The organism is Pseudomonas sp. Tn43, assembly GCF_014192635.1.
Taxonomy (GTDB): domain Bacteria; phylum Pseudomonadota; class Gammaproteobacteria; order Pseudomonadales; family Pseudomonadaceae; genus Aquipseudomonas.
Map to the genome: position 1 here is coordinate 287,389 of NZ_JACHYG010000002.1, position 54,989 is coordinate 342,377.

Annotated in this window: 60 protein-coding genes (2 of these 60 only partly in view); 33 read left to right on the forward strand and 27 right to left on the reverse strand. The window is 58.3% G+C overall.

From position 1 onward, the window contains the following. Both clpS and clpA read left to right on the forward strand, forming a co-directional pair. Positions 1-155 carry the 3' portion of an ATP-dependent Clp protease adapter ClpS gene (gene clpS, locus FHW68_RS05570; RefSeq protein WP_015094394.1) on the forward strand. The gene continues 208 nt to the left of window position 1, outside the view, so the window shows 155 of its 363 coding nt (coding positions 209-363); its start codon lies off the left edge, out of view; its stop codon occupies positions 153-155. A gap of 30 nt (positions 156-185) precedes the next feature. Next, positions 186-2,456 carry an ATP-dependent Clp protease ATP-binding subunit ClpA gene (clpA, locus tag FHW68_RS05575; RefSeq protein ID WP_183679230.1) on the forward strand — a complete coding sequence of 757 codons (2,271 nt, stop codon included), beginning with the start codon at positions 186-188 and terminating at the stop codon, positions 2,454-2,456. A 279-nt stretch (positions 2,457-2,735) separates the two neighbouring features. Here clpA and infA read toward each other — a convergent pair whose 3' ends face one another. The 4 genes from infA to trxB form a co-directional block, all read right to left on the reverse strand. Further along, positions 2,736-2,954, reverse strand: coding sequence for a translation initiation factor IF-1 (gene infA / locus FHW68_RS05580; RefSeq protein WP_002553999.1), 219 nt, complete (start codon positions 2,952-2,954; stop codon positions 2,736-2,738). 258 nt (positions 2,955-3,212) lie between these two features. Beyond that, on the reverse strand, positions 3,213-3,920 hold the full coding sequence (locus FHW68_RS05585) for an arginyltransferase (RefSeq protein WP_095631541.1): 708 nt from the start codon (positions 3,918-3,920) through the stop codon (positions 3,213-3,215). Positions 3,921-4,007: 87 nt separating this feature from the next. Then, the gene (gene aat / locus FHW68_RS05590) at positions 4,008-4,688 is read right to left on the reverse strand and encodes a leucyl/phenylalanyl-tRNA--protein transferase (RefSeq protein ID WP_095631540.1); all 681 of its coding nucleotides are present in this window, start codon (positions 4,686-4,688) and stop codon (positions 4,008-4,010) included. Between the two features lie 68 nt (positions 4,689-4,756). Then, positions 4,757-5,716 (reverse strand): thioredoxin-disulfide reductase, encoded by a 960-nt coding sequence (gene trxB, locus FHW68_RS05595; RefSeq protein ID WP_183679233.1) that lies wholly within the window; start codon positions 5,714-5,716, stop codon positions 4,757-4,759. Between the two features lie 306 nt (positions 5,717-6,022). Here trxB and FHW68_RS05600 point away from each other — a divergent pair, with 306 nt between their 5' ends. From FHW68_RS05600 to cysG, 6 genes are all read left to right on the forward strand, one after another. After that, positions 6,023-8,428, forward strand: a complete 2,406-nt coding sequence (locus FHW68_RS05600; RefSeq protein WP_183679235.1) for a DNA translocase FtsK — start codon at positions 6,023-6,025, stop codon at positions 8,426-8,428. A 68-nt stretch (positions 8,429-8,496) separates the two neighbouring features. Next, a complete protein-coding gene (lolA, locus tag FHW68_RS05605; protein ID WP_007904916.1) occupies positions 8,497-9,120 on the forward strand; it encodes an outer membrane lipoprotein chaperone LolA in 624 nt (207 codons plus the stop codon). A gap of 231 nt (positions 9,121-9,351) precedes the next feature. Continuing rightward, positions 9,352-10,677, forward strand: coding sequence for a replication-associated recombination protein A (locus FHW68_RS05610; protein WP_183679237.1), 1,326 nt, complete (start codon positions 9,352-9,354; stop codon positions 10,675-10,677). After that, a complete protein-coding gene (gene crcB, locus FHW68_RS05615; RefSeq protein ID WP_030130939.1) occupies positions 10,674-11,048 on the forward strand; it encodes a fluoride efflux transporter CrcB in 375 nt (124 codons plus the stop codon). Before FHW68_RS05610 ends, crcB begins: the two co-directional genes overlap by 4 nt. Positions 11,049-11,063: 15 nt before the next feature. Next, positions 11,064-12,344: a serine--tRNA ligase gene (gene serS, locus FHW68_RS05620; RefSeq protein ID WP_095631536.1), complete on the forward strand. Its 1,281-nt coding sequence runs from the start codon at positions 11,064-11,066 to the stop codon at positions 12,342-12,344. Further along, complete coding sequence (cysG, locus tag FHW68_RS05625; protein WP_095631535.1) at positions 12,345-13,739, forward strand: siroheme synthase CysG; 1,395 nt, start codon at positions 12,345-12,347, stop codon at positions 13,737-13,739. A 157-nt stretch (positions 13,740-13,896) separates the two neighbouring features. Here the strand turns inward: cysG and FHW68_RS05630 are convergent, their stop codons facing one another. From FHW68_RS05630 to FHW68_RS05660, 7 genes are all read right to left on the reverse strand, one after another. Continuing rightward, the gene (locus FHW68_RS05630; protein WP_183679239.1) at positions 13,897-14,895 is read right to left on the reverse strand and encodes a glutathione S-transferase family protein; all 999 of its coding nucleotides are present in this window, start codon (positions 14,893-14,895) and stop codon (positions 13,897-13,899) included. 90 nt (positions 14,896-14,985) lie between these two features. Then, entirely contained in the window at positions 14,986-15,987 is a 1,002-nt protein-coding gene (locus FHW68_RS05635) for a glycosyl transferase family protein (RefSeq protein ID WP_183679241.1), read from the reverse strand. Beyond that, positions 15,984-16,319: a TusE/DsrC/DsvC family sulfur relay protein gene (locus tag FHW68_RS05640; protein WP_095631532.1), complete on the reverse strand. Its 336-nt coding sequence runs from the start codon at positions 16,317-16,319 to the stop codon at positions 15,984-15,986. Before FHW68_RS05640 ends, FHW68_RS05635 begins: the two co-directional genes overlap by 4 nt. Beyond that, on the reverse strand, positions 16,316-16,609 hold the full coding sequence (gene tusB / locus FHW68_RS05645; protein WP_095631531.1) for a sulfurtransferase complex subunit TusB: 294 nt from the start codon (positions 16,607-16,609) through the stop codon (positions 16,316-16,318). Before tusB ends, FHW68_RS05640 begins: the two co-directional genes overlap by 4 nt. Continuing rightward, positions 16,609-16,971, reverse strand: a complete 363-nt coding sequence (gene tusC / locus FHW68_RS05650) for a sulfurtransferase complex subunit TusC (protein ID WP_095631530.1) — start codon at positions 16,969-16,971, stop codon at positions 16,609-16,611. Before tusC ends, tusB begins: the two co-directional genes overlap by 1 nt. 2 nt (positions 16,972-16,973) lie before the next feature. Beyond that, positions 16,974-17,366: a sulfurtransferase complex subunit TusD gene (tusD, locus tag FHW68_RS05655; protein ID WP_183679243.1), complete on the reverse strand. Its 393-nt coding sequence runs from the start codon at positions 17,364-17,366 to the stop codon at positions 16,974-16,976. Between the two features lie 244 nt (positions 17,367-17,610). After that, complete coding sequence (locus FHW68_RS05660) at positions 17,611-17,940, reverse strand: DUF6388 family protein (protein ID WP_183679245.1); 330 nt, start codon at positions 17,938-17,940, stop codon at positions 17,611-17,613. Positions 17,941-18,118: 178 nt separating this feature from the next. On the opposite strand from FHW68_RS05660, the gene FHW68_RS05665 reads away from it, so the two are divergent. Next, positions 18,119-18,469, forward strand: coding sequence for a hypothetical protein (locus FHW68_RS05665; protein WP_183679247.1), 351 nt, complete (start codon positions 18,119-18,121; stop codon positions 18,467-18,469). Between the two features lie 105 nt (positions 18,470-18,574). Here the strand turns inward: FHW68_RS05665 and FHW68_RS05670 are convergent, their stop codons facing one another. After that, a complete protein-coding gene (locus tag FHW68_RS05670) occupies positions 18,575-19,003 on the reverse strand; it encodes a GNAT family N-acetyltransferase (protein ID WP_183679249.1) in 429 nt (142 codons plus the stop codon). 146 nt (positions 19,004-19,149) lie between these two features. Here FHW68_RS05670 and FHW68_RS05675 point away from each other — a divergent pair, with 146 nt between their 5' ends. Together FHW68_RS05675 and FHW68_RS05680 are read left to right on the forward strand one after the other, a co-directional pair. After that, positions 19,150-19,587 carry a hemerythrin domain-containing protein gene (locus tag FHW68_RS05675; protein WP_095631527.1) on the forward strand — a complete coding sequence of 146 codons (438 nt, stop codon included), beginning with the start codon at positions 19,150-19,152 and terminating at the stop codon, positions 19,585-19,587. 95 nt (positions 19,588-19,682) lie between these two features. Then, complete coding sequence (locus FHW68_RS05680; RefSeq protein WP_183679251.1) at positions 19,683-20,276, forward strand: NUDIX domain-containing protein; 594 nt, start codon at positions 19,683-19,685, stop codon at positions 20,274-20,276. Between the two features lie 56 nt (positions 20,277-20,332). Here FHW68_RS05680 and FHW68_RS05685 read toward each other — a convergent pair whose 3' ends face one another. Then, positions 20,333-20,851, reverse strand: a complete 519-nt coding sequence (locus FHW68_RS05685) for a methylated-DNA--[protein]-cysteine S-methyltransferase (protein WP_095631525.1) — start codon at positions 20,849-20,851, stop codon at positions 20,333-20,335. 150 nt (positions 20,852-21,001) lie between these two features. Here FHW68_RS05685 and ggt point away from each other — a divergent pair, with 150 nt between their 5' ends. From ggt to FHW68_RS05700, 3 genes are all read left to right on the forward strand, one after another. Continuing rightward, entirely contained in the window at positions 21,002-22,729 is a 1,728-nt protein-coding gene (gene ggt / locus FHW68_RS05690; protein WP_183679253.1) for a gamma-glutamyltransferase, read from the forward strand. A gap of 230 nt (positions 22,730-22,959) precedes the next feature. After that, a complete protein-coding gene (locus FHW68_RS05695; protein ID WP_183679255.1) occupies positions 22,960-23,493 on the forward strand; it encodes a cysteine hydrolase family protein in 534 nt (177 codons plus the stop codon). A 108-nt stretch (positions 23,494-23,601) separates the two neighbouring features. Continuing rightward, the gene (locus FHW68_RS05700; RefSeq protein ID WP_183679257.1) at positions 23,602-24,624 is read left to right on the forward strand and encodes a helix-turn-helix transcriptional regulator; all 1,023 of its coding nucleotides are present in this window, start codon (positions 23,602-23,604) and stop codon (positions 24,622-24,624) included. Between the two features lie 232 nt (positions 24,625-24,856). Here FHW68_RS05700 and FHW68_RS05705 read toward each other — a convergent pair whose 3' ends face one another. Further along, on the reverse strand, positions 24,857-25,213 hold the full coding sequence (locus FHW68_RS05705; RefSeq protein WP_183679259.1) for a DUF6124 family protein: 357 nt from the start codon (positions 25,211-25,213) through the stop codon (positions 24,857-24,859). A 643-nt stretch (positions 25,214-25,856) separates the two neighbouring features. Here FHW68_RS05705 and FHW68_RS05710 point away from each other — a divergent pair. From FHW68_RS05710 to FHW68_RS05720, 3 genes are all read left to right on the forward strand, one after another. Next, positions 25,857-27,599 carry an amidohydrolase gene (locus tag FHW68_RS05710; RefSeq protein WP_183679261.1) on the forward strand — a complete coding sequence of 581 codons (1,743 nt, stop codon included), beginning with the start codon at positions 25,857-25,859 and terminating at the stop codon, positions 27,597-27,599. Between the two features lie 118 nt (positions 27,600-27,717). Then, positions 27,718-28,458 (forward strand): TorF family putative porin, encoded by a 741-nt coding sequence (locus FHW68_RS05715; RefSeq protein ID WP_183679263.1) that lies wholly within the window; start codon positions 27,718-27,720, stop codon positions 28,456-28,458. Positions 28,459-28,574: 116 nt separating this feature from the next. Next, positions 28,575-29,228: a peroxiredoxin gene (locus FHW68_RS05720; protein WP_183679265.1), complete on the forward strand. Its 654-nt coding sequence runs from the start codon at positions 28,575-28,577 to the stop codon at positions 29,226-29,228. Positions 29,229-29,311: 83 nt separating this feature from the next. On the opposite strand, the gene FHW68_RS05725 is transcribed toward FHW68_RS05720, so the two are convergent. After that, on the reverse strand, positions 29,312-29,818 hold the full coding sequence (locus FHW68_RS05725) for a heme-degrading domain-containing protein (RefSeq protein WP_183679267.1): 507 nt from the start codon (positions 29,816-29,818) through the stop codon (positions 29,312-29,314). A 10-nt stretch (positions 29,819-29,828) separates the two neighbouring features. After that, positions 29,829-30,830, reverse strand: a complete 1,002-nt coding sequence (locus FHW68_RS05730) for a LacI family DNA-binding transcriptional regulator (RefSeq protein ID WP_183679270.1) — start codon at positions 30,828-30,830, stop codon at positions 29,829-29,831. 201 nt (positions 30,831-31,031) lie between these two features. Here FHW68_RS05730 and FHW68_RS05735 point away from each other — a divergent pair, with 201 nt between their 5' ends. Genes FHW68_RS05735 through FHW68_RS05745 form a run of 3 tightly spaced genes read left to right on the forward strand, consistent with a single transcriptional unit; the run spans position 31,032 to position 34,580 of the window. Next, complete coding sequence (locus FHW68_RS05735) at positions 31,032-32,198, forward strand: Gfo/Idh/MocA family protein (RefSeq protein ID WP_371916202.1); 1,167 nt, start codon at positions 31,032-31,034, stop codon at positions 32,196-32,198. Next, positions 32,195-33,298, forward strand: coding sequence for a sugar phosphate isomerase/epimerase (locus FHW68_RS05740; protein WP_183679272.1), 1,104 nt, complete (start codon positions 32,195-32,197; stop codon positions 33,296-33,298). The genes FHW68_RS05735 and FHW68_RS05740 overlap by 4 nt, the downstream gene beginning before the upstream one ends. Positions 33,299-33,347: 49 nt before the next feature. Further along, positions 33,348-34,580 (forward strand): nucleoside permease, encoded by a 1,233-nt coding sequence (locus tag FHW68_RS05745; RefSeq protein WP_183679274.1) that lies wholly within the window; start codon positions 33,348-33,350, stop codon positions 34,578-34,580. A 224-nt stretch (positions 34,581-34,804) separates the two neighbouring features. Here the strand turns inward: FHW68_RS05745 and FHW68_RS05750 are convergent, their stop codons facing one another. Then, positions 34,805-35,665, reverse strand: a complete 861-nt coding sequence (locus FHW68_RS05750; protein WP_183679276.1) for a CAP domain-containing protein — start codon at positions 35,663-35,665, stop codon at positions 34,805-34,807. A 355-nt stretch (positions 35,666-36,020) separates the two neighbouring features. Between FHW68_RS05750 and FHW68_RS05755 the strand changes: the two genes are divergently transcribed. Further along, entirely contained in the window at positions 36,021-36,842 is an 822-nt protein-coding gene (locus tag FHW68_RS05755; RefSeq protein ID WP_095631510.1) for a MinD/ParA family protein, read from the forward strand. Between the two features lie 194 nt (positions 36,843-37,036). Here FHW68_RS05755 and FHW68_RS05760 read toward each other — a convergent pair whose 3' ends face one another. Genes FHW68_RS05760 through FHW68_RS05770 form a run of 3 tightly spaced genes read right to left on the reverse strand, consistent with a single transcriptional unit; the run spans position 37,037 to position 38,705 of the window. Beyond that, entirely contained in the window at positions 37,037-37,522 is a 486-nt protein-coding gene (locus FHW68_RS05760; RefSeq protein ID WP_183679278.1) for an adenosine-specific kinase, read from the reverse strand. A gap of 47 nt (positions 37,523-37,569) precedes the next feature. Continuing rightward, positions 37,570-38,073 carry a DUF4231 domain-containing protein gene (locus FHW68_RS05765; protein WP_095631508.1) on the reverse strand — a complete coding sequence of 168 codons (504 nt, stop codon included), beginning with the start codon at positions 38,071-38,073 and terminating at the stop codon, positions 37,570-37,572. A 59-nt stretch (positions 38,074-38,132) separates the two neighbouring features. Then, positions 38,133-38,705 carry a thioesterase family protein gene (locus FHW68_RS05770; RefSeq protein WP_095631507.1) on the reverse strand — a complete coding sequence of 191 codons (573 nt, stop codon included), beginning with the start codon at positions 38,703-38,705 and terminating at the stop codon, positions 38,133-38,135. A gap of 239 nt (positions 38,706-38,944) precedes the next feature. Between FHW68_RS05770 and yfcF the strand changes: the two genes are divergently transcribed. After that, positions 38,945-39,577, forward strand: a complete 633-nt coding sequence (gene yfcF, locus FHW68_RS05775; protein ID WP_183679280.1) for a glutathione transferase — start codon at positions 38,945-38,947, stop codon at positions 39,575-39,577. Positions 39,578-39,592: 15 nt separating this feature from the next. Here yfcF and FHW68_RS05780 read toward each other — a convergent pair whose 3' ends face one another. Continuing rightward, positions 39,593-40,390, reverse strand: coding sequence for an alpha/beta fold hydrolase (locus FHW68_RS05780; RefSeq protein ID WP_183679282.1), 798 nt, complete (start codon positions 40,388-40,390; stop codon positions 39,593-39,595). 133 nt (positions 40,391-40,523) lie between these two features. On the opposite strand from FHW68_RS05780, the gene FHW68_RS05785 reads away from it, so the two are divergent. The 3 genes from FHW68_RS05785 to FHW68_RS05795 all read left to right on the forward strand — a co-directional run bounded on the left by FHW68_RS05785 (position 40,524) and on the right by FHW68_RS05795 (position 42,731). After that, complete coding sequence (locus FHW68_RS05785) at positions 40,524-40,913, forward strand: c-type cytochrome (protein ID WP_183679284.1); 390 nt, start codon at positions 40,524-40,526, stop codon at positions 40,911-40,913. 131 nt (positions 40,914-41,044) lie between these two features. Then, entirely contained in the window at positions 41,045-41,380 is a 336-nt protein-coding gene (locus tag FHW68_RS05790) for a hypothetical protein (protein ID WP_050683375.1), read from the forward strand. A 181-nt stretch (positions 41,381-41,561) separates the two neighbouring features. Next, positions 41,562-42,731 carry a hypothetical protein gene (locus FHW68_RS05795; protein WP_183679286.1) on the forward strand — a complete coding sequence of 390 codons (1,170 nt, stop codon included), beginning with the start codon at positions 41,562-41,564 and terminating at the stop codon, positions 42,729-42,731. 164 nt (positions 42,732-42,895) lie between these two features. Here FHW68_RS05795 and FHW68_RS05800 read toward each other — a convergent pair whose 3' ends face one another. From FHW68_RS05800 to FHW68_RS05810, 3 genes are all read right to left on the reverse strand, one after another. Next, positions 42,896-43,201 (reverse strand): panthothenate synthetase, encoded by a 306-nt coding sequence (locus FHW68_RS05800; RefSeq protein ID WP_095631502.1) that lies wholly within the window; start codon positions 43,199-43,201, stop codon positions 42,896-42,898. Between the two features lie 307 nt (positions 43,202-43,508). Then, complete coding sequence (locus FHW68_RS05805; protein ID WP_183679288.1) at positions 43,509-43,871, reverse strand: hypothetical protein; 363 nt, start codon at positions 43,869-43,871, stop codon at positions 43,509-43,511. Positions 43,872-44,248: 377 nt separating this feature from the next. Further along, positions 44,249-45,007 carry a TSUP family transporter gene (locus FHW68_RS05810; RefSeq protein WP_183679290.1) on the reverse strand — a complete coding sequence of 253 codons (759 nt, stop codon included), beginning with the start codon at positions 45,005-45,007 and terminating at the stop codon, positions 44,249-44,251. A gap of 155 nt (positions 45,008-45,162) precedes the next feature. Between FHW68_RS05810 and FHW68_RS05815 the strand changes: the two genes are divergently transcribed. The 4 genes from FHW68_RS05815 (at position 45,163) to FHW68_RS05830 (ending at position 48,260) form a co-directional block, all read left to right on the forward strand. Next, on the forward strand, positions 45,163-46,092 hold the full coding sequence (locus tag FHW68_RS05815) for a LysR family transcriptional regulator (RefSeq protein ID WP_183679292.1): 930 nt from the start codon (positions 45,163-45,165) through the stop codon (positions 46,090-46,092). Positions 46,093-46,232: 140 nt separating this feature from the next. Next, positions 46,233-46,709 carry a VOC family protein gene (locus FHW68_RS05820; protein WP_183679294.1) on the forward strand — a complete coding sequence of 159 codons (477 nt, stop codon included), beginning with the start codon at positions 46,233-46,235 and terminating at the stop codon, positions 46,707-46,709. A gap of 66 nt (positions 46,710-46,775) precedes the next feature. Next, the gene (locus FHW68_RS05825; RefSeq protein ID WP_183679296.1) at positions 46,776-47,612 is read left to right on the forward strand and encodes an AraC family transcriptional regulator; all 837 of its coding nucleotides are present in this window, start codon (positions 46,776-46,778) and stop codon (positions 47,610-47,612) included. A gap of 51 nt (positions 47,613-47,663) precedes the next feature. After that, on the forward strand, positions 47,664-48,260 hold the full coding sequence (locus tag FHW68_RS05830; RefSeq protein WP_095633403.1) for a LysE family translocator: 597 nt from the start codon (positions 47,664-47,666) through the stop codon (positions 48,258-48,260). Positions 48,261-48,323: 63 nt separating this feature from the next. Here FHW68_RS05830 and FHW68_RS05835 read toward each other — a convergent pair whose 3' ends face one another. The 3 genes from FHW68_RS05835 to FHW68_RS05845 all read right to left on the reverse strand — a co-directional run bounded on the left by FHW68_RS05835 (position 48,324) and on the right by FHW68_RS05845 (position 50,146). Next, on the reverse strand, positions 48,324-48,878 hold the full coding sequence (locus FHW68_RS05835) for a YSC84-related protein (protein WP_095633404.1): 555 nt from the start codon (positions 48,876-48,878) through the stop codon (positions 48,324-48,326). Between the two features lie 312 nt (positions 48,879-49,190). Then, a complete protein-coding gene (locus FHW68_RS05840; protein ID WP_095633405.1) occupies positions 49,191-49,511 on the reverse strand; it encodes an isochorismate lyase in 321 nt (106 codons plus the stop codon). A gap of 89 nt (positions 49,512-49,600) precedes the next feature. Next, a complete protein-coding gene (locus tag FHW68_RS05845) occupies positions 49,601-50,146 on the reverse strand; it encodes a histidine phosphatase family protein (protein WP_095633406.1) in 546 nt (181 codons plus the stop codon). 291 nt (positions 50,147-50,437) lie between these two features. Between FHW68_RS05845 and FHW68_RS05850 the strand changes: the two genes are divergently transcribed. The 4 genes from FHW68_RS05850 to thrC all read left to right on the forward strand — a co-directional run. Continuing rightward, positions 50,438-51,706, forward strand: a complete 1,269-nt coding sequence (locus FHW68_RS05850) for a cystathionine gamma-synthase family protein (RefSeq protein WP_183679298.1) — start codon at positions 50,438-50,440, stop codon at positions 51,704-51,706. 140 nt (positions 51,707-51,846) lie between these two features. Next, positions 51,847-53,286: an amino acid permease gene (locus FHW68_RS05855; RefSeq protein WP_095633408.1), complete on the forward strand. Its 1,440-nt coding sequence runs from the start codon at positions 51,847-51,849 to the stop codon at positions 53,284-53,286. Positions 53,287-53,336: 50 nt separating this feature from the next. Continuing rightward, a complete protein-coding gene (locus tag FHW68_RS05860) occupies positions 53,337-54,227 on the forward strand; it encodes a LysR substrate-binding domain-containing protein (protein ID WP_183679300.1) in 891 nt (296 codons plus the stop codon). An 18-nt stretch (positions 54,228-54,245) separates the two neighbouring features. Next, positions 54,246-54,989 carry the 5' portion of a threonine synthase gene (gene thrC / locus FHW68_RS05865; protein ID WP_183679302.1) on the forward strand. Its footprint extends 645 nt past the window's final position, so the window shows 744 of its 1,389 coding nt (coding positions 1-744); the start codon lies at positions 54,246-54,248; its stop codon lies off the right edge, out of view.

Consider the following 54,989-nt stretch of genomic DNA (forward strand, 5'->3'; position numbering starts at 1 on the left):
TGGCGACCAAGGTCATGCTGGCCGTCCATACAGAAGGACGGGCAGTATGTGGAGTGTTTACCCGCGACATCGCCGAGACCAAGGCCATGCAGGTCAACCAGTACGCCAGGGAAAGCCAGCATCCGCTACTCTGTGAAATCGAGAAGGACGGTTAATCGCCGACCACTTGGGTATGAGGTGAAGCTATGTTAAACCGCGAGCTCGAAGTCACCCTCAATCTTGCCTTCAAGGAGGCTCGCTCGAAGCGTCATGAATTCATGACTGTCGAGCACCTTCTGCTGGCCCTATTGGATAACGAGGCTGCCGCCACCGTTTTGCGTGCCTGCGGCGCAAACCTCGACAAACTCAAGCATGATCTGCAGGAGTTCATCGACTCCACCACGCCATTGATCCCTCTTCATGACGAGGATCGTGAAACCCAGCCAACCCTGGGCTTCCAGCGTGTACTGCAACGTGCTGTCTTTCATGTACAGAGCTCGGGCAAACGCGAAGTGACTGGCGCAAACGTGCTGGTCGCAATCTTCAGTGAGCAAGAGAGTCAAGCCGTGTTTCTGCTCAAGCAGCAGAGCGTTGCGCGCATCGATGTCGTCAATTACATCGCCCATGGCATTTCCAAAGTGCCGGGGCATGGCGATCACTCTGAAGGTGAACAAGATATGCAGGACGACGAGGGCGGTGAGTCTTCTTCTTCAGGCAATCCTCTGGATGCTTATGCCAGCAACCTCAACGAACTGGCGCGCCAGGGTCGTATCGATCCGTTGGTAGGCCGTGAGCTGGAGGTCGAGCGCGTCGCGCAGATCCTCGCGCGTCGTCGCAAGAACAACCCGTTGCTGGTGGGCGAGGCGGGCGTGGGCAAGACCGCGATCGCCGAAGGCCTGGCCAAACGCATTGTCGACAATCAGGTGCCGGACCTGCTGGCCAACAGCGTGGTGTATTCCCTCGATCTGGGGGCTTTGCTGGCCGGGACCAAATACCGTGGCGATTTCGAGAAGCGCTTCAAGGCGCTGCTCAATGAGCTGAAAAAACGTCCGCAGGCGATCCTGTTCATCGACGAAATCCACACCATCATCGGTGCGGGTGCAGCGTCCGGTGGTGTCATGGATGCCTCGAACCTGCTCAAGCCATTGCTCTCATCCGGCGATATCCGTTGCATCGGTTCGACCACGTTCCAGGAGTTCCGCGGAATCTTCGAGAAGGACCGTGCCTTGGCTCGGCGTTTCCAGAAGGTCGATGTATCGGAACCTTCGGTGGAAGACACCATTGGCATCCTGCGTGGCCTGAAAGGGCGTTTCGAAGCGCACCACAGCATCGAATACAGCGATGAAGCCCTACGCGCCGCTGCGGAACTGGCCTCGCGCTATATCAATGACCGGCACATGCCGGACAAGGCCATCGACGTCATCGACGAGGCGGGCGCCTTCCAGCGTCTGCAACCGATCGATAAGCGCGTGAAACGCATCGAAGTACCTCAGGTCGAGGACATCGTCGCGAAAATCGCGCGAATTCCACCAAAACACGTCACCAGTTCCGACAAAGAGCTGCTGCGTAACCTTGAACGTGACCTGAAGCTCACGGTGTTTGGCCAGGATGCGGCGATCGACTCGCTGTCGACCGCGATCAAACTGTCCCGTGCCGGCCTCAAGTCGCCTGACAAGCCCGTCGGTTCGTTCCTGTTCGCAGGGCCGACCGGTGTGGGTAAAACCGAGGCCGCGCGGCAACTGGCCAAGGCGTTGGGTGTCGAACTGGTTCGCTTCGATATGTCCGAATACATGGAGCGCCACACCGTATCGCGCTTGATCGGTGCGCCTCCAGGCTATGTCGGATTCGATCAGGGCGGTCTGCTGACCGAAGCCATCACCAAGCAGCCTCATTGCGTGCTGTTGCTCGATGAAATCGAAAAGGCGCATCCGGAAGTCTTCAACCTGCTGTTGCAGGTCATGGATCACGGTACGCTGACCGATAACAACGGGCGCAAGGCGGACTTCCGTAACGTGATCGTCATCATGACGACCAACGCCGGTGCCGAAACTGCAGCCCGTGCTTCGATCGGTTTCACCTATCAGGACCACTCGTCCGATGCGATGGAAGTGATCAAGAAGAGCTTCACGCCGGAATTCCGTAACCGTCTGGACACCATTATCCAGTTTGGTCGCCTCAGCCATGAGGTCATTAAAAGCGTGGTGGACAAGTTCCTTACCGAACTTCAGGCGCAGCTGGAAGACAAGCGGGTGCTGTTGGAAGTCACCGACGCTGCTCGCAGCTGGCTGGCAGCGGGTGGTTACGACTCGGCAATGGGCGCTCGTCCAATGGCGCGCTTGATTCAGGACAAGATCAAGCGTCCACTGGCCGAAGAGATCCTCTTTGGCGAACTGGCCGAACATGGCGGTGTGGTACACATCGACATCAAGGATGGCGAACTGACCTTCGAGTTCGAGACTACGGCTGAAATGGCCTGACGTTAAACCGCAACAAAGCAGAAAGGCGCTGAAAAGCGCCTTTCTGCTGCCTGTCTGTTATACGCCGATCCCCCTGTAGGAGCTGCCGAAGGCTGCGATCTTTTGATCTTTGATCGTTCCCGCGCTCCGCGTGGGAATGCAGTCCGGGACGCTCCGCGTCCCTTCAAAAGCCGAACGCAGAGTGTCCGTTGAGGCATTCCCACGCAGAGCATGGGAATGATCCGCAACGATCCACAAACAAAAACGCCCGGCATAGCCGGGCGTTTTGTATTGACTTGATTAGCGAGCGCGGTAGGTGATGCGCCCTTTGCTCAAGTCATAGGGCGTCAGCTCGACGCGCACTTTGTCGCCGGTAAGAATACGGATGTAATTCTTGCGCATCTTGCCGGAGATATGCGCGGTTACGACGTGCCCATTTTCCAACTCCACACGAAACATGGTGTTGGGCAGGGTGTCGACGACAGTGCCTTCCATTTCGAAGCTGTCTTCTTTCGACATGCAGTAAAGCCCTCGGTGTCCAATGAATGGCCCGGTGCAACTGCGCCAGGCAAAAGCGGCGTGCATTGTGCCCGAAAAATGGGGTTCAAGCCAAGGGGTTAGTGTCCTGTCTCACAAATACGTTCCTCTTTTGGCGAGTGGCTGTTGTCGTCAGGCAAGGCGCCGCGACGAGTCATTGCCCGCTATGGCAAGGAGCGGCAACGCAGCATGATGACAACAGACGCCGTCAAAAAGGAACAGTGTTTGCGAGACAGAGCACTAGCTCAGGATGACCCAACGTTGATTAATCAGCAGTTCGATAGGGCGATATTGGGTCTTGTAGCTCATTTTTTTGCAGTTTTTGATCCAGTAGCCGAGATAAACCGCTTCCAGCCCCAGGCGTCGGGCTTCGCCGATTTGCCAGAGGATGGCATAACGCCCCAGGCTACGACGCTCCTGCTCGGGTTCATAGAAGGTATAGACCGCCGACAGGCCGTTGGGCAGCAAGTCGGTGACGGCCACGGCCAGCAGGCGGCCTTCGAGACGAAATTCGTAGAAACGGGAGAATGGCAGGTCACGTACCAGGAAGGTCGAAAACTGGTCGCGGCTCGGTGGATACATATCGCCGTCGGCATGACGTTGTTCGATGTAGCGCTGATAAAGGTCGAAGTACTCTTCGCTGAACTTGGGTCTGGTCGGACGTACCTGCAAGTCGGCATTACGTTTGACAATGCGTTTTTGCTGACGGTTGGGCGTAAATTGCGCCACAGGAATGCGCGCCGGTACGCACGCATTGCAATGCTGGCAATGGGGCCGGTATAGATGATCGCCACTGCGACGAAAGCCCATTTCCGACAGGTCTGCATAGACGTGCACATCCATGGGCTGACTAGGGTCGAGGAACAGCGTCGTGGCCTGCTCCTCGGGCAGATAACTGCAAGAGTGGGGCTGAGTGGCATAAAACTTCAAACGCGCCAACTCGGTCATGATCAACCCTCGGGATAAGCTTTTGATTAGGGGTTGCTCTCAATGAGTTTCCCCGCATTAAGTGTAAGCCACACGCGCCAATGTCGCTCAGCAAACCCAAGTGGCACGGTCGGGTTGATCCAGGTGTCGCGCAAGGTAGCCGGCAAATTCCCGGCGGGGAATCGCGCGGGCGCCCAAGCTGTGCAGATGATCGGTAGGCATTTGGCAGTCGATCAGTACAAAACCCGAGTCTTTCAGGTGTCGCACCAGGGTAGCGAAGCCATATTTGGAGGCGTTGTCGGCGCGGCTGAACATCGATTCGCCGAAGAACAACTGCCCCATGGCCAAGCCGTAGAGCCCGCCGACCAGCGCGCCATCGTCCCAGACTTCCACCGAGTGGGCGTAACCACGCCTGTGCAGTTCGATATAGGCATCCTGCATCGCTTGGGTGATCCAGGTGCCGTCTGCGTGTTCGCGCGGTGCGGCGCAGGCGCGGATGACCGCGGCAAAATCCCGATCGAAGGTCACTTGATAGCGCTTTTGGCGCAGCAGTTTGTTCAAGCTGCGGGAAACATGCAGTTCGTCGGGAAACAGCACCGTGCGCGGATCCGGCGACCACCAGAGAATCGGCTGGCCCTCCGAAAACCACGGAAAGCAGCCGTGACGATAGGCTTGAATCAGCCGATCGGCGGACAGATCGCCGCCCGCGGCCAGCAGCCCGTTGGGCTCGCGCATGGCTTTTTCCAGCGGCGGGAAGGTCAATGTGTTGCGTTGTAACCAAGTCAGCATGGCATCCGGGCTTGCAGAAGAGGAGGGCGGTAGCGGGCCGCTGAGCCCGCCTTCGAGGAGGTTAACCGTCAAACGGTAGGGATGTCATCGAGATACTTTTCCGCATCCAGCGCGGCCATGCAGCCGGCCCCGGCGGAGGTCACCGCCTGGCGGTAAATATGATCGGCCACGTCACCGGCGGCGAACACGCCTGCAATGTCCGTGGCGGTGGCATCCCCTTCGCTGCCGCCCTTGATCAGCAGATAACCGTTGCGCATTTTCAGCTGGCCTTGAAACAGGTCGGTATTGGGCTTATGGCCAATGGCGATGAATACACCGGCCAGCGGCAATTCATGGGTTTCGCCCGTTTGGCTGTGCCGCAGGCGGGCACCGGTCACGCCGCTGGCATCGCCCAATACTTCGTCCAGATTCTGGTTCCAGTGCAGACGGATATTGCCGTTGGCGGCTTTTTCGAACAGTTTGTCCTGGAGGATCTTCTCCGAGCGCAATTTGTCGCGACGGTGTATCAGATGAACTTCCTTGGCGATATTCGACAGGTACAGCGCTTCTTCTACGGCCGTGTTACCTCCGCCGACCACCGCGACCACCTGATTGCGGTAAAAGAACCCATCGCAGGTGGCGCAGGCGGAGACTCCTTTGCCGGCAAAGGCTTCTTCCGATGGCAGCCCCAGATATTGGGCCGAAGCGCCGGTGGCGATAATCAGCGCATCGCAGGTGTAGGTGCCGCTGTCGCCGATGAGTTCGAACGGGCGCTGTTGCAACTTGGCCGTATGGATGTGGTCGTAAACGATCTGTGTATCGAAGCGTTCGGCGTGTTTTTGCATGCGTTCCATCAGTACCGGGCCGGTCAGGCCTTCGACGTCGCCGGGCCAGTTGTCGACTTCGACCGTGGTGGTCAGCTGGCCACCTGCCTGGATGCCGGTGATGACAACGGGTTTCAGGTTGGCGCGAGCGGCATAAACGGCGGCGCTGTAACCGGCAGGGCCGGAACCCAGAATGATCAGGCGGGAATGCTTCGCTTCACTCATAAAAACACCTCATAAGCCTTTGTCACAAAAGAGAATGCATGCTCAAATTGGACTGCGCGTACTGTGCTGTTGGCTATGCTGCACCCAAGGGTCTCAAGCATGGCATCGGGCGAACAAACCCGTACAATGCCTGCTTGTAACAGTGTTTGTATCAAAAAAGCGGTGCGTGCCGTATTCCGAAAAACCGGGGCACAGTGTTAAAAGTAGTCCCAGTTGCGCCTGTTAACTTTTTTACCTGCCTGGATTGGGCAGTTTTTATAGTCATTCAACAGATGGACGCGCCATGGGCGCAGGAAAAGAAGCGTTTTGAAGAAATCCACCGCAGCACCTAAAACAGTCGTCCCGCTCTGGCGCCAGCAATTGCACTACCGGCTCAAGGAAGGTGCATTGATCGCCATCGGCGCCTTGTGCCTGTTCCTGATGATGGCTTTGTTGACCTACGGCAAAGACGATCCGGGCTGGAGCCATAACAGCAAGATCGACGATGTGCAGAACTTCGGCGGGCCGGCCGGCTCTTACAGCGCCGACATCCTGTTCATGGTTCTGGGGTACTTCGCCTATATTTTCCCGCTGCTGCTGGCGGTCAAGGCGTATCAGATCTTCCGCCAACGCCATGAACCGTGGCAGTGGAGCGGCTGGCTGTTCTCCTGGCGCCTGATCGGCCTGGTATTCCTCGTGCTGTCCGGTGCGGCGCTGGCCCACATCCATTTCCATGCGGCGACTGGTCTGCCGGCCGGCGCGGGTGGCGCTTTGGGTGAAAGTCTCGGCGATCTGGCCCGGAACGCGCTGAACATCCAGGGCAGCACGTTATTGTTCATCGCGCTGTTCCTGTTCGGCCTGACGGTGTTCACCGACCTGTCGTGGTTCAAGGTGATGGACGTCACCGGCAAGATCACCCTTGACCTGTTCGAACTGTTTCAGGGGGCGGCCAATCGCTGGTGGGCGGCCCGTGTCGAGCGCAAGCAACTGGTTGCCCAGCTGCGTGAGGTCGACGATCGCATGCATGATGTGGTCGCGCCGACTGTCACCGACAAACGCGAGCAGGCCAAGGTCAAGGAGCGCCTGATCGAGCGTGAGCAAGCGTTGAGCAAACACATGTCCGAGCGCGAGAAACAGGTGCCACCGGTAATTGCCCCGGCTCCGCCCAAACCGGCAGCCCCTAGCAAACGCGTGGAAAAAGAGAAGCAGGCGCCGTTGTTTGTCGACAGCGCCGTGGAAGGCACCTTGCCACCGATCTCGATTCTCGACCCCGCGGAAAAGAAACAACTCAATTATTCGCCCGAATCCCTGGCGGCCGTCGGCCATTTGCTGGAAATCAAGCTCAAGGAATTCGGCGTCGAAGTTTCGGTGGATTCGATTCACCCGGGCCCGGTGATTACCCGTTACGAAATCCAGCCAGCAGCCGGCGTCAAAGTCAGCCGCATCTCCAATCTGGCGAAAGACCTGGCCCGTTCCCTCGCCGTGACCAGTGTGCGTGTCGTGGAAGTGATCCCGGGCAAAACCACGGTCGGTATCGAGATTCCTAACGAAGACCGGCAGATCGTGCGTTTCTCCGAAGTCTTGTCGACCCCCGAGTACGATAGCTTCAAGTCCCCGGTCACCCTGGCCCTGGGGCATGACATCGGCGGTAAACCGGTGATCACCGACCTGGCGAAAATGCCGCACTTGCTGGTGGCTGGTACGACCGGTTCCGGTAAGTCGGTGGGTGTGAACGCGATGATCCTGTCGATTCTGTTCAAATCTGGCCCGGAAGACGCCAAGCTGATCATGATCGACCCGAAAATGCTTGAACTGTCTATCTACGAAGGCATTCCGCACCTGCTGTGCCCGGTGGTGACCGACATGAAGGACGCCGCCAACGCCTTGCGCTGGAGCGTCGCGGAAATGGAGCGGCGCTACAAGCTGATGGCGAAGATGGGCGTGCGTAACCTTTCGGGCTTCAACGCCAAGGTCAAGGAAGCCCAGGACGCCGGTGAGCCGTTGAGCGATCCGCTGTACAAGCGCGAAAGCATTCACGACGAGGCCCCGTTGCTGCAAAAGTTGCCGACTATCGTCGTGGTCGTGGACGAGTTCGCCGACATGATGATGATCGTCGGCAAGAAGGTTGAAGAGCTGATCGCCCGTATCGCCCAGAAGGCACGTGCGGCCGGTATCCACCTGATTCTCGCGACCCAGCGGCCGTCGGTTGATGTCATCACCGGTCTGATCAAGGCGAACATTCCGACGCGTATGGCGTTCCAGGTATCGAGCAAGATCGATTCGCGGACCATCATCGACCAGGGCGGCGCCGAACAACTGCTGGGCCACGGTGATATGTTGTACATGCCGCCGGGTACCAGCCTGCCGATTCGTGTTCACGGTGCGTTCGTGTCCGACGATGAGGTTCATCGGGTGGTTGAAGCCTGGAAACTGCGCGGCGCACCGGAATACAACGACGACATCCTCGCCGGTGTCGAAGAGGCCGGTAGCGGTTTTGAAAATGGCGGCGGTGGCGGTGATGACGATGCCGAAACCGACGCGCTGTACGACGAAGCGGTGCAGTTCGTCCTGGAAAGCCGTCGTGCGTCCATCTCTGCGGTTCAGCGCAAGCTGAAAATCGGCTACAACCGCGCGGCGCGCATGATCGAAGCCATGGAAATGGCCGGGGTCGTGACGTCCATGAACACTAACGGTTCGCGTGAAGTCCTGGCCCCCGGCCCGGTGCGCGACTGATCCGGTTTTGAAAGGGGCGGTGTCTTGAGACGCCGCCCGCACTCCCACGAATGTTTATGAGGACTCCCATGCGTCTTATCCGCATGTTGCTGCTGCCGGTACTGGCTCTGACCACGCTCTCGGCCCACGCCGATGACAAGGACGTGGCGCGTCTGACTCAACTGCTGGAAAAATCCCAGACCCTGACCGCGCGTTTCTCCCAGCTGACCCTTGATGGCAGCGGCACCCAGTTGCAGGAAACCGCCGGTCAGATGTCCTTGCAGCGCCCGGGCCTGTTCTACTGGCACACCGATGCGCCGCAAGAGCAACTGATGGTGTCCGATGGCAAGAAGGTTTCCCTGTGGGACCCGGACCTGGAGCAAGTCACCATCAAGACCCTCGACCAGCGTCTGACCCAGACGCCGGCCCTGTTGTTGTCCGGTGATGTGTCCAAGATCAGCCAGAGCTTCGACATCAGCGCCAAAGAGGCTGGCGGCGTGATCGACTTCACCCTGAAGCCGAAAACCAAAGACACCCTGTTCGACAGCCTGCGTTTGTCGTTCCGCAACGGTCTGGTCAATGACATGCAGCTGATTGACAGCGTCGGTCAGCGCACCAATATCCTGTTTACTGGTGTGAAGGCCAACGAGCCGATACCGGCGTCCAAGTTCAAGTTCGACATCCCCAAGGGTGCCGACGTGATCCAGGAGTAAGACGCATAACCTGTGGGAGCGGGCGATGTGGCGAGGGGGCTTGCCCCCGTTGGGTCGCAAAGCGGCCCCAAAACCTGCAATCGCGGTTTACCAATACTGCGCACGCGATGGTTTTACGACTGCTTCGCAGTCGAACGGGGGCAAGCCCCCTCGCCACAGGCAGTCGCTCTACCACAGGATGTTCGCCAAACTTGAGAACTATGTAATATCCCGAGGTTTCAACAGTACGTGATGGACCTGTTTCGCAGCGCCCCGATTGCTCAGCCCTTGGCCGCACGCCTGCGTGCGACCAATCTGGACGAGTACGTCGGTCAGGAACACCTGCTCGCTCGCGGCAAGCCATTGCGCGAAGCGCTGGAGCAGGGTGCCCTGCATTCAATGATTTTCTGGGGGCCGCCAGGGGTGGGTAAAACCACGTTGGCGCGGTTGCTGGCGGAAGTCTCCGATGCGCACTTCGAAACGGTTTCGGCGGTGCTGGCCGGCGTGAAGGAAATCCGCCAGGCAGTGGAGGTCGCCAAGCAGCAGGCCGGGCAATACGGTAAACGCACCATCCTGTTTGTCGACGAAGTGCATCGTTTCAACAAGTCCCAGCAGGACGCGTTCCTGCCTTATGTTGAAGACGGCACGCTGATTTTCATCGGCGCGACGACCGAAAACCCCTCATTCGAACTCAATAACGCGCTCCTGTCCCGGGCGCGCGTCTATGTGCTCAAAAGCCTCGACGAAGCGGCCCTGCGCAAGCTGGTGCATCGCGCGCTGACCGAAGAGCGCGGGCTGGGCAAGCGGCACCTGACCCTCAGCGACGAAGGTTTCCAGATGCTGTTATCCGCCGCCGATGGCGATGGCCGGCGTCTGCTCAATCTGCTGGAAAACGCCTCGGACCTGGCCGAAGACAACAGCGAAATCGGCGTCGATTTGCTGCAAAGTCTGCTCGGCGACACCCGTCGACGCTTCGACAAGGGCGGCGAAGCCTTCTATGACCAGATATCCGCGCTGCATAAATCAGTGCGCGGCTCCAATCCCGATGGCGCGCTGTATTGGTTCGCGCGGATGATCGACGGCGGTTGCGACCCGCTGTACCTGGCCCGACGCGTGGTGCGCATGGCCAGCGAAGACATCGGCAACGCCGATCCCCGCGCCCTGAGCCTGTGCCTGGCGGCGTGGGAAGTGCAGGAGCGCCTTGGCAGCCCCGAAGGTGAGTTGGCAGTGGCCCAGGCCATCACCTATCTGGCCTGCGCGCCGAAAAGCAATGCGGTGTACATGGGCTTCAAAGCCGCGATGCGCAGCGCCACCGAACACGGTTCCCTCGAAGTGCCGCTGCACCTGCGCAATGCGCCGACCAAGTTGATGAAGCAATTGGGTTATGGCGATGAATACCGTTATGCCCACGATGAACCGGATGCCTACGCCGCTGGCGAAGACTACTTTCCGCAGGAACTCGAACCGCAACGGTTCTATCAACCCGTGCCCCGCGGCCTGGAGCTGAAGATTGGCGAAAAGCTTAACCACTTGGCGCAGCTTGATCGTCTAAGCCCCCGACAGCGGAGAAAAAAGTGATTCCATTGATCGTTGCCGTTTCTGTCGGCGGTGTCGCCGGTACGCTGTTGCGCTTCGCCACGGGTAACTGGATCAACGCGAATTGGCCGCGGCACTTCTATACCGCGACGCTGGCCGTTAATATCGTGGGCTGTCTGCTGATCGGCGTTTTGTACGGCCTGTTTTTGATACGCCCGGAGGTACCGTTTGCGGTGCGCGCCGGGTTGATGGTCGGCTTCCTTGGGGGGCTGACGACTTTTTCATCCTTTTCACTGGATACGGTGCGCCTGCTGGAAACCGGGCAAGTGCCGCTGGCCCTGGGCTATGCGGCCATCAGCGTATTCGGCGGGCTGCTCGCCACCTGGGCTGGCCTGTCCTTGACCAAACTTTGATAACGAGAAACCGACATGCTCGATTCCAAACTGTTACGTAGCAACCTTCAGGACGTAGCGGACCGCCTGGCATCCCGTGGCTTTGCCCTGGATGTTGCGCGCATCGAAGCGCTGGAAGAACAGCGCAAGATCGTCCAGACCCGCACCGAAGCTCTGCAGGCTGAACGTAACGCGCGCTCCAAGTCCATCGGTCAGGCCAAGCAGCGCGGCGAAGATATCGCGCCATTGATGGCGGACGTCGAGCGTATGGCGGGTGAATTGAGCGCCGGCAAACTCGAACTGGATGCGATCCAGACCGACCTGGATTCGATCCTGCTGGGCATCCCGAACCTGCCGCACGAATCGGTGCCGGTCGGCGATGACGAAGAAGGCAACGTAGAAGTGCGCCGCTGGGGCACGCCTAAAGCCTTCGATTTCCCGGTTCAGGACCACGTGGCCCTGGGCGAGAAATTCGGCTGGCTGGACTTCGAAACCGCCGCCAAGCTGTCCGGCGCCCGTTTCGCCCTGCTGCGCGGCCCGATCGCCCGTCTGCACCGTGCACTGGCACAGTTCATGATCAACCTGCACATCAACGAACACGGTTACGAAGAGGCTTACACCCCGTACCTGGTGCAAGCGCCTGCGTTGCAGGGCACCGGTCAGCTGCCCAAGTTCGAAGAAGACCTGTTCAAGATCAGCCGCGATGGCGAAGCCGATCTGTACCTGATCCCGACCGCTGAAGTGTCGCTGACCAACATCGTCGCTGGCGAGATCGTCGATTCGAAACTGCTGCCGATCAAGTTCGTGGCGCACACGCCGTGCTTCCGCAGCGAGGCCGGTGCATCGGGTCGCGACACTCGCGGCATGATCCGTCAGCACCAGTTCGACAAGGTCGAGATGGTCCAGATCGTTGAGCCATCGACCTCGATGCAAGCGCTGGAAAGCCTGACCGCCAACGCCGAGAAAGTCCTGCAACTGCTGGAACTGCCGTATCGCACCCTGGCGCTGTGCACGGGCGACATGGGCTTCAGCGCGGTCAAGACCTACGATCTGGAAGTGTGGATTCCAAGCCAGGACAAATACCGCGAGATTTCCTCGTGCTCCAACTGCGGTGATTTCCAGGCCCGCCGCATGCAAGCGCGTTTCCGCAACCCGGAAACCGGCAAGCCTGAGCTGGTTCACACCCTGAACGGTTCCGGCCTGGCGGTCGGTCGTACCCTGGTGGCGGTGCTCGAGAACTACCAGCAGGCTGACGGTTCGATCCGTGTGCCTGAGGTGCTCAAGCCGTACATGGGTGGCCTTGAGGTCATCGGCTAAATGGACTATCTGCCGCTGTTTCATAACCTTCGCGGCAGTCGTGTATTGGTCGTCGGCGGAGGGGAGATTGCCTTGCGCAAATCCCGCCTGCTGGCCGAAGCCGGTGCGCTGCTGCGGGTGGTTGCACCGCAAATCGAACCGCAACTGCGCGAGCTGGTGGTCGGCAGCGGTGGCGAGTGCCTGGTGCGTGGCTACGTCGAAACGGATCTGGACGGTTGCGGGCTGATCATCGCCGCCACCGACGACGAACCACTGAACGCGCAAGTCTCCGCCGATGCTCATCGGCGTTGCGTACCGGTCAACGTGGTGGACGCGCCGGCCCTGTGCAGCGTGATCTTCCCGGCAATCGTCGACCGTTCTCCATTGATCATTGCGGTGTCCAGTGGCGGCGACGCGCCGGTGCTGGCGCGATTGATTCGCGCCAAGCTGGAAACCTGGATTCCTTCCACCTACGGGCAACTGGCCGGTCTGGCGGCGCGTTTCCGTACTCAGGTCAAAGGCCTGTTTCCGGATGTGCAACAGCGCCGGGCCTTCTGGGAGGATGTGTTCCAGGGCCCGATTGCCGACCGGCAACTGGCTGGGCAGGGCGCCGAGGCCGAGCGCTTGATGCAGGCGAAAATCAACGGCGAAGCACCTGTGGCTATCGGCGAGGTTTATCTGGTGGGCGCCGGGCCGGGTGATCCCGACCTGTTGACCTTCCGCGCCCTGCGTCTGATGCAACAAGCCGATGTGGTGCTGTATGACCGTCTGGTGGCGCCGGCGATTCTGGATTTGTGCCGTCGCGATGCCGAGCGGGTCTACGTTGGCAAGCGCCGAGCCGATCATGCCGTGCCTCAGGAGCAGATCAACCAGCATCTGGTGGATCTGGCCAAGGCCGGCAAACGCGTGGTGCGCTTGAAGGGCGGCGATCCGTTCATTTTCGGGCGCGGTGGCGAAGAGATCGAAGAACTGGCGGCCCAGGGCATTCCGTTCCAGGTGGTACCGGGCATTACCGCGGCCAGTGGTTGCGCGGCCTATGCCGGGATTCCGCTGACTCACCGCGATTACGCGCAGTCGGTACGGTTTGTCACCGGGCACTTGAAGGACGGTTCCACCGATTTGCCGTGGGCCGATCTGGTCGCGCCGGCGCAGACCCTGGTGTTTTACATGGGGTTGGTGGGCCTGCCGATCATCTGCGAGCAATTGATCAAACACGGTCGCGCGGCCGATACCCCGGCGGCGTTGATCCAGCAGGGCACCACGGTCAATCAGCGGGTGTTTACCGGCACCCTGGCCGACCTTCCACGGCTGGTGGCGGAGCATGAAGTGCATGCGCCGACATTGGTGATCGTCGGGGAAGTGGTGCAACTGCGCGAGAAACTGGCGTGGTTCGAAGGGGCTCAGGCGCAGGTCTGACTTGTGGCGAGGGGGCTTGCCCCCGTTGGGGCGCGCAGCGGCCCTGAAAGCGACGAACGGGGTCTCACTGATAGTCCGCGTCCGCCGGTTTGCGACTGCTTCGCAGCCGAACGGGGGCAAGCCCCCTCGCCACAGTTGATCAGGTTTCAGTGTTCCGTCAGGCCTTGCGCCAAACCCCTTTCCCCTTCAACCGCGCCCGATCATGAGCCGCAGTGAAATCCTGCGCCGGCCCTTTAGGCACGATCCCGGTCGGATTGATGGTTTTGTGGCTGCCGTAATAGTGATTCTTGATGTGCTCGAAACTCACCGTCTCGGCTATCCCCGGCCACTGATAAATCTCCCGTAACCAGTTCGACAGATTCGGATAATCGGCGATCCGTCGCAGGTTGCACTTGAAGTGCCCGAAGTACACCGCATCGAAACGAATCATCGTAGTGAACAGCCGAATATCCGCTTCCGTCAGGTATTCGCCCGTCAGGTACCGATTCGCGCCCAGCAATTGCTCCAGCCGATCCAGCTCAGCAAACAATTCATCGAACGCTTCTTCATAAGCCTGCTGCGAAGTGGCAAACCCGGCGCGATAGACGCCGTTATTCACGGCCGGATAAATCCGCTCGTTCAGCGCATCGATCTCGGCCCGCAATGGCGCCGGGTAAAAATCCAGGTCATTGCCGGTCAACTCATCAAAAGCGCTGTTGAACATGCGGATGATTTCCGCCGATTCATTATTGACGATGCGATTTGTCTGCTTGTCCCAGAGCACTGGCACCGTGACGCGGCCGGTGTAGTTGGCGGTATCAGTGGTGTAGCGCTGGTGCAGGAATTTCAGATCGCCAAGCTTGTCGCCGGTCGAGCCGTGAGCCTTGTCGAAGGTCCAGCCGTTTTCCAGCATCAGAAAGCTCACCACCGATACATCGATTAGGCTTTCCAGGCCTTTGAGCTTACGCAGGATCAACGTGCGATGGGCCCACGGGCAGGCGAGGGAGACGTAGAGATGATAGCGACCGGCCTCGGCGGCAAAACCACCGACGCCGGTCGGGCCTGGCTTGCCGTCGGCGGTCAGCCAGTTGCGACGTTGTGCCTGTTCACGCTGGAACGTGCCGTCCTTGCTTTCATACCACTGATCCTGCCAGCGACCTTCGACTAACAAACCCATGTTCAAAACTCCTCGACCGATAAGCGTTGGAGAGGAGTCTATGCGCATAGGTTCGAACAAAAAGCGCAAAGGTTGGGCGTTTATGATCGGTTAAATCGATCGATCCCTTGCATCCCAATACTGCCGGGCGGTTTCGAACGCTTGCTCGCGGGTCTGGCCGAGGCCGCGTAACGCCAGGGCCATGGTCGAGATCAATGCCATTTGCGGGTAGCTGTCGACCACGTCGCCACGCCATACCGCTTTCAAATGATCGGGGTCGAGGCTGGCCGGTTTGACGTGGCGCTGGGTCGACAATTGGGGCCATTCTTCATCCCAGCTTTCGCCGCCGGTGGTGCCATACAGATGACTGTCGGCATCCGGGTTGATCTCGATTTCGCCGCCATCACCCTTGATCACGATGGCGGTGTCGCCGAGCAAACCGCTGGCTTCGCGATGCACGGCCTGATAGCCGGGATGGAAAATGCTTTGCAGGCCGCAACGGGCACCCAACGGATTAAGAATCCGCGCCAGGGAATGGATCGGCGAGCGCAGGCCCAAGGTGTTGCGCAGGTCGATCATTCGCTGAAGTTGCGGCGCCCAGTCCACCAATGGCATGAACGCCAGCCCGCCCTGATCGAGCACCGCGCCGACCTGCTGCCAGTCGCGGCACAGTGGAATATTCAGCGTCTGGAGCAATTGTTCGCTGTACAGCCGACCGGCCGTGTGCGCGCCGCCGCCATGCATGAAGATGCGCACGCCGTTCTGCGCCAGGCACTTGGCCGCCAGCAGGTACCACGGCAAGTGACGCTTCTTGCCGGCATACGTCGGCCAGTCCAGATCAACCGCCAGCGCTGGCGGATTCAGGCGTTCACGCACGGCTTCGGCGAACCCGGCCATTTCCTCGGCGCTTTCTTCCTTGTGCCGCAACAGCATCAGGAAGGCACCGAGTTGGGTGTCTTCCACTTTGTCGTCGAGCAACAGGCCCATGGCCTCGCGGGCTTCTTCGCGAGTCAGGTTGCGGGCACCGCGTTTGCCCTTGCCAAGAATCCGCACGAATTGGGCGAACGGGTGCTCGGCGGGTGTTTCGAGGGTCAGTGCTGGATAGTCGGTCATAAGCAATTCGTCGGTTTGGGCAGGCCCGCCAGTTTCGCGGCGAGTTTGGCAGGGGTGCCTTTGAACAGTCGGTTCAGGTGCAGGCTGTTGCCCTTGTCGGGGCCGAGTTTCAATGCGGTGTACTTGATCAGTGGGCGGGTCGCCGGGGACAGCTGGAATTCGTCGTAGAAACTGCGCAGCAGTTCGAGAATTTCCCAGTGTTCCGGGCTCAACTCGATGTCTTCGGCGGCGGCGAGGGCGACGGCCACTTCGGCAGACCAGTCGCTCAGTTCGACCAGGAAACCGTCCTTGTCCAGTTCAATGGCGCGGGCGCCGACCGTCAGGGATTTCATAGCCAGCTGTTGACCTTGTCGTAGTGAATCGACAGTTCGACGAAAGCCGGGTAGTCGATGGCCTTGGCCCAATCCGGGACTTGCAGCGCCCGTGCCTGAGCATCTTCGGCCATGACGAACAACTTCAGGCCGCGGGCGTGCAGCGCGCTGAATGGCGCGGTGCCTGGCTGCAAGGCATAAGCCGCATCGCCGCTCAGCAAAAGCGCATCGTTGGCGCCGATCACGCGCAGGCAACTGTTCAGGCGATCGTCGCCGAAAGGGGAATGGGACAACACATGCAAAGTCGACATCAGAGGGTGATCACCTGGTCGTAACGATCAATAAGGGACGTGATTTCCTGGGCGTCCAGCACCCGGGCTTCTTCAAGCGACAGGTTTTCGGGGTCCAGACCACGGGTCGCGGCGCTTTCACCGCACACGAACAGGTCCTCGACACCAAACATCGGCAAGGCTTGCAGGTTGGCGCTCAGGTCTTTCTGTTGCAGGGCCTTGGCATTCTGTTTATTGGCGAGCTGGAACACGCCGTCATCGAGAAACAGCAGACCGATCGGCAGATCGAACGCACCGCCGGCCAGTACGATGTCCAGCGCTTCACGCGCATTCGGCCCGGACCACGGCGCCTGACGGCTGATAATCAGCAAGGATTTGGCCATTTTCACGCGCCTCCGAAACAGATCAAGCGGTCAGCGTCTTGCACTGCATCATGCAACTGGCCGAGGCCGGACAATTCCCACGGCGTACCCACCGCTACCGCTTCACGCTGGTAGCGCTGGGCTTCTTCCTCGTTCAATACCCCACGGCGCAGGGCGGCGGCGATGCAGACCACGCCATCGAGTTGATGCTCAGTAACAAAGTTGCGCCATTGCTTGGGCAAATCCTGCTCGTCCTGAGGCGTGACCACGCTGGCGGACGCGTTGTAGACGCCATCCTGATAGAAAAACAGCCGGACAATCTCATGCCCGCCGGCCAGCGTGGCCTGGGCGAACAGCAAGGCGCGGCGCGAGGAGGGGGCATGGGCGGCGGAAAACAGCGCAATGGCGAATTTCATGATGGGCTCGATCAGCAAAACTGCGGCCATGATAAAGCTTTATCGGCGGGGCGGCTAAATCGATGTTGTCTGTGCGGGCCCCATCGCGGGCAAGCCCGCTCCCACAGGGATGGCCTAAATCCTGTGGGAGCGTGGCTTGCCCGCGATGAGGCTCGCACAATCAATACAAGATTCAGCGCGGCATATAACCCGACCTGCCAAGGGCGAAGGCAGCATCGGCGAAAGCTGCCTTGAACAGCGATGATTACTGGGTTAACCCATATAGCTCGCAATACTCCAGCCAGTCCATGCCGGCCATCTCCGCGACTTCCTTGTGCACCTCAAGGCGTTGGGCCTGATAGTCCTCTGGCGTGGCGACAGTCAGTTGCAGCGTCAGCTCCCAGGCAAACAAACCCAGGCGCTCAGCCTCCGCTTCGAACGCTTCATGCAAACGCTCGTCGCGGTACTGCGCCACTGTCTCGCCCTTGGCCTGGGCCAACAGTGGATTCAGGTTGTCCAGTGCGATGCGCAGCTCAGGGCGTTCATCGAGAAATTTTTTCAGCGCCTGCTCGTATTGCTGTTCGGTTGCCGCCATGGTCACTCCTAGGAAGACTGCTTTTTGCTCGCCTTGGCAGCCGCGCCAGAAAAATGGGCCCGGAAAAATGGTTGATGCGGCAGTAATGGCGCACGGTCTTGCCCTATAAATGAAGTAAAGCAGAACGATGCGCTGCGTTGCGGTGATACAGTCCGCTTTTTCCTGATGAGCGAATGCAATGCGAATTCTGATGGTGGCGCTGGCCGCAACCTTGCTGGCGGGCTGCGCCGGATCGACGATGAATGACGCCCGCACCAAACCCCCGTACAAAACCCTGAACTCGGACAAACCGGAAAAAGTCGTCGCCCAGTGCGTGCAGTTTGCCTGGCAGGACGAAGCGGTATTTGGCGTTGATGCGGGTGCGTATTTGCAGCCGGGCAAGAAGGGCGGTTCGACGGTCTACACCCGTTCGGCCGAGTCCTTCGTGGACGTGAGCAACGATGCCTCAGGTACAGCGTTGAGCTACTACGCGCAGCATGACGATTTTGTCGCCAAGCGCCGATTGGCGGCGTTGGCGACCTGCTTGTAAGCAAGATCAAAAGATCGCAGCCTTCGGCAGCTCCAGGATGAACGCAATCCCATGTAGGAGCTGCCGAAGGCTGCGATCTTTTGGGGCCCCCCCGAAAATCGAAGGTTACAAATCCATCAAACGCTTCTGAAAAAAGAAGCGCTTATGGCCCGGCGGGTAATCGGCAATGTGCCCCAATTCGCTGTAGCCATGCTTCTTGTAAAACTCCGGCGCCTGGAAGTCGAAGGTGTCCAGCCAGATCCCGATACATTCCTTTTCCCGTGCCAGCTCTTCGGCCATCTGCATCAGCTTCGAGCCCATCCCTTGTCCCCGGGCCAGCTCCGGCACTGACAACAACTCAATGAAAAACCACTGGTAAAACACTCGGCCGTAAAGCCCGCCGAGAATTTCGTCGCGGTCATTGCGTACCAGCAAAGCAATCTGCTCCGACACCGTGGTCCCGGTCTTTGAGGCGTTATAGGCACGCAGCGGCGTGAGGATCGCATCGCGTTCTTCCTGAGTGGCATTTTTCGACAGTTCGATTCGCAAGGTCATAGGCTACACATCCTTATGGCATGAACACGGAGCCTATCCCGGTTGTGGCGATTGTTCTATCCCCTGTAACCGAAGGAACCGCCGCAGTCCCGGGAATGTCTAGCCTGAACAACGTCATTGTCGAACGCAGCCATTGAGGACAGCCCGTGAACATTTTTGAAGCCTTGCGCGAAAGCCACGACCGTCAGCGCTGCTATGCCGATGCGCTGATTCAAACCCAGGGCGACACTCCGGAACGGGTCGAGGCTTACAAACGGCTCAAATCCGAGCTTCAGGCCCACGAAACCGCTGAAGAACGCCATTTCTACGTGCCGCTGATGGCGTTCGACAACGGCGTGGATCTTAGCCGCCACGCCATCTCCGAGCACCACGAAATGGACGAGATGATGGAAGCGCTGGATGCGACCGAAATGTCCAGTCCGTCCTGGTTGGCGACGGCGAAAAAGCTCTCAGAAAAGGTCCATCACCACTTGAAAGAGGAGGAGCAGAAGTTCTTCCAGATGGCCGGCAAGTTGCTCGACGAGCAACAGAAGGAAACCCTTGCCGGGCAATATCAGAAAGAATACAAGGCGCATCTTTCCTGAGAGTGCAGTGCAAAGCTGACTTGGAATCACAGTCGCCGGGCTTTTCTGTTTCGCCTACCATGTGCGCTTTCTGACGAATATAAGGATAGATTGTCATGTCGAACACAGCCGAGCGGGTCAACATCATCGAGTCCCGGGTGTTGTCCCACGACTGGTACCTGCTGAAGAAAATCACTTTCGATTACTTGCGCAACAACGGCGACTGGCAGCGTCACACTCGCGAGGTTTACGACCGGGGTAACGGTGCAGCGATTCTGCTGTTCAACCGCGAAAAGAAAACCGTCGTACTGACCCGCCAGTTTCGCTTGCCGGTGTTCGTCAACGGCCACGATGGTTTGCTGATTGAAGTGGCCGCCGGGTTGCTGGAAGGCGTTGCGCCTGAAGAGCGCATTCGGGCAGAGGCCGAAGAGGAAACCGGCTATCGCGTCCACCATGTGCAGAAGGTTTTCGAGGCCTATATGAGCCCCGGCTCGGTGACTGAAAAGCTGCATTTTTTCATCGCCGAGTACGACGCCTCCTCCAAAGTCAGTGATGGCGGTGGGCTGGAAGAAGAAACCGAAGAGCTGGAAGTGCTGGAGTGGAAGTTCGACGAGGCTCTGGCGGCGTTCCATCGCGGGGAGATCTGCGATGCCAAAACCATCATGCTGCTGCAGTATGCGGCGATGAAAGATGTCTTCGGCGCGGTTTGATCCGGGCTGCGAGGTACACGGCTCTGCGGTTTTACAAGGGCGGTTCGCCTGGTCCGTTAGATGAACAAATCATCTGTTCTGCCAGCCTCGCGGCACTCGTACCCTTCGAGTGTCAGCAACCGCTCTTTCGCCTCAAGCCCACCGGCAAACCCCGTCAGTTTCCCCGACGCACCAATCACCCGATGGCAAGGCGCGACAATCGAAATCGGGTTCTTGCCATTCGCCGCACCCACCGCCCGAACCGCGCTGGGATTGCCGATCTGCCGGGCAATCTCGCTGTAGCTGCGCGTTTCGCCAAATGGAATCGTCAGTAGCGCCTGCCATACCTTCTGCTGAAATTCGGTCCCGGCAAAATCCAGCTCCAGTTCGAAACGATTACGCGTGCCGGCGAAGTATTCCTGCAACTGCTGTGCGGTGCGCACCAGGATCGGGTTGTCCGCTGCTTCAGTCATCGGCCCCAGCCTGACCCGACCCGGTTTGTCGTTTTCCCAGAGAATGGCTGCCAGTCGTGCGCCTTTCGCGACCAGTTTCAATTCGCCGACCGGAGACGCCAAGGTGGTGAAGGTATAGGGCATGCCGGCGGACTCCGTAAAAGTGCAGAACAGGGGCTCAGCATACTGCCTGGTCGGGGAGGCGCAATACGCAATCGCGACCATACTTGCCTGTGCTTTTGAACCGTTCCCTCTGTTTTGGTACAGAGCCTTAAAACAAAAAGAGACCGACTCATGAAGTTCGAACCTTTTGTCAAAACGCTCATGGCGACCGGATTGGCGTTGAGTTGCCTGACGGCCCACGCGGCCTCCGTCGCCCCGGTCGCGGCCGAAAACGGCATGGTCGTCACCGCCCAGCATCTGGCCAGCCACGTCGGCGTCGATGTGCTCAAGAGTGGCGGCAACGCCGTCGACGCCGCCGTTGCGGTAGGTTATGCGCTGGCGGTGGTGTACCCCGCGGCGGGTAACCTGGGCGGCGGTGGTTTCATGACGATTCAATTGGCGGACGGGCGCAAGACCTTCCTCGACTTCCGTGAAAAAGCCCCGCTGGCCGCGACCCCCGACATGTACCTCGACAAAGAAGGCAACGTCATCCCGGAGCTGAGCACCCGCGGCCATCTTGCCGTTGGCGTGCCGGGCACCGTCTCGGGCATGGAACTGGCCCTGAAGAAATACGGTACCAAACCCCGCAAGGAAGTGATTGCCCCGGCGATCAAGCTTGCCGAAGATGGTTTTGTGCTGGAGCAGGGCGATGTCGATTTGCTGGAGTACGCCACCGACGTCTTCAAGAAAGACATGCGCGACTCGGGCTCGATTTTCCTGAGCAATGGCGAGCCGATGCAGGTGGGCCAGAAACTCGTACAAAAAGACTTGAGCAAAACCCTGCGGGAAATTTCCGAGAAGGGCGCCGACGGGTTCTATAAAGGCTGGGTGGCCGACGCGATTGTCACCTCCAGTCAGGCCAACAAGGGCATCATCACCCAGGCCGACCTCGATAAATACCAGACCCGGGAACTGGCGCCGATCGAGTGCGATTACCGTGGCTATCATGTGGTCTCGGCGCCACCGCCAAGCTCCGGTGGCGTGGTGATCTGCGAGATCATGAACATCCTCGATGGCTACCCGATGAAAGAGCTGGGCTTCCGCTCGGCGCAGGCGATGCACTATCAGATCGAAGCGATGCGCCACGCCTATGTCGACCGCAACAGCTACCTGGGCGACCCGGACTTCGTGAAGAACCCGATTGCCCATCTGCTGGATAAAAACTACGCGACCAAAATTCGTGAAGTCATCGATCCGCAGAAGGCCGGCGTGTCCCGCGAGATCAAACCCGGCGTGGCGCCTCATGAAGGCAGCAACACCACCCATTACTCGATCGTCGACAAATGGGGCAATGCGGTGTCGGTGACCTACACCCTCAACGACTGGTTCGGTGCAGGCGTGATGGCGAGCAAAACCGGGGTCATCCTCAACGATGAAATGGACGACTTCACCTCGAAAATCGGCGTGCCGAATATGTACGGTCTGGTGCAGGGCGAAGCCAACGCCATCGCCCCCGGCAAGGCGCCGCTGTCGTCCATGAGCCCGACCATTGTCACCAAGGACGGCAAGGTCGTGATGGTCGTCGGTACCCCCGGTGGCAGCCGCATCATCACCGCGACCCTGCTGACCATCCTCAACGTGATCGACTACGGCATGAACATCCAGGAAGCGGTGGATGCGCCGCGTTTCCACCAGCAATGGCTGCCGGAAGAAACCAACCTTGAGAATTTCGCCACCAGCCCGGACACCAGGAAGATGCTCGAAAGCTGGGGGCACAAATTTGCCGGGCCGCAGGACCCCAACCATATCGCAGCTATTCTGGTAGGTGCGCCTTCGCTGGAAGGCAAGCCTGTGGGCAAGAACCGCTTCTATGGCGCGAACGATCCACGGCGTAATACCGGGTTGTCACTCGGTTACTGAAGCAGGCGATCAGCGGCCACTTCCGCTCCCTGGGTGGCCACCGATCCCCGTAGCAGCTGCCGAAGGCTGCGATCTTTTGCCTTTGATGTCTGCGAAAGCAAGATCAAAAGATCGCAGCCTTCGGCAGCTCCTACGGGGGCTCGAACGTAGCCCCGCAAACTTGGCAGTTGCTACAGGTTAAACGGGAGTTGAATTCTATTGTTCTACCGACCTATCTAAGGAAGGAAGCCATGAGTACTGCACTCCTGATCATCGATGTCCAACGCGCGCTGTGCACCGACGATGATGAATGCTTCGACATCCAGCGCGTCATCGGCACCATCAACGAGCTCAGCACCAGAGCCCGAACCGCCAACATCCCGGTCATCCTGATTCAGCATGAAGAAGAGGGCAACTTGCTGGAATACGGCGGCGAAGGCTGGCAACTGGCCGAGGGTCTGAAGACTTCACCCCAAGACCTGCGCGTGCGCAAAACCAACCCGGATTCGTTTTACCAGACCCGCTTGCATGAACATCTGCAAGAGCTGGAGGCCGACCGCCTGATCATCTGTGGCCTGCAAACCGACTACTGCATCAACACCACCGTTCGCCAGGCGCATCAATTGGGTTATGACGTTGTGCTGGTGGCCGACGCCCATTCCACTATCAGCAATGGCGCGATGAGCGCCGAAGACATCATCGCCGAACACAACAAGGATCTGGCGCACCTGACCGGCTCCGTAGCGCGGATCGACGTAATGCCGGCCAGGGAAATAAAACTCTGAAACAGCGCCAACTCCCCGGCGGGGGAGCTTGCATGCCAGGGCTGGACGCATTCGCTACGCCTGTGGCATGGTCAAAAAAATACGCCATGCAGCGAACAGGATCAGAACATGGGGGAGGGTGGTGAGGTGGGCGCCAAGACGTCAATGGCAACCCTGCAAGCGTTCAACCTTTGCATCTTGCACCTGGGGCGTCTTGCCCGAGATCGCGGTGCCTCCCGCTTCATCACCGACGGCCTGCAGGCGTTCAGCCAACTGGTGCCCTTCGCTTCGGCCTGGTGGGGCGAGATGTCTGCGCCGGGTGTCGATATTTCGACCAGAAACTGGATGCACGGGCGAATCAATTTGCCTGAGTCGTTTACCGCCGAGTGGCACACCTGTGCGCACAACGACAAATTCTCCGATGACACCATCAGTCGGCCCGGTGAGGTTGTGCGCGACAGCGGCTTCACCGACCCCAATGAAGACGTGAATGAGTTCGCTCGGCGCCACGACCTCTATTACCTGATGTGCATCACCTTCGAATTACCCGAAAGCGGCTTGATGTTCTTCGTCTGCCTCTACCGAGGCAGGGATGCCTGGGCGTTCAACGACAACGAGGCCGATCTGTTTTCGGCCTTCTGCGAACACCTGTTGCAGCTGTGGCGATTCCAGGTGCAGGACATGATCCGCTTCGACACGGGTAACGGCGCGTCGGACTTTGGCGTCGCGCGCATGGACGGCAGTTTGCTGTATGTGGGAGCAACGCTGTGTGCCGCCATTGAGCGTGAGTTACCCGGCTGGAACGGTTCGATGCTTCCCGCGCAAGTGATCGCGCAACTGCCAAAGGCGCCCTGCGTCATGCGCCTGGGCCGCTGCGCCCTGACACTGAGCCCTAACGCCGAGCACGTCATCCTGTCGCTCGAAGCCCAATCGCGCGGGGCAATGCTGGCGCCACGCGAGCGAACGGCAGCGATGCTGTTCGCCGCCGGCCATTCCTACAAGGAAATTGCCAAAATCCTCGAGTTGAGCCCTGCGACAGTGCGAACCTACCTGCGCAATTGCTACCTGCAACTGGGGGTGAAGAGCAAGGTGGAACTGGGGACGGTGCTGCGTTCAGCGACCTCGCTTGCGGATACGCCGCGCCCCTTGTAGGAGCGCAATGCTGTTCACTTAAGAACGTCTTGAGTCAGTGAGAAACCTGTGGCGAGGGAGCTTGCTCCCGCTTGAGTGCGTAGCACTCACAAAAATCGGCGATTGTTATCAGATTTTGGGGCCGCTACGCAGCCCAGCGCGAGCAAGCTCGCTCGCCACAAAGGTAAGCATTACTGAAGCGTCTCGCTTAAGTGAGCAGCCTCGCTCCTACAGAGGAATGGAGCTCACAGTTCTAAGGCGTAGCAATTTTATCCAGCACCCGGTTCGCGGTGATCTCCGCCACCATGATGCTGTTTGAAATGCCCAGCAGGGCGTAGCGCGACTCACCCTCCAGATGATCCACCAACTGATGGACCATCACATCGACAGAAGCCAGCGTCTCGACCAAAAAAACCGCCAGGGTTTCGGCTGTGGTCTGTGGGTTCACGGAGAACATAGTGCTGGGTGTGCGCGAGGTGGCTTTGATGTCGGCATTCGACGGGAAGTGGAAGTTCAGAGCCCGCTCGGCGGCCTCGTTGAGCTTCTTTGAATCGGGTTCGTACGGGGAGATCGGATCAGTGTCCGGCGGATTGGGTGTGACTTTGAACATAGATGAAAACTCCTTGTTGCAGACTTTAAGGAGCCATCACCTTCGCTACCAAACGAAGAGTGGCGGCCATACGCGGGTTGGTAGACCGGCTGCAACAGGAAACCCGGCGCTCACAATGGAGCCCCACGCATGACCACCATATAAAGCCGAGCCCCAAAAAAGAGACGGCATAAGGTGTTGCCATACGGCTGTTACAGGGCGGGCTACCAAACCCGATCACTGTTTTTCAGTGACAGGGAAACGATATAGCCCGCCCCATAGCCGCACAAGCCAGCGGATTCTGGTGCAGCCGTAGGCAATGGCGCAAGGTTTTGTAGCTTGCAGGAAGTAACTTTCAGGTCTTTTAAACAAGCCTCTTCGGTCTATGTTGATTGTGCCGCCGTCTTCGCGAGCAAGCCCCCCACAGGGTCCGTCGCCCACCAGATCGGATCTCTGTCATTTAATTGCCTCACCCCTCCTCATTTGTAGAGGTCCATCCGACGTTTGCGCCCTATAGGGTAGGCCTGCATGTCAGAGGCTTGCGGCCGTCTGTTCGGGACACTGCCTGAGCGCGGCCAAGGCGCCGTTCGTTGGGCTCGATCCACAGGCGTTGTCACAAGCGTCCACATCCCGAATCGCCCGATAAAAACAAGAGAGTGTTCCGATGCGACTATTCGTTCCCAACCTGTTGGCCGCAGCCCTGGCCCTTTCCTCGGCGCAGGCCATGGCCGCTGCTGATCTTGTGCTGTTCAACGGCAAGGTCTTTACCGCCGAACCCGGTCAAGGGCTGGTTCAGGCCGTGGCGGTGCAAGACGGCAAGATACTTAAAGTGGGCAGCGATGCCGAGATCAACGCCTTGGCCGATGCCCAGACGCAACGAATCGATCTGGCGGGCAAAGTACTGATGCCTGGAATGATCGATACCCATAGCCACCCGATCGTTGCGGCCTTCAACAGCCAAGGCGCCAACCTGCTGGATGAAGTGAAGCCGTTGCCAGAGCTCGAGCAATGGGTGATCGAGCAGGATGAAACGGGGCGTGCACGGGCCGGTGACGTGATCAGCATTAGCGGGGTGAGTTCGGCCTATTGGGAGAAAAGCCGCGAACTCGGTCAGCGTTTCAATCAGGGACGCTGGGCGGACCAACCGGTGGTTCTCAGCGGGATTGACGGGCATACCGGATGGGCCAACAACGCGATGCTCAAGCGTCTGAAGATCGACGCGGCATTGGTAAAAGGTCTGTCGGAACAGGATCGCAGCTTCGTGGGCCACGAAGCGGACTTCACCCCCAACGGGTATTTTGCCGAGTCACGCTGGGACAAGGTACGCAGTCAAATCCCCGCCCCCGGCAACGAGGTCATGCTCAAGGCTGCCCGCGAGGCGGTGAAGGTCAATAACCAATATGGCGTTACCGCCTGGATGGACGCGGCAGCGAATGCCGGAAGTGGCGATTCGCTGCTCGATTTCCAGGCCACCGAGCAGAGTTACGGTGTTCTGCCGCTTTACCGCGAACTGGCGCAGAAGGGCGAACTCAATGCCCACGTCGCGGCGCTGCTGCTGGCTAACCCGAAAAGCCGGCCGGCCGATCTGGAAGTGCTGGCCAAGGTGATGAAGAAATTCGACGGCGTGCCCAACCTGAGCTTCCCTGGCATCAAGGTCTTCGCTGACGGCGTTCTGGAGTTTCCAGGGCAGACGGCCGCGGTGATCGTGCCCTTCAGCAACAGCCATAAAAACGGTCAGTTGCTGATCGACCCGGCGCACTTTGGTGAATTGGTGGTCGCGGCGGAAAAGCGTGACTGGATTGTGCACACCCATGCGGTCGGCGACCGTGCCGTACGTGAGTCGCTCAATGGTGTTGAATACGCGCGCAAACTCAATCCGACACCGATGGCCCACAGCATCACGCACCTGCAACTGGTCAATCCCAAGGAGTTCCCACGCTTCAAACAGCTTGGCGTGATTGCTTCCATGCAGCTGCTGTGGGCCACCGGCGAGTCTTACACGGTGGAGTTGGTCAAACCGTATATCAGCGCGTTCGCTTACGGTTACCAGTATCCCGCCGGGTCCCTGCATAACGCCGGTGCGGTCATCGCCGGTGGCAGTGACTGGCCGGTGTCCAGCCCCAACCCGTGGAATGCCATCGCTCAGGCCAGCACCCGCAAAGGGCCGCTGGGTGTGTTGAATGCCAAGGAAAGCATTGATCGCCAGACCATGTTCTACGCCTACACCCTCAATGCCGCCAAAGCCCTGCGGCTGGAGCAACAGATTGGTTCGCTGGCGCCCGGCAAACAGGCCGACTTGATCATCCTCGACCGCGATGTGTTCAAGGTCAGCGACGACGAACTGTTCAACACCAAGGTCCTGAAGACTTTCTTCGCTGGCAAGCAGGTTTACGCCCCCGCGTCCTGACCCCTGACCGCTCGCCGGCAGCACCCAAAAAATAAATGCTCCTGCTCCTCGCATGACGAGGGGCCGGGCAACGCCGTGCCCGACATCACCCGCTGATCCATAAAAATAAGAGACCTGTATGAACGTACGCTCAGCATTGACCGTTGCCAGCCTTGTATTGGCGCCCCTGACCAGCCAGGCACTGACGCTTGACGATAACTTCAGCCTGGACCTGACTCTGGGCGTTTTCAGTGACTATCGCTCCCGTGGCATTTCGCAAACCCTGGGGGACCCGGCGGTTCAGGCCGGCGCCACGCTGGTGCACAGCAGCGGCTTGTACATTGGTGCCTGGACCTCCAATGTCGATTTCGGCGGCCCCTACAAAACCCGGCAGGAACTCGAGTACTACGCGGGTTACTACTGGCAGGCGAGCGAAGCAATCAGTCTCGATCTGGGCTACATCAAGTACGACTATCCAAAGGAAGGCCAATTCAACATGAGTGAGGTCTACGCCATCCTTGACGTTTATGGCGTCAAGCTCAGCGCCAACTACTCAAACGATACGCCGAACTTCTTTGGTGAGGACCAGGACACCCTCTACACCTACCTCAGCTACAAAATCGAATTGCCGGCCGAGATCGGCCTGGACCTGCGCGTGGGTCGCAACGATGTCAAAGACCCGGCTTTCTGGTCCGCCAACGGTGAAAGTCGCGATGCCTACACCGAGTGGGAAGCCAAACTGACCCGTGATTTCGTCGGCGTGACCTGGGGCCTGAGCTACATCGATACCGACCTGTCGAAAAGCGAATGCGCGAGCTGGTACGGCTATGACGATCTGTGCACGGCCACCGTGGTCGCCAGTGCCAGCAAGGCCTTCTAAGCCCGCGTGCTCAAGCGTCTCCTATACTGATCCGCGTTGACAGGTTCAACACAGATCCTGAATGCCGCTGGTGCAGCAGCCAGCGGCTTCCCTACAACTCAGTAAGGAGAACGATCATGGCAATCCGTATTGGCGACGAAGCACCGGACTTTACTGCCGAAAGCACCGAAGGCCCGCTGCATTTCCACGAATGGATCGGGGACAAGTGGGCGATTCTGTTTTCGCATCCCAAGGATTTCACCCCGGTGTGCACCACTGAGCTTGGCTATATGGCAGGGCTCAAGCCAGAGTTCGATAAACGCAACACCAAGATCGTGGGGCTCAGCGTCGACCCTGTCAGTAATCACCAGAGCTGGGCCAAAGACATCGAAGAAACCCAGGGGCATGCAGTCAATTATCCGATGATCGGGGACGAGAACCTGGTGGTGGCGAAGCTCTACGACATGATTCATCCGAATGCCAGTGGCGGCGCACGGACTGCCGTGGACAACGCTACGGTGCGGTCGGTGTTCATCATCGGGCCGGACAAAAAGGTCAAGGCGATGCTGATCTATCCGATGAGTGCCGGACGCAACTTCGATGAAGTGCTGCGTCTGCTCGATTCTTTGCAACTGAACGCCAAGCACACCGTCGCCACTCCGGTGAACTGGCGCCCGGGCGAGGATGTGATCATTCCCACGTCGGTCTCCGACGAGGACGCCAGGAAGAAATATCCGGATGGCTTCAAGACGCTGAAACCTTATTTGCGCATGGTGGCGCAACCGAAGTAGCCGAGCTGTTGGGGAGCACAATTTGGCCCGCCAGGTGCCTTGCCTGGTGAGCCTCTTTCAGCTGCTACAGATCGCATCGGGGCTTAACTGACTGGTTCGCCCTCAAGCGCAAGTTCGCTAGGGTCGGCCCCGCACATCCGGGCCAACACCTGAACCACCAGGGCATGATCCTCACGTTGGGGCAGCCCTGAAACGGTGACGGCGCCAATGCACCCCATGCCTTTGACCGATATCGGAAAGCTGCCGCCATGATCGGCGTAATCACGCAGGGGCAAGCCCATCAAACTCTCGAGGGTATCGCCCTGAAGCTTGAAGGACAGGCCGGCGCGGTACGAGCTGAGTTCCATCAGTTCCACGACATTTCGCTTGCGTCGTGCCCAGTCGGCATGGCTGGCAGCGGTTCCCGGCATCGAGTAGAAAAACACGGTGTCCCGCGCCAGCCTGACCTCAATCGTGGCGGACACGCCTTGCTTCTCGCAGGCAGTTTTCAAACGGGTGCCCAAATCCCACGCCGTCGCTTTGTCGAAGCGTTCGAACTTCAGGGTTTCTTCCTGGAGTGCGGTGCGTTGCAGGTCGGTTTTGATGTCCATGGTTTCTCCCTCATCCCTTTCGGGCGGTCGTACTGTTACGCACGGTTAATGTGAACGGCAGCACCACATGGGGGTCCGGGATGGGCTTTTTTTCGATGAGGGCGATCAGCATTTCAACGGCTTTTTGGCCAAAGATTTCGGCGGGTTGCGCGATGGTCGTCAACGCTGGATCACAGTAGGCCGCGAACGGAATGTCATCGAAACCGACCAACGAAATATCGTCGGGGACCCGCAAACCCTGTTGTTTGATGCGCTTCAACGCACCGATCGCCATTTCATCGTTCTCGCAAAAGAACGCGGTCGGACGGTCGGGCAATTCCAGCAGCATTGCCGCGCCATCAAAACCGGCTTGTAACGTGAAGTCGCCGTGGCAGATCAATTGCGGATCCGGCTCGATACCGGCCTGGTGTAATGCATCTTCATAACCGGCCACACGGTCGCGTGTGAGCGGGCTGCTTTTCGGGCCTTTGATCAGGCCGATCCGGCGATGGCCCAGATCGATCAGATGCTCCGTCATGGCCTTGGCCGCCGCCCGGTTGTCGAGGCTGATGGTTGGATGCCGCCCGCCCTGAATCACTTCGCAGGCATTGACCAGGGGCAGTGATTCGCCATGGGGGAAGGGCGATTCAAAAGGGTCGTAGGCGCGCAACTGAATCACGCCGTCGGCCTGGTGGGCGTACACCAGGGCAGCAAATTCGCGTTCGATTTCCTCGCGGCCCTGGGTGTCGCACAGCAGCAGTCGATAACCGGCCGCCTGCGCCGCCTGTTGGGCACCGCTGATCACCCGTGCGAAAAACGTGTTGGCAATGGCCGGGACCAGAATCACCAGGTTGCCGGTTCTGCGCGAACGAAACTGCACGGCCATGAGGTTCGGCCGGTAGCCGGCCTGTTCCACGGCTGCGTTGACCTTGTCCCGGGTGTCGGGGAGTACGCGTTCGGGCGACTTCAGCGTTCTGGACACGGTGGCCACCGAGACGCCGGCCAGCCGGGCTACTTCACGGATATTGGACAAGACAACCTCGTTATCGAACCGACAGATGTACACGTGGCTGGCGAGCTTACCGCAGTCCGGCCGTGCGCTGAAATGAGCTTCATTTTTAATCCCGGGTTTGACACTGGAAGTAACTGAGCCTAAATTTCCGGCATGATGTAACCGGTTACATCATAGTCAAACCTGGAGCGTTAATCCGCCCCGAACAAGAGAAAATTCGCGATGAATGGTGCAATGGCAAAAATAAGAATGGGGTTTGTCGGCGGCGGCGAGGGCGCCTTCATCGGCAAAGCCCACCGCCAGGCCGCCGGCCTCGATGGTCGTTTTGAACTGGTATGCGGCGCATTCAGCCGAGACGCCCGCAACAATCAGAACACTGGCGCCGCGCTGGGATTGTCCGCGTCACGCTGCTACAGCGACTGGCAACAGCTGCTGGACAACGAGCGCGCACTGCCTGTCGACCAGCGCATGGAGCTGTTGGTCATCGTCACCCCCAATCACTTGCACGCGCCGATCGCCAGCCAGGCCCTGAGCGCGGGTTTTCATGTGTTCAGCGAAAAGCCCGCGGCACTGAATCTGTCCGAGCTGCTGGCGCTCAAGGCCGTGGTGAAAAGCAGCGACCGCCTCTACGGATTGGCCCACACGTATCTGGGTTATCCGATGGTCTGGCAGGCGCGCAAGATGGTGCGTACCGGCGTGATCGGCGCGGTGCGCAAGGTCATCGTCGAGTACCCGCAGGGCTGGTTGAGCCGGGACGTGGCCGGGCAGGGCAACAAGCAGGCGAGTTGGCGCGATCAGCCCGAACAGTCCGGGTTGGGCGGTTGCATTGGCGACATCGGCACCCATGCCTTTTCACTGGCCGAATTCGTCGCGGACCAACCCATCGAGCAGGTGTGCGCAACCTTGGGTTCGCACGTTGCCGGGCGGCAACTGGACGATGACGCGGCGATGCTGTTCAAAATGGCCGCCGGGGCCAGCGGGGTGTTGATCGCCAGCCAGGTCTGCGCCGGCGAAGAGAACCCGTTGAAGATTCGCGTCTATGGCGACAAGGGCGGGCTGGAATGGCGTCAGGAAGAGCCCGCAAGCCTGGTCCATCGCTCCCTCGATCAACCGTTGAGCATCCTTCGTTCCGGTATCGGCCAGCCCTGGTTGTGCGAGGCCGCCAGCCAGCGCATGCGTTTGCCGGCCGGGCATCCCGAAGGGTATCTCGAGGCCATGGCCAATCTCTATGGTGATTTCGCCACTGCGATCCGCAGCAACATTGAAGGCAACGATGCGCCGGGCGTGCCGGGCATCGAGGTCGGGTTGCGTGGCATGGCGTTCATCGAGGCTGTGATTGCCAATCATCGCGGCGACGCGAAGTGGACCCCACTGGTCTGCAACCCATGAATCCGGAGAACCCTCCCGTGAACCAAACCTCCCCAGCACCGGCAGGCCTGCGCGGCCCGGGCATTTTTCTCGCGCAGTTCATGTCCGCCGAAGCGCCTTTCGACACGCTCGCCAACATTGCCCGTTGGGCCGCGGCGCAGGGTTACAAAGCCATTCAATTGCCGACCCTGGGCACGCAGTACATCGACCTGGCGCGCGCCGCCGACAGTCAGGATTACTGTGACGAATTGAAAGCCGTCTGCGCCCAGGCCGGTGTCGAAATCAGCGAACTGTCGACGCATCTGCAGGGGCAACTGGTGGCGGTGCATCCGGCGTTCGATACATTGTTCGATGACTTTGCCCCCGAACATTTACGCGGTCAGCCTCAGGCCCGCACCGAGTGGGCCATCGATCAATTGAAGCTCGCCGCGCGCGCCAGCCAACGCTTGGGGCTGAAGGCGCACGCGACGTTTTCCGGTGCGCTGCTGTGGCCCTATGTCTACCCGTGGCCGCAACGCCCGAGCGGGCTGGTGGAGCAGGGTTTTGCCGAACTGGCCAGGCGCTGGATGCCGATCCTCGATTGTTTTGAAGAAGCCGGCGTCGACCTCTGCTACGAGATCCATCCCGGCGAAGACCTGCATGACGGCGCCTCGTTCGAGCGTTTCCTTGAGGCCGTCGATCACCATCCACGCGCTGCGATCCTCTACGACCCGAGCCATCTGCTGCTTCAGCAAATGGACTATCTGGGCTTCATCGATCGTTACCACGAGCGCATCCGCATGTTCCACGTCAAGGACGCCGAGTTCCGGCCCGATGCCCGTTCGGGTGTCTACGGCGGCTATCAAGGCTGGGTCGAACGGCCTGGCCGTTTTCGTTCCCTGGGCGACGGGCAGATCGATTTCAAGTCGATTTTCAGCAAGTTAACGCAGTACGACTTTGCCGGCTGGGCGGTTCTGGAGTGGGAGTGTTGCCTGAAGGATTCGCAACAGGGCGCGGCAGAAGGCGCAGAGTTCATCCGGCAGCACATGATCAGCAAAACCCGAAAGGCATTTGACGACTTCGCCAGCGTGGCGTCCGACGAGCGTTTCAATCGACGGCTATTGGGTTTGCCTGACGCCTGAAAAATCTGTTCTTTCTCCCCTCAAAAAAAACAAAAAGACGGTGATTGATATGACCATGATGAGTGCGCGATTAAGCGTAATGATGTTTCTGCAGTTCTTTATCTGGGGCGGATGGTTCGTGACCCTCGGCACCTTCCTCTCCAGTAATCTTGGGGCGAGCGGCGGGCAGATCGGCATGGCGTTCTCGACGCAGTCCTGGGGGGCGATCATCGCGCCGTTTGTGATCGGTTTGATTGCTGACCGCTACTTCAATGCCGAGCGCATTCTTGCGGTGTTGCATCTGATCGGCGCGGTGCTGCTGTTGCAACTCTATCGAGCGCCTGACTTCAGTGGGTTTTACCCGTTCGTGCTGGCCTACATGATGATCTACATGCCGACGCTGGCGTTGGTGAGTTCGGTGGCCTTCCGGCAGATGCGCGACCCGGCCGTGGAGTTCTCGCGGATCCGGGTGTGGGGCACCATCGGCTGGATTGTGGCGGGCGGGGTGATCAGCTTTGTGTTTGCCTGGGATTCACAACAAGCGATCTCATCCGGTGGCTTGCGCAATACGTTTCTGATGTCGGCCATCGCCTCATTCGTGCTGGGCATCTACAGCTTCAGCCTGCCGCGCACCGCGCCGCTCAAACCTGAGCCGGGCAGTGTCGGCTTGAAGCAGATGCTGGGGCTGGACGCCTTGGGTTTGTTGAAGGACCGCAGTTACCTGGTGTTCTTCATCGCTTCCATTTTGATCTGCATTCCATTGGCGTTTTATTACCAGAACGCCAACCCGTTTCTGGCGGAAATCGGTGTAACCAATCCAACCGCCAAGATGGCGATCGGGCAAGTCTCGGAAGTGCTGTTCATGTTGCTCCTGCCGCTGTTCATCCAGCGTTTCGGCATCAAGATCGCGCTGTTGGTGGGAATGCTGGCCTGGGCGTTGCGCTACCTGTTGTTCGCCTACGGCAACAACGGGGACCTCGCGTTCATGTTGTTCACCGGCATCGCCTTGCACGGCATCTGCTACGACTTCTTCTTTGTTTCGGGGCAGATCTACACCGATGCCAAAGCCTCGGAACGTTTCAGAAGCTCTGCGCAAGGCTTGATCACGCTCGCGACGTACGGCTTGGGCATGCTGATTGGCTTTTGGGTGGCCGGGGCAGTCACCGATCACTATGCGTCGGCTGACAGCCATGACTGGAAAAGCATCTGGCTGTTCCCGGCAGGGTTCGCGCTGGCGATATTTTTCTGTTTCTCGCTGGCCTTCAAAGGGCGGCAAAGTGTGGCAGCGCCGTCGAGTATTTGAATCATGCCCGAATACCGGCGGAACCGGTGGGCGCGGGCTTGTCCGCGATGGAGGTGGGTCAGGCGACATCAATGTTGATTGTGCCGCCGTCTTGCGAGCGCTTTTCGTAGGAGCCAGGCTTGCCGGCGAAGGCGAGCTGAAGGACGCCTTCGCCGGCAAGCCTGGCTCCTACGAGTGTTGCGATTAGCCGACTGGTATTTCAGGAGTTATGGAACGCAGCTTACTCAAGGCGCGCCAAACAGCATCGTCCAATAAACACCTTTATCGCTGCGCGAATCGGCGGTGTAGGCTGCGCCCACTTGGGTAAACATCGGGTTCATCAGGTTGGCGCAATGGCCGGGGCTGGCCAGCCAGCTGGCCATCGCCTTGTTCGGTGAACCTTGCCCGGCGGCGATGTTTTCGCCGATCTGCCGGCCTCGATAGCCGGCGGCTCTGGCCCGATCCAACGGCATATCACCGTCGGGATCGCGGTGGGCGAAGTAGTTACCGTAGGCCATCGCCTTGCTGTGGCCTTGCGCAGCGGCGCCCAGAGCGGCATTCCAGGTCAACGGTCGTGCGGCGGCAAAGCGTTGGCGCCCGCACATGCGTGGCTTGGCCCGTGCCGCGTTGACCTGTGCCAGCAACGTCTTGCCCGCCGCTCGCGAATCACCGGCACGGCCGTCTAATACCGGTTGCGCCAGCACGATCTGCCATTCGCTGCGGGTGCGAGTGACGCCGATGTCGGCGAATTGGGTATCGAGCAGCGCCCCGCAATAGTCGCTCTCAAGCAGGTCAAACGCCTCTTCGGCATCTTGTGCGCCGACCACGCGAATGGAGCGCACCGTCACTGCCTGGTAGCCGTTGGCCTTCAAGGCATTGCGCAAACCGCCACCATAGCCGACCGGCAAAGCCAGGTTCGATTTCAGGGACAGTGGCCGCAACGGCTTGCCCGTACGCCCTGCGCAGCGATCGGGATCGGCGCGGTAATCGTTGATGACTTCCACCAGTTGCCGCTCTCCACTGGCATGGGCGGGGCTGACGAGCAACGGGAGCAAAGGCATCAGGCACAGCGAGATAAAGCGACAGCGGCGGACGGTTGGGCGCATGAACGAACAACTCTGATGAGATGACGACAATAAAGTGGGATAGGGACGAGCAATGACCGAACGAGTGCTTCGCAGGCGAGCATTTTTACGGCACGGCTAAGACTGCGGGCCTGAAGACTGGTTCACGAGGGGAAGAGACAAATTTAGCGGTGTCGCCGTGGGAGCATTCGGGAGCGCAATGTCATTCTCTGAATCAACCTATTAGCAGCGTTTTCGTTAAAACAGTCGATGGCAGGTGGCGAAGTGCCTCTCGTCGGAAGACGACGCGGCTATTTCGCGCTTTTCAGCTATTCTTGCGACATCTGGACGGTGGCCATGACGTACTGGCACACGATGCGCAAGGAAGGAAGACGAAATGGATGATGTGCATTGCGTGCAGGTTATCGCTGTCACGGGCGGTAAAGGTGGCGTGGGTAAGACAACGGTGGCGGTCAATCTTTCGTTGGCGCTGGCAAAAATGGGGCGGCGCGTTGTATTGCTCGACGCGGATCTGGGCCTGGCGAATATCGATATTCTGCTGGGGCTGACGCCGCGCTATACGCTGGCTGATGTGATCGAAGGGCGTTGCGAGCTGTCCGAGGCGCTGTTGCCTGGGCCTGGCGGCATTCGTGTTGCCCCGGCCTCTTCGGGCTTGCAGAGCATGACTCATCTGGAGGCGGCGCAATACCGTGCGCTGATCCAGTCCTTTAGCGATATTGGCGACAAGCTGGATGTGCTGGTGATCGATACCGCCGCCGGTATTGGTGGTTCAGTGGTCAACTTCATCCGCGCGGCCCAGGAAGTGATGGTGGTCGTGTGCGATGAACCGACCTCGATCAGCGGCGCCTACGGGCTGATCAAACTGCTCAACCTGAACCACGGTCTGCATCGTTTTCGGGTGTTGGTCAACATGACCGGCAGTCCGGCGGAAGGCCGCAATCTGTTTGCCAAGCTGGAAAAGATTACCGACATGTTCCTGGATGTCTCGTTGCAATACGTCGGCGCGATACCCAACGATGAATGTGCGCACAAAGCGGTGCAGAAGGGGCGTGCGGTGTTTGAAGCTTTTCCCCGTTCCAAATGCGCCCAGGCCTTCCAGGCCCTGGCTCGCAACGTCGACACCTGGCCATTGCCGACGCATCCGAGAGGGCATGTGGAGTTTTTTGTCGAGCAACTGGTGCAGAATTCGGGTAGGTGAGACGCAAGGATGCACAAGGCGTGATGAATTTAAGCCGCGGCGCAGTTCTTGTGTAGCAGCTGCCGAGCTCCAGCGAGGCTGCGTTCGGCTGCGAAGCAGTCGTTAATCCGGCTGACACACGCAGCCTCGCTGGAGCTCGACAGCTGCTACGGATCGCATTACGGCTTTACTGACTTAGTGTCCACAGCCTCAAATCACGATTTGTAGCCAATCTGGCGCAACAGATTCTTGCGCCAAAGAATGTCTTCATCACCTTCAATGTCTTTGGCACAGAAGCCATCCACCACGCCCAGAATCCCGCGTCCCTGTTTCGTCTCAGCGAGAATCACCTCGGTGGGATTGGCCGTCGCACAAAAAATCCGGCACACCTCCGGCACCATTTTGATGGTGTTCAACACGTTCAGCGGATAAAAACCGTCGCCCAGGAAAATGATGAAGCTATGGCCCGCGGCAATGGCTTGCGCGTTTTTCTGCGCAAGTTCGATCATGGCGGTATCGGTGCCGGACCATCGCACCAGGCATTTGCCGGAGGCTTCACAAAAAGCCACGCCAAACTGAATACCTGGCACGGCATTGACCAACGCTTCATGGAGATCCTCGACGGACTTGATGAAATGCGCCTGGCCCAAAATGAAGTTCGTCGCTTCTGGCTTGTCGATTTTCAACGTGATGAGTTGCATGGCAAACGCCTCCTTTCACGATGCTGCGGGCCTGGTCTGGCCGTTGATCAAGCCGGGACGGTGTCTTGCTCCGCTGGCGGTGGCTCTGTGGAGACGCGAACATCCCCCAGTTTCCTTATCGTCGACTTGGGCAAGGTCGGTGCATCAAGCAGAATCGAATCAATGCGCTTGCGGATATCCAAAACGATTGGGCCCAGGATCGCTTCGTCTTTGCCGCTGGCGATTTCGTCCTGAATCTCACGCGATATCGCCCCGAGTTTCTCGGCGGTTTCTTTGTGCCCGGCAGCCCGGGTGTCAAAGTTCAGGAAGGTCTGAACCGAACTCAACACCAGAGTCAGAAGTGACAGCACGCCGGCCAGGTATTGGAGCCATACGGGCGAGGAGTCACTGATTGAGCCAAAGACACTGGCGCTGACGATCGCCGACAGCACCACGCAGGGGATGCCCAGTTTCCAGCTGAATTTCTCGAAATCCCGGGCGCTGATTTCGTGTTCAATCTGCAACCGGACAATCATGCGATTCCATTTGGTCAGTAGCTCGAGCCGGCTCATGGTTGCAGTCCTTGGCAGAGGGGATTCAGGGGAATATTAGCTTCTATTTGCCCGCTTGGTCAGGGTTCAGAGACAGGACGCAGCTGAGACGCCGGGCCTTCTTCCTCTCGCAGTTGTCGGCTCATGTCGTCGCAGCTCTGCGACCAGGCCGTCAGCCACGGCGACATCTGGGGTGATTGTTCAGCCAACCCCAGTTCCCGGACAAATTCGGCAGGTGGCACCGTGCCTTTGGCCGCGCGAAATAGCCCCCGCATCATGACGACGCCGACTACCCGTCCTTTACTCACAAAGCGGTGTTCCATAAAGCTCCACTTATCGTCCCAGCCAAGTATTCGGGTATGAATCTCGAACGATTCGAACAACTTCAGCTCCCGCCGAAACTTGCCCCAGGTATCCCCGACGATCGGCACCGCCCTGTGACGCAGGGCTACGCGATAGGCACCGCTGCGCAGGACGAAGTCCATGCGACCCACGTCGGCCAGGGTGAAATAGCGGCCATTGGTGACGTGCCGATTGAGGTCCAGATCGAGCGGCCAGACGCGCATGCGGATGACGGTGGTGGCCAAGGCGTCAACGGGCTTGCGCCATGGGCGACGAAACAGCATGAGGAACAGTCGAAACCAGAGGTTCATTAGTCGTCCGAGGGCGAGGGTAGATCGGTGCACTTTAGGACGAGGAATGCCCGCGAGGTAGGTGCACAAATGACTTTTTTCAGGTGAAAAGCGCAATTGGATCATTCGTGTGCGTGGCCGTCATTTCAGCGGTGCCCGCCAACCGGTATTCCGCTCAGGAATGCCCTCATAAAAATCATGCATTTTCTTTATGGCTTGGGAAGTCGTAGCGTGTCTGCTCACCCTATGGAGATGTCTTCGTGAATGATTCCCGCCTGCGCCTGTACGTTGATGCTCAATTCACCAGCCCCTATGCCATGTCGGTTTTCGTGGCCCTTCGCGAAAAGGGCATCGAGTTCGAACTGAGCCCGTTGGACCTGGACGCGTTCGAAAACCAGACAGAAAACTATGCCAGCCTCTCGCTGACCCAGCGTGTACCAACGCTGGTGCATGGCGATTTTGCCTTGTCTGAATCGTCGGCGATCACTGAATACCTGGAAGATGTTTTTCCGCAGACGCCGGTTTACCCGCAAGAACAGAGGCAGCGCGCCAAGGCACGACAAATCCAGGCGTGGCTGCGCAGTGACCTGCTGCCCATCCGGCAGGAACGTTCCACACTGGTGGTGTTTTATGGCCTCAAATCAGGGCCCTTGTCGCCCGCTGCCGAATCAGCCACGCGCAAGCTGATCGATGCCGCACAAGCGCTACTGGCTGACGGCCGCGAGTATTTGTTCGGACAATGGTCGATCGCCGATGTGGATCTGGCCGTGATGCTCAACCGGCTGATACTCAACGGTGACGCCGTGCCCCGCGCGCTGGTGGAATACGCCCAGCGTCAATGGCAGCGGCCTGCGGTGCAGGAGTGGGTCAATCTGCAACGTCCTGCGCTGTAACGGTGTGAGGTCAGGTCAAATGCGCTCAATAAACTGCATGATGACCTGATTGACGACGTCAGGATGCGTAATGGGCCCCATATGGCCGAGCCCCTCGAGTTCCACCACTTCAACGTTCGGCAGTGCGCCGGTCAACAGCCGCGCCACTGCCCGTGAGGATGCCGGCGAATCCTTGCCGACCATGAAAAGCACGGGCAGGTTGAGCGAGCGAAACGCCTGTAATGGCGTCGGCTCGTTCAGCAATGCGTGAGCCCAGCCTTGCACATTGGCCACGGCGGCGGCGATGGAGGGCTTGCGTTGTTCCGGGGTTTGCTCCCAGGCGCCGGCACCCATCCAGTAGTCAATGAAGTGCCGGGCCGCTGCGTCCAGGTTACCCGCCTCCACTGCCAGCCCGGCGTTTGCGACGACTTCACGAATGGCATCCGCCTCATTGGGTGGCGGCGATTCAGACTCGATCAGGGCAAACAAGGTGGGCTCATACAAAGCCATGGCGCGCACCCGGCCGGGGTTCTGCAATGCCGCGATCAACGCCACAGCACCACCATAAGAATGACCGATCAGAATGAGCGGTTCGCCGGCACGGGCGAGCACCGGTTCGGCGAAGCGCGCTTCTTCACTGAGGGTGACGATCCGATCGGTGGGCCACGCCGGGCTCTTGCCGGCGCCAAACGAATCGAGCGCCAGGACCCGAAACTTTGCGGCCAGTTGATCTTGCAGTTCACGCCACTGCACCGAATGACTCGCGTTGGCGTGAAAGCAGACAACGCCCGGGCCTTTGCCCGAGTCCCGAAAAAAGGGTTCGACGGGTTTCATTCTGCCGCTCCTGCAACGACGCTAATGGCACAAGGAGAGTTATAGATTAGCTTCAAGGCTTCGATGTCGCAGCCAGTCATGATGAAATAGCCGCCCGCTTTTGCTGTCAGCCACACCTGATTTGGAGCCCCGCATGAAAAACGCCGTTGTCCTTGCCTTCGCCTGGATGCTCAGTACCGGTTTATTCAGCACGCCAGCAGAAGCGGCGGGGGATGCTCAGGCCGGTCAGAAACTGTTTAACCGCATTTGCGGCGGCTGTCATCAAGTGGGGACATCGGCACGAGGCTCCTTTGGTCCACAACTCAATGCCATTTTTGGGCGCCTGGCGGGAAGCACGACGGACTACCAATATTCATCCGCGATGAAATCATCCGGCATCGTCTGGACCGGCGAAACCCTTGCCGCATACATCGAAGCGCCAAAAGAAGTGGTCCCCGGAACCCGGATGATTTTCTGGGGCCTGAGCGATCCGCAGAAGATCGAAAACCTGTTGGCCTACCTTCAGACATTTCAGCCGCAATAATCGGTGTGTGTAATCAACCCGTTTCTGGATGCGTATAAAGTCTGTACAAGTGATATCAATGAGCCACTTCATCCGTTAAAGTAGGCACCGCCCGAGAGACGGATCCCGGGTATTTCTAATGGAGTGACTCAGTGAATTACCTCAGCAAAGTCGTTGCCGTAGCCCTGTTCGGTCTGGTTCTGGCGGGTTGCACCGGCACCCCGATGAAAACTCAGCAGTACGACAGCAACCAGTACACCGTTGTCGGCCACAGTGAAGCGACCGCCACTGGCCTCCTGCTGTTCGGCCTCATCCCGATTCAGCAGAACAACCGTTTCATCCGCGCTCAGAATGCCGCAATCAAAGCCCGTGGCGGCGACGCAATGATCAACACCCAGGTGCAGGAAAACTGGTTCTGGGCTTGGGTCCTGACCGGTTACACCACCACAATCTCTGGTGATGTGGTCAAGCTGAAAACCGTTCAGTAAGCGCAGCGCTTTGCCTGACTGACGAATGTGTTTTCACATGATGAGCCCGGTTTTTACCGGGCTTTTTCGTCAGGGTTGCAGGTAACCGTCAAGGCTTTTACCAGTTGTCCCATGCCGGGAACTCCGCTCCATCGATGTTCTTCTACCGACAGTAAACGGCCGAAGAATAAGGAGACGGGCCATGACCGTTCATGAACCCTTTACCCGGCAGGCATTGGCTGAGCTGCTGGCGTTCGACGCACAACCCAGTCTTTCGCTGTATATGCCGACCCATCGGATACTTGCGGAGCGCGCTCAGGATCCGATTCGCTACAAAAACCTGGTCCGACAGTTGCAGTCGCTGCTGCAAGAGCGGTATCCGCAACAGGATCCCAAGCCACTGATCGAGCCGTTTCTGGCCTTGGAAAAAGATCCGTCATTCTGGCGTTCCAATGGCGATGGCATCGCTGTATTCGGCACCCGGGATTATTTCAAAGTCATCAGCGTGCACCAGCCGCTGCCCGAAGGGGCTTTCGTCCAATCCCATCCTGTCCTCAAACCGCTGCTATGTCTGGAGCCGTCCCTGGAGCGTTACCAGGTGTTGTGCCTGACCCGCGATGAGGTCTGGATGTATGAAGGCTCTTCCCGGCAACTGGACAAAATCGAACTGGCGCCACAAGTGCCACGCAATCAGAACGATGCGCTGGGCAGCGAGCTGACTCCAAGCAATCAGCAAGGATTTCCGGGAGGGCACGGCAGAAGCGGCGAGCGCGGCGATTCGATGACGCACGAGTCTGCCGGCGGCGGTAAGCAAGACGAAATCAACCTGGACCGGGAACGGTTTTTCCGTGCGCTCGACAAGGCCATTGAGGAACATCAGCCCTCGGGATTGCCGCTGCTACTGGTGGCATTGCCTGAAAATCAGGCGGTGTTCAGGGCTGTCAGCCATAACCAGCAGCTCTTGCCCAAGGGCATCAATAACGATCCATCGCTTTCAAGCGTCGAAGAACTCAGGACGCAATGCGCCAGGTTGATTCAGGATATTCACGAAGATCGACTCATTGATGCCTTGAATCGCTACGGTATAGCGGTGGGTCAGGGGCTTGCCGGAGCGCGTCTGGCCGATATCGCCCACGCGGCCTTCGACGGCCGCGTTGAACTGCTGTTGGTGGAAGCGGACCGACAAATCCCCGGTACGCTGGACAAGGACAACGGCACGTTGATTCTCGATAACAGCGGCAGCAAGGGCGCTCCGGATGTGCTTGAGGAGCTGATTCTTCTGGTGCTTCGCCAAGGCGGTGAAGTGGTGATGCTTCCTCCAGAACACGTCATGCCAACCGGCACCGGAGCCGCTGCGGTACTTCGTTTCTGACGCCGGTGCCTGGAACGACGGAAACCGCTTGTGGCGAGCGAGCTTGCTCGCGCTGGGCTGCGTAGTGGCCCCAAAAAGTCCGACAGTAAATGCCGATTTTTGTGAGTGCTACGCACTCAAGCGGGAGCAAGCTCCCTCGCCACAGGTTTCTCACTGATCGCACCTCACGCCCATGCTTTTCCGAGCTCCTCCAGACCTGCGTCCTGCAGGTTCTGCGCACTCATGACCACTCGGAATTTGCAGTTGGCCTGGAAGTTGAGAAAGAAGGGTTCCGCATAGCCGGGAATTTCGGAGGGGTCTTCTATATCGATCAGAAAAATCCCGCTTCGCATTCCATCCTGCTCAGTGAAATAAGTCGCCTCCGGCTTAATGGTTTCCAGCACGCGGTTCATGATTTCGCCGATTTTCCCGGACCTGACAAGCGCGTTGAAAGGCTCATGGGGAAACTCGACCATCAGTAGCATTTTCATTATTCGTACTCTGTTGAAGTGACGTGCTCCTTACCCGGATCCTTACTCCTGACGAAGTTGCCGCCAGCGGTGCGTTCGGCAGAGCCAGCGGGTGTGGTTAAGCATAGCGAAGGGGTCGAAGCTGCCGGGGCAGGGGTTACGGACGGTCGTTTCGGTTCATCGGGCTGATGAATCCGCCTGCAAATCCTCGATGAAAGAAAGTCGTGCCCGGTGGCTTGTCTTTAATGATTCAGGGGCAAAAAAACCATGAAAAAACCCGGCTGATGAGGCCGGGTTTTTTGGTTGAGTGTTGCGTACAGCGACTTATTCATGCAGTACGGTTCTCGATCAGACGATCCGAACCACCTTCAGCAACGCGATTCTCGATCAGACGATCCGAACCACCTTCAGCAACGCGATTCTCGATCAGACGATCCGAACCACCTTCAGCAACGCGATTCTCGATCAAACGATCCGAACCACCTTCAGCAACGCGGTTCTCGATCAGACGATCCGAGCCGCCTTCAGCGACGCGGTTCTCGATCAGACGATCCGAACCGCCCTCGGCAATGCGATTTTCAATCAGACGATCCGAGCCGCCTTCAGCGACAACCGGGTGAGTAGAAGACGCGGCAAAAGCGTTAACTGCAAAAACCGAGAAAGCGATACTGAGGATGATTTGGCGTTTCATGATGGTGTGCTCCGGGGTGTTATTGGTTGGGTATGGAGCGGATGTTACGCCGAGGATTTTTTATGAGAACTTCATTGACGTGATGGTGACTATCGATGCCAGCAATGGTTGAAACGTAGTGGGCAAGTGGCGCGTCCATGCCGGACAAACCGGCGCCATGAGCGCACACGTCCCAACGACAAAGCACAATGCCAGCCAGTTAAGCAGTTTCAGGCGTGACGCATTCCTTGTAGCAGCTGGCGAAGCCTGCGTTCGGCTGCGTAGCAGTCGTGAATCCGGCTAACGCGGTCTGCCTGACGCACCGCAATTTCTGATTTTACGACTGCTACGCAGCCGAACGCAGGCTTCGCCAGCTGCTACATATCGCTCCTTCAGGTTTACACGAACAGGTCGTAGGACAGTTTGCTGATCAGAATCACCAGCAACACCAGGAACAGAGCACGGACAAAAGGCACGCCTTTATGAACCGCCAGCCAGGTGCCGGTCAGCGCGCCCAGGATGTTGAATGCCGCCATGGGGATTGCGATCAGGTAGAGCACGTTACCCGTCGGGATGAAGAATATCAGCGCCGCTACGTTGGTCGCGATGTTCACCAGCTTGGCCGACGCCGAGGCATGAAGGAAGTCGAAGGCGAAGCAGCGGATAAACAGGAAGATCAGGAAGCTGCCAGTGCCGGGACCGAACAGTCCGTCGTAGAAGCCGATGGCACCGCCGATGACGATCGCCAGCAGTTTTTCCCAGGTACCGATGTGCATGGGTTTGTGCAGGGCGCCGAAGTCCTTTTTCCAGAAGGTGTAGATCGCCATCAGCACGATCAACACCAGCACCGCCGGCCGGATCATCGACTGGGGGACGAACGACACCGTGGCCGCTCCGAAGAAGGCCATGACAAACGCCGCACAGGCGGCGGGGATCACCAAGCCCCAGTTGATCACCACTTTGCGCACGAAGGACCGGGCCGCGAAGGCGGTGCCGCAGGCTGCCGCGACTTTATTGGTACCGAGCAGCGCCGCCGGTTGTGCCGTGGGCAGCACGTTGAACAGCGCGGGTATCTGGATCAGTCCGCCGCCGCCCACCGCAGCATCGATCAGGCCGGCGGCGAAGGCGAACACGCAAAGGATGACAATATCGACCATGAAATCAGGCTCTGACGTTGAAGGGTGGGTGAGCGTCCGGCGGCTTCTACGTGTTTCATCGCATCGGCTTGCCCGCGTCCTTGAGCAGGAAGGTTAACGGAAGGGCTTTTAATGTGTTGCAATACCACGTTGTGAAAAGTGCAACGAGGTGGAGCATGGTATTGGACATGTTGGGGGAACTTGAAGCCTTCGCGACGGTGGCTCGCAAGCGCAGTTTCGTCGCGGCGGCACGTACTCTGGGGCGCTCCCCCAGCGCGCTGACCCGTGCCGTTCAAGCCCTGGAGGAAAGTGTCGGGGTCAAGTTGTTCAATCGCTCGTCCAATGCCGTGAGCTTGACCGAAGCGGGTGAGCGCTTGATGCCTCACGCTTACAAAATGCTGGATCTGCAACGTGAGGCGGATGAAGACCTGGCCAGCCTCAGCGGCCTGGCCTATGGCTGGATCCGCTTTTCCGCACCCGAGTTTCTCGGCCACGGGGTATTGCCCCGGTTGATCGCGCAGTACAGCGAGCGTTATCCAGACGTGAATGTCGATGTGATTTTCACCGATGAGCTCATCGACCCGGCCAAGAGCAAGCTGGACTTCTCGATTCGCGGCGCGTTTGCGCAATCCAGTGACCTGATCGGCTATCCGCTCTGGAATTATTCACGCTACCTGTATGCCAGCCCCGGGTATCTGGAGCGGCGCGGGATGCCCGACTCCATCGAGGCGCTGGAGGCGCACTCGCTGATCCTGCATACGGCGCCGCGGATTCTCAAGGAGTGGAATTTTCGCAGCGAGGAGCAGGCCATCAGCTTTCGGGTTCATCCAAAGTTTCGTTTCAGCTCCGGTTCGGCGGTGTTCCAGGCGGCGCTGGCGGGCGTCGGGATCGCCCGCCTGGCGGACTGGATGGCGGAGCCCGAAGTGGAAGCGGGGCGCCTGCTGCGGGTCTGTCCCGAGTACAAACTCACCTCCAGCGGCGGTGAAAGCCCGCAGATGCACGCGGTGTACCCGGCCGGGAATCTGCCGCTGCGGGTGAAGTCGTTGTTGGATGTGATCCGTGGTTTTGGCGACAGCCTTGGTCGAAAGCACGCGGTGACGCTTTAGTCGGCTGGACTGCAAGGCACCTTGAACGGAATGACCGTTTTTGAACCGAATGCAGACATCAGTAGCTATCGCAAAGGTTAGCGAATCAGAATACCCGGACTGACAGCAAACGAATCGTATGTCTGAAAAGGGTGAGGCCATTGAAATTAAAGTTCAGCCACGTGGATGTTCTCGTCAAAGACCTCGAGGAAGCGTGCAGCTATTACGCCCGAGTCTTCAGCGCCAGGATTTCCAGAACACTTGATTGGCAGCGCGACGGTTTGCATGTGCGCTATGCGATCGTCATGTTTGGAACGGAGCGCCTGATGCTGGTACAACCGTTTACCGGCAATCTCAAGGCGCTGATGGACTCCAACGGCGAAGGTACGATCTATCGTCACTGCTATTCCACATCAGATATTGAGGCAGCCTACGACGAATTGATCGAGGCCGGAGTCCAGCCGGAAAACGAGAACGGAAAACCACTGTCTCGCGATGATCTGCAATCGCCCAGCGGGACACGCATAATCTGGTTACCGAAACGCTTTGGGCATTTTTCTATTGAACTGCTTGAAGAGAAAGAGTTGGAGGCATTCATCAAGGATGCGTTTGCCCAGGAGCCTGCACAAATCTTCTAAACGTTATTTCCATTGCGCGGTAATTTAGTCGTCCGCACAGATGACGCTGAACCGATGGAGCCTTGCGTGGATAGACGCAACTGGATTGAGCTGTCCCAGGACGCCGATACCGGGATTGAATCAATTCGTGCCCATTTTCAGGGGCATGCCTACGATCCGCATTGGCATGACAGTTTTCTGGTGGGGGTCACCGAGCAGGGCGTGCAGCAGTTCAATTGCCGGCGCGTTCGCCACCTCAGTACGCCGGGCAAGGTATTCATGCTGGAGCCGGGTGAAATCCACGATGGGCATGCACCGACCGAGGAGGGGTTTACCTATTCCATGCTCTACCTCGATCCACATTGGCTGGAGCGGGAGTTGCACGCGTTGTTCGAGCATGCGCCGGCCAACAGTCATCCGGGTTTTGCCGACACCCTGAGCCAGGATCCGCGCCTGGCCACTGCCATTTTCCAAGCCTTCCACGCACTCCATGAGGGCGACTTGCGCATAGTGCGCCAGAGCGCCATCGACACGTTGTTGGGGGCGCTCACTGGCCATCTTGATTGGCGCAAGCGTCAGGCTTTTGATCCGCGCCTGCCGTGGGTGGCCCAGGTTGCGCGTGACTATTTGCATGCTCATGTCTATGAAGACATTGGGCTGGATGATCTGGCCACAGCCTGTGGTGTCGATCGCTTTCGTCTGACACGCGCCTTCAAGGCAGCCTTTGGGCTGGCGCCTCATGCATATTTGATCCAGTTGCGCCTGGCCAAGGCGCGACAGCTGCTGGCGCAGGGCGAGTCACCGGCACAGGTGGCCAGTACCCTCGGGTTTGCCGATCAAAGTCATATGGGGCGCTGGTTCCGCCGTGCCTACCAGCTCACACCCGCGGATTACCGCAAGCGCTGCTCAAACCTTCCAGACTGAACTTCGCCGATTCGCGACCATGGATTCCTGTCTGATCAAGGAGTCCATTCCATGGAATCGTTGTTGCCTTTCCTGCTGTTTGCCTTCGTGGCTTCTATTACCCCGGGGCCGACCAATATTCTGGTGTTGAGCCACAGTTCGCGGCGGGGGCTGGGCGCCACACTGCCCATCATTTTTGCAGCCTGCGGGGCGGCGGCGCTGATTGTGTTTGCGGTGGGGCTCGGCATGGGCGAAACGCTGCTGCGGTTTGCGCGTGTGCAGCAGGCAATGGCTTGGGCCGGAGTGCTCTGGTTGAGTTGGCTCGCCTGGCAGATATTCCAAAGTGCGCCGCCGTCCCTGGCCCCGACCACCTCGCGTGACGAAGGCCTCAGCGTGTTCGGTGCCGCCACGCTGCAATTGGTCAACCCCAAGGTCTGGATGATGGCGGTAGCGGTAGTGAGCGTATTTGTCGGTGAGGGCGACAAGACCCTGCGGCTGGTGGTGTTGTCGCTGCTGTTTTTGTTGGTCTCCGTGCCGTGCATGACTTTGTGGGCGTTGCTCGGCGTGGGCAGTGCCCGGGCTTTTGGTTCGCCGCAGGCATTCAAACGCCTGAACACTGCACTGGCTTGTTTGCTGCTGGTGTCGGCCTGGTTAGCCATGCTGGTGTAGATCGTTGAGTGGACAGGTCGCTTGACTCAGCGACTGGCGCATCCATGCGCCAAGCGAGCGGTCCTAGCGCTTGATCAGGGAAATCTTGGTTCCTTCGATGCTGATCCCGGCCATCAACCCCTGCTGGTCGAAAATGAACGCGTAGGCATCGTCCTTCACGGTTGTGCTGGACAGATTCTTCGCCACCCCTTCATCAACCATTACAACGGTGGGGCCTACGCCGATTTCCCACCCCTTGGTTTTACGTATGTAGTCCACGGCTTTATCGGTCATCAGGAAAACCGCATAGCCATACGACTGGGCGCCGGCTTGCAGGCCCCAGGACCCGGTTACGGAGTTGTAATAATTTTCGACTTTCATGTCCTTCAACAATACGCCTTCGCCATAGCTGCCGCCGAACACAAGGCCCGCCTTGATGATTTTCGGGAAGACAAGAATCGCTTTGGCGTTGTGCGAAATGCTTTCAGCAAAGGGCGTGGACTTGTACAGCGTTTGCAACGCTTGCCGAGCATCGACATCCAGATCCTCGGCAGTTGCCGCACCCGCAGTGTTCAAGAAGCTGGCCGATGCCAGTGTCGCAAGGACGATCGACAGGAAGAACCGCATTGACTGAGTCATGTTAGTACTCCAATACGGGAGCAGAGGATATGAGCAGCAGTCAGCACTTGCTCCTCGGACAATCCGAGCCTGCTGAAACTATCCGGCGCACCCTAAAGTATGTGAGCTACTGACTTCGCCCTTGAATGAGGCCTTTGATCATTGGCGACGTCATCACCTGCTTTGACCTCTGTGTATCAGCCAGGTTCGTCGTCAGAAATTGCGATGGCCGAAAGTAAATATTGTTAGTTCCAGGAAGTGGCCAACTGTAAAAAAAACGGACGCTTGTTAAGACGTCCGGTTTCCACAACGACTGGGTTGTTATGCAGTGAATCAGTTTTCGGTTTGACGAGCCGCCCAGTGTTTCATCTCTTCGGCAATGAAATGGTTCACCAGGTCGCTGTACATCTTCTCGATGGCATCCGGGCTCAAGCCTTCGGCCTCGGCCCACTCGCGACGTATCGCCAGCATCGCCTTGAAACGCTCCGGCGCACGCACTGAAGTTGCCGAGGTCTTGAACTTCGAGGCCGCCAGTACGTACTGAAAACGCTTGCCCAACAGCTTGATAACGGCGTGATCAAGGGCATCGATTTCCCGTCGGATGTCCTCCATGCCTTCACACTCTGCGGGTTGTAATGGATTGATGACTTCCATGTAAATGACTCCATTGGCTGAAAAAGATCGGGGGACTTCGGAAGGGATATTGGTGATTACCGCGACGCGTAGCAGTTGTGAAGTAACTCTCAAACACCGCCATATTGATACACGGTCGCACTCCAATACTGGCTGCCGTTACGTTTTTGCCGGGTCCATCCATCTGCCACCAGTTGTTTGGCGATCATTCGATTCATGAAGCCATGACCGAGCAATAGAACCGGTCCTTCGCTGGCAGCAAGGGACTGAAGTCGTTGAGCTGCCGTGCTGGCGCGCATCCTGGCAGTGGCGACGGATTCGACGTTGCGTGAGTAACCGCACAACCATAAAACTCGAAGGATAAATGCCCAGGTAAACGGCGATAGCCGTGGCAGCTTCCAGCGACCATAAGGCAGTTGCGCTTCACCGAAAAGTGCGTCGACGAGGGCGGGTTTCAGGCCAAGAGCCTGGACGGAAGTCAACGCGCGAGGCGCATTGCTTGAAACAATCACCGTGGCGGTTGCGGCGAGCTGCATGCTGGCATCCGGGACGGGCTGGCGGGTGATTTCGGACCGGTTGTAGTGTTCGATCCACTCCTTCATATCGAGCGCTGATATTTTGTCGGTTGCGACCAACGTTGGCTGGCCGTGACGCATCAGGATTATTTTTCTGCTCACAGTAATGTTTACGTCCTTGTCATGGTGTGCGGTGATGTGGACCGGCAGCAATAGCAGCCAGCGACCGGCGAATACTCCCATCCTGCAAGGTTAAGGGCCAGTAACCGTTGTACACAGTGGTGTCATCAGGCCCCTTTCATTTCGTTCATCCATTAAAAAAAGCACCCCTTAGCCCCAGATAACATGATTTTTCACACGCTCAAGCCTTCCCTATAGTCCTCGCAAGCCCAATCGGAACACCTCTGTGTTTCATCGATGCGAGATAAATTTATGGATGACAAGATAACACCGGGTCAGAGCCGGAATGCTGGTTTGGGGACGCGCGTGGTTTGGGGCGGGGAGCAAGTTCAACATCCCTACAACGCCACCCAGACTCCCATCGTCGTCAGCGCCGCCTACGGATACCGTGACATTGATGAATGGTATGACGTGGCATTGGGTAAAGAGCCTGGTTTCATTTACAGCCGCATGAGTAACCCCACGGTCACTGTCCTGGAAGACAAACTTTGCGAGCTGGAAAGCGCAGAATCGGCTGTCGCTTTCAGTACCGGGATGGCGGCCATCAGTGGTGTGCTGCATACCTTCCTGGCCTGTGGTCAGCGTGTGGTTTCTACCCGCGACAGCTACGGTGGCACCAACAAGATCTTCGAAGAGTTTCTTCCCCGAATGGGCGTCGAGGTCACGCTTTGCGATACCCTCGATATAGAAGCTATCGAGCATGAGATCGCTCAAGGCTGCAATGTCCTCTATCTGGAAACCCCAACGAATCCGACACTCAAGGTCCTGGATATCCGACGTCTCGTGGCGACGGCGAAGCGCGTTGGGGCTTTGGTCATAGCAGACAATACGTTCGCGACGCCTTTGAATCAGAATCCCCTTGCTCTCGGGGTTGATGTGGTAGTGCACAGTGCTACCAAGTTCCTCTCCGGTCATGGCGATGTGCTTGGCGGTGTGGTCTGTGGTGCCGAGCATCTCATGTCACACGTTCGCCATTACCGCGAAATCAATGGAGCCTCGCTGGATCCGTTTTCGGCTTATCTCATCATCCGCGGCATCAAGACGCTGGCTTTGCGTCTTCGCCAGCAACAGGCGAGTGCACAAGTACTGGCCGAATACCTATGCACCGAGCCCTTGGTGGAATCTGTGAATTATCCGGGACTTCCTCACCATCAAGGTCATGTCATTGCCCGTTCGCAAATGCGCGGATTCGGAGCCATCGTCAGCTTCGTGTTGAAAGGAGGCATGGACACAGTGACTCGTTTGTTACCGCTGCTCAACTATGCACATCGTGCGGGCAACCTGGGCGCGGTTGAAACCATCTACGGGCCGGCACGGACAACCAGCCACGTGGAAAACACCCTGGAGGAACGTGAGGCCCTTGGGATTTCCGAGGGCTTGGTGAGGGTCTCCGTAGGTATTGAAGACACGGAAGACTTGTTGGCGGACCTTAAACAAGCATTTGCGTTAGTTCACAGTAAACAACGTGATGTAATTCTCCACACTGACAAAACCGAGCGTTTCACCGAGGTGGAAACCTGAACTCGGTAAGACTTCCGATTTATGATCGGATCGTCCTTCATGAATGGTTTAAAACAATAACAACTAGCGACAATTAAATTGTGCTGCCTAATAGTCGGTTACAAGAAATATTTGTCCGTACATTTCATGAGAACATAGCGATGACTATCCCGACAAAAAATGAACAGTCCGACCCAGCCTTGAATTTCAAGAAAGAAATGCAAACCCGCCACATCGTCATGTTGGCGTTGGGCGGTGTAATCGGTACGGGATTATTCCTTACCTCCGGCTACACCGTTAATCAGGCTGGGCCCCTCGGCGCAGTGATTGCCTACATCATCGGTGCGGTGATGGTGTATCTGGTAATGGTCTGTCTCGGTGAATTAGCGGTGCAGATGCCAGAAACCGGATCTTTCAGTAGTTACGCAACTCGATACTTGGGCCCAGGTACGGGCTATACGGTGGCCTGGCTGTATTGGCTCACTTGGGCGGTCGCTATTGGCTCTGAATTCACGGCGGCGGGCATCCTGATGGTTCGGTGGTTCCCGGATACACCGGTCTGGATCTGGAGCGCGTTTTTTGCCATTGCAGTCTTTATAAGTAACGTTGTATCGGTTCGTTTATTTGCGGAGACTGAATTCTGGCTTTCGCTCATTAAAGTTCTGACGGTTATCACGTTTATCGTCATTGGTGGCGGGGCTATTTGCGGTCTTTTCCAGGTCCAGCATTTACAAGGTGCCGGGCTCTCGAACTTTACCCGTGAGGGACTTTTCCCGACAGGCTTCCTGCCCATTGCAATGACACTTCTAGCGGTCTCTTTTGCTTTTTCCGGAACTGAGCTTATCGGGATTGCGGCAGGTGAAGCGCAAGATCCTCAGACCAGCGTCCCCAAGGCGATCCGCACCACAGTAGTACGTCTGGCGCTGTTCTTCGTGGGCACGATTTTCGTACTTGCAACCTTGCTGCCCCGCGAGCAGGCGGGATTGATAGAAAGTCCGTTTGTGATGGTGTTCGAGCTGATTGGCATCCCATATTCAGCCGACATTATGAACTTCGTCATTCTCACCGCCCTGATATCCGCCGCTAACTCGGGGCTGTATGCGGCTTCGCGCATGCTGTGGACATTGAGTGATCAAGGGCATATGCCTAAGCGTTACGCCAGGCTTTCGCGCCAGGGTACGCCGGTTAATGCAATCGTGTTGAGTATGGCGGGTGCGGTGGCGTCGCTGCTCAGCAGCGTGTTTGCCCCCGATACGGTTTACCTGGCTCTGGTGTCGATTTCGGGTCTTGCGGTTGTGATCGTCTGGATGAGCATTGCTGCGAGTCAGATAGCCTTCCGCCGCCAATACGTCGCCAATGGTGGACGAGTAGAAGATCTGCATTTCCGTGTGCGCGGCTACCCTTGGGTTCCTATTGGTGCTCTGTTGTGCTGTTTGCTGGCCTGCATCGGCATTGCTTTTGATCCTGAGCAGCGAGTAGCGCTTTACTTCGGTCTTCCGTTTATCGCGTGGTGTTACTTCGTTTATTGGATCACTCGCAAGAAGCGGGAAGAGCGGTTGGCATTAGCAGCGACTGCACATCATTCCGCTGGTGCAGCGTAAGTAGCTCAGGCGATCATTGAGCACAGATAAGTTCCAATGAGGTTGCGCCGATGAGTCAAAAATCACTACCGCCCTTGAATTGGCTGAGGGCATTCGAAGCATCGGCGCGGTACTTGAACTTCACCCATGCAGCACTGGAACTGCACCTGACTCAAGGTGCAGTCAGTCAACAGATCCGTCAGTTGGAGGGGCATCTTGGGGTGGCGCTGTTCAAGCGCCTGCCACGAGGGCTTGGCTTGACTGAAGAAGGGCAGTCGTATCTGCCGGTAGTACAAGACGCAATCAGCCGTCTTGCAGTGGGCACCAACGAGATCTTTGGCCAGCGTAACCGAAGGCATGTGAAGGTGCGTGGCAGCCTTTCATTCCTTCACTATTGGTTGGCCCCTCGGCTCACAGATTTTTGCCGGGAGTATCCACACATCGACATCCGATATATCAGCAACATTTGGGTGAAGGAACCGGACGGAGAGGATGACCTGGAAATTCGCTGGGGATGTGGTGAGTGGTCGGGATTGCACGCTCAGCGATTAACCTGGGACATCCTCCAGCCCGTTTGCTCGCCTGAACTTATGACCCGCTCACCGATACGTGAACCTGGCGACTTGATGAACCATTCTTTGCTGCATGTATTGGGGTACGAGGAAGGTTGGGGCTACTGGTTGAAGCGGGTTGGAGCAGACGATGTCGATTATTCCCGTGGCCTTCAGTTCGACACACTGATTTCCACCATTCGCATGGCAGAACTGGGTCAGGGCGTTGCCTTGGCGCGGTCTTCCGTCGTGGAAGATTTGCTGAAGAGTGGGCACCTGATTGCGCCATTCAGTCATCGAATCGAAGCCAGCGAGTCTTTTTATCTGGTGCGTGAGCAGGCCGAGCAGCTCTCGCCTGATGCCGCGACTTTTTCTACTTGGTTGGTGGCGCAAGCTCACCGCGTTTTGTAATTCTGATCTGGAGTCATCATGCATTACGTAAGCACACGCGGCGGTGACGTGCGGGCGGATTTTCGCAGTGTGGTTCTGTCGGGGCTTGCCGAAGATGGTGGTCTCTATGTCCCGGCAAGTTTGCCTGTTTTTACCGAGAAGCAGATAACCAGCTGGTCGTGGTTACCATTCGATGAGCTGGTCTGGCGGGTCGTCTCACCCTTCGTTGGCTCTTCCATGGACGAAAGCACCTTGCGTGCCTTGCTGAGCGACAGCTATCGAAACTTCAATCACCGCGCTATTACGCCGCTTGAGCAGATTGGCCATAACGAATGGATACTCCAGCTGTTTCATGGACCGACTCATTCTTCCAAAGATTTCGCTGCGCAACTGCAATCTCGCTTGGTGGAGCATTTCCTGGGTGAGGTCGGTGCAGAGGCGCTGATCATCGGTGCGACCAATGGCGATACCGGGCTGGCTGCGCTTGAGGGGTTTTCCAACTGCCCGGGCATTCGCATGGCGATACTGTACCCGCGCAATGGGGTAGCGGCTGAGCAACTTTCTACCCTGCAGGCGGCAGACCCTGAACGGGTTCAACTTTTTCCGGTAGACGGTAATTTCGACGACTGCCAGACGTTGGTCTCTCGACTCTTGCGTGACTGGCCGTTAGAGGGGGTAATACCGATCAGTTTCAACTCCACCAACTGGATCGGCGTCCTCGCACAAATCGTTTTTTATTTCCACGCGGCCTTGCAACTGGGGGGCGGGACACGTCCTGTAGGT

What these genes read in the sequence shown, in the direction of transcription:
- clpA (WP_183679230.1), top strand. Translation starts at nt 186, where the DNA reads ATGTTAAACCGCGAGCTCGAAGTCACCCTCAATCTTGCCTTCAAGGAG.
- infA (WP_002553999.1), bottom strand. Translation starts at nt 2,954, where the DNA reads ATGTCGAAAGAAGACAGCTTCGAAATGGAAGGCACTGTCGTCGACACC.
- FHW68_RS05585 (WP_095631541.1), bottom strand. Translation starts at nt 3,920, where the DNA reads ATGACCGAGTTGGCGCGTTTGAAGTTTTATGCCACTCAGCCCCACTCT.
- aat (WP_095631540.1), bottom strand. Translation starts at nt 4,688, where the DNA reads ATGCTGACTTGGTTACAACGCAACACATTGACCTTCCCGCCGCTGGAA.
- trxB (WP_183679233.1), bottom strand. Translation starts at nt 5,716, where the DNA reads ATGAGTGAAGCGAAGCATTCCCGCCTGATCATTCTGGGTTCCGGCCCT.
- lolA (WP_007904916.1), top strand. Translation starts at nt 8,497, where the DNA reads ATGCGTCTTATCCGCATGTTGCTGCTGCCGGTACTGGCTCTGACCACG.
- FHW68_RS05610 (WP_183679237.1), top strand. Translation starts at nt 9,352, where the DNA reads ATGGACCTGTTTCGCAGCGCCCCGATTGCTCAGCCCTTGGCCGCACGC.
- serS (WP_095631536.1), top strand. Translation starts at nt 11,064, where the DNA reads ATGCTCGATTCCAAACTGTTACGTAGCAACCTTCAGGACGTAGCGGAC.
- cysG (WP_095631535.1), top strand. Translation starts at nt 12,345, where the DNA reads ATGGACTATCTGCCGCTGTTTCATAACCTTCGCGGCAGTCGTGTATTG.
- FHW68_RS05630 (WP_183679239.1), bottom strand. Translation starts at nt 14,895, where the DNA reads ATGGGTTTGTTAGTCGAAGGTCGCTGGCAGGATCAGTGGTATGAAAGC.
- FHW68_RS05635 (WP_183679241.1), bottom strand. Translation starts at nt 15,987, where the DNA reads ATGACCGACTATCCAGCACTGACCCTCGAAACACCCGCCGAGCACCCG.
- FHW68_RS05640 (WP_095631532.1), bottom strand. Translation starts at nt 16,319, where the DNA reads ATGAAATCCCTGACGGTCGGCGCCCGCGCCATTGAACTGGACAAGGAC.
- tusB (WP_095631531.1), bottom strand. Translation starts at nt 16,609, where the DNA reads ATGTCGACTTTGCATGTGTTGTCCCATTCCCCTTTCGGCGACGATCGC.
- tusC (WP_095631530.1), bottom strand. Translation starts at nt 16,971, where the DNA reads ATGGCCAAATCCTTGCTGATTATCAGCCGTCAGGCGCCGTGGTCCGGG.
- tusD (WP_183679243.1), bottom strand. Translation starts at nt 17,366, where the DNA reads ATGAAATTCGCCATTGCGCTGTTTTCCGCCGCCCATGCCCCCTCCTCG.
- FHW68_RS05660 (WP_183679245.1), bottom strand. Translation starts at nt 17,940, where the DNA reads ATGGCGGCAACCGAACAGCAATACGAGCAGGCGCTGAAAAAATTTCTC.
- FHW68_RS05665 (WP_183679247.1), top strand. Translation starts at nt 18,119, where the DNA reads ATGCGAATTCTGATGGTGGCGCTGGCCGCAACCTTGCTGGCGGGCTGC.
- FHW68_RS05670 (WP_183679249.1), bottom strand. Translation starts at nt 19,003, where the DNA reads ATGACCTTGCGAATCGAACTGTCGAAAAATGCCACTCAGGAAGAACGC.
- FHW68_RS05680 (WP_183679251.1), top strand. Translation starts at nt 19,683, where the DNA reads ATGTCGAACACAGCCGAGCGGGTCAACATCATCGAGTCCCGGGTGTTG.
- FHW68_RS05685 (WP_095631525.1), bottom strand. Translation starts at nt 20,851, where the DNA reads ATGCCCTATACCTTCACCACCTTGGCGTCTCCGGTCGGCGAATTGAAA.
- ggt (WP_183679253.1), top strand. Translation starts at nt 21,002, where the DNA reads ATGAAGTTCGAACCTTTTGTCAAAACGCTCATGGCGACCGGATTGGCG.
- FHW68_RS05695 (WP_183679255.1), top strand. Translation starts at nt 22,960, where the DNA reads ATGAGTACTGCACTCCTGATCATCGATGTCCAACGCGCGCTGTGCACC.
- FHW68_RS05700 (WP_183679257.1), top strand. Translation starts at nt 23,602, where the DNA reads ATGGGGGAGGGTGGTGAGGTGGGCGCCAAGACGTCAATGGCAACCCTG.
- FHW68_RS05705 (WP_183679259.1), bottom strand. Translation starts at nt 25,213, where the DNA reads ATGTTCAAAGTCACACCCAATCCGCCGGACACTGATCCGATCTCCCCG.
- FHW68_RS05710 (WP_183679261.1), top strand. Translation starts at nt 25,857, where the DNA reads ATGCGACTATTCGTTCCCAACCTGTTGGCCGCAGCCCTGGCCCTTTCC.
- FHW68_RS05715 (WP_183679263.1), top strand. Translation starts at nt 27,718, where the DNA reads ATGAACGTACGCTCAGCATTGACCGTTGCCAGCCTTGTATTGGCGCCC.
- FHW68_RS05720 (WP_183679265.1), top strand. Translation starts at nt 28,575, where the DNA reads ATGGCAATCCGTATTGGCGACGAAGCACCGGACTTTACTGCCGAAAGC.
- FHW68_RS05725 (WP_183679267.1), bottom strand. Translation starts at nt 29,818, where the DNA reads ATGGACATCAAAACCGACCTGCAACGCACCGCACTCCAGGAAGAAACC.
- FHW68_RS05735 (WP_371916202.1), top strand. Translation starts at nt 31,032, where the DNA reads ATGAATGGTGCAATGGCAAAAATAAGAATGGGGTTTGTCGGCGGCGGC.
- FHW68_RS05740 (WP_183679272.1), top strand. Translation starts at nt 32,195, where the DNA reads ATGAATCCGGAGAACCCTCCCGTGAACCAAACCTCCCCAGCACCGGCA.
- FHW68_RS05745 (WP_183679274.1), top strand. Translation starts at nt 33,348, where the DNA reads ATGACCATGATGAGTGCGCGATTAAGCGTAATGATGTTTCTGCAGTTC.
- FHW68_RS05750 (WP_183679276.1), bottom strand. Translation starts at nt 35,665, where the DNA reads ATGCGCCCAACCGTCCGCCGCTGTCGCTTTATCTCGCTGTGCCTGATG.
- FHW68_RS05755 (WP_095631510.1), top strand. Translation starts at nt 36,021, where the DNA reads ATGGATGATGTGCATTGCGTGCAGGTTATCGCTGTCACGGGCGGTAAA.
- FHW68_RS05760 (WP_183679278.1), bottom strand. Translation starts at nt 37,522, where the DNA reads ATGCAACTCATCACGTTGAAAATCGACAAGCCAGAAGCGACGAACTTC.
- FHW68_RS05765 (WP_095631508.1), bottom strand. Translation starts at nt 38,073, where the DNA reads ATGAGCCGGCTCGAGCTACTGACCAAATGGAATCGCATGATTGTCCGG.
- FHW68_RS05770 (WP_095631507.1), bottom strand. Translation starts at nt 38,705, where the DNA reads ATGAACCTCTGGTTTCGACTGTTCCTCATGCTGTTTCGTCGCCCATGG.
- FHW68_RS05780 (WP_183679282.1), bottom strand. Translation starts at nt 40,390, where the DNA reads ATGAAACCCGTCGAACCCTTTTTTCGGGACTCGGGCAAAGGCCCGGGC.
- FHW68_RS05785 (WP_183679284.1), top strand. Translation starts at nt 40,524, where the DNA reads ATGAAAAACGCCGTTGTCCTTGCCTTCGCCTGGATGCTCAGTACCGGT.
- FHW68_RS05795 (WP_183679286.1), top strand. Translation starts at nt 41,562, where the DNA reads ATGACCGTTCATGAACCCTTTACCCGGCAGGCATTGGCTGAGCTGCTG.
- FHW68_RS05800 (WP_095631502.1), bottom strand. Translation starts at nt 43,201, where the DNA reads ATGAAAATGCTACTGATGGTCGAGTTTCCCCATGAGCCTTTCAACGCG.
- FHW68_RS05805 (WP_183679288.1), bottom strand. Translation starts at nt 43,871, where the DNA reads ATGAAACGCCAAATCATCCTCAGTATCGCTTTCTCGGTTTTTGCAGTT.
- FHW68_RS05810 (WP_183679290.1), bottom strand. Translation starts at nt 45,007, where the DNA reads ATGGTCGATATTGTCATCCTTTGCGTGTTCGCCTTCGCCGCCGGCCTG.
- FHW68_RS05815 (WP_183679292.1), top strand. Translation starts at nt 45,163, where the DNA reads ATGGTATTGGACATGTTGGGGGAACTTGAAGCCTTCGCGACGGTGGCT.
- FHW68_RS05830 (WP_095633403.1), top strand. Translation starts at nt 47,664, where the DNA reads ATGGAATCGTTGTTGCCTTTCCTGCTGTTTGCCTTCGTGGCTTCTATT.
- FHW68_RS05835 (WP_095633404.1), bottom strand. Translation starts at nt 48,878, where the DNA reads ATGACTCAGTCAATGCGGTTCTTCCTGTCGATCGTCCTTGCGACACTG.
- FHW68_RS05840 (WP_095633405.1), bottom strand. Translation starts at nt 49,511, where the DNA reads ATGGAAGTCATCAATCCATTACAACCCGCAGAGTGTGAAGGCATGGAG.
- FHW68_RS05845 (WP_095633406.1), bottom strand. Translation starts at nt 50,146, where the DNA reads ATGCGTCACGGCCAGCCAACGTTGGTCGCAACCGACAAAATATCAGCG.
- FHW68_RS05850 (WP_183679298.1), top strand. Translation starts at nt 50,438, where the DNA reads ATGGATGACAAGATAACACCGGGTCAGAGCCGGAATGCTGGTTTGGGG.
- FHW68_RS05855 (WP_095633408.1), top strand. Translation starts at nt 51,847, where the DNA reads ATGACTATCCCGACAAAAAATGAACAGTCCGACCCAGCCTTGAATTTC.
- FHW68_RS05860 (WP_183679300.1), top strand. Translation starts at nt 53,337, where the DNA reads ATGAGTCAAAAATCACTACCGCCCTTGAATTGGCTGAGGGCATTCGAA.